This window comes from Paraliomyxa miuraensis (genome assembly GCF_026337845.1).
Classification (GTDB): domain Bacteria; phylum Myxococcota_A; class Polyangia; order Nannocystales; family Nannocystaceae; genus Paraliomyxa; species Paraliomyxa miuraensis.
This window is the reverse complement of the sequence record NZ_JAOVZF010000140.1, coordinates 57672-115342: the sequence shown is the minus strand read 5'-3', so window position 1 is coordinate 115342 and position 57671 is coordinate 57672. Positions and strand designations below refer to the sequence as shown.

Below are 57671 nucleotides of genomic sequence, written 5' to 3'. Positions count from 1 at the left end.
GCCGGTCCAGGTGGTCGGTGCTCCCGTCGATGGCGAGGCTGGTGACGATGTCGACGAGATCGCTGGGGTCGATCGGCATGGCGGCGAATCGGATCATACGGCCTCGGCCGGGCTTGCGCGCGCACGCCGAGGCGATCGTCGACGATTTCGGGGGTGGCTCACCATCCGAGGTGGGCTTGCAGCTCTTGCACCAAGCGTCCCGCCATGCCCTCGTGGGTGGCCACGGTGGGGTGCCCGTCGCAGCCCGAGCCGATCCACGTCACGTTGACGTCGGCGTAGGCCACGTTGGAGTCGCCACCCGCCTGGACCTGCGCCACCACGTCCATCAGGTAGCCCTGGACCATGTCGTTCTCGGCGCCGAACAGCGAGGGCTGCAGCACCAGGAGGAACGCGCCTGGATACACGTCGCGCAGGTGCCCGAGGAATTCCACGTAGGCGTCGGTGAACAGCGGCTGGGGAGGATCGCCGTCGGTGCTGAAGTCGTTGGTGCCCAGGTTCACGGCGACGACGTCGGGCTGCCAGTCGAAGCTCCAGGGATCGCCGCTCGAGGCGATGGTGCGGTCGTAGAGCTCGGGCAGCGGCTGGTTCACGTCATCGCCGAAGTTGTAGACCATGCCCTTGCCCGACCAGGCCACGGTGTGCAGCTCGGCCCCCACCGCGCGTGCGGCGATGGCTCCGTAGGTCATGTAGTGATTCTCGGTCTGGGCGCTGAAGCTGCATGGCGACACGCCCTCGTTGCCATAGCCGCAGGAGATGGAGTCACCGATGATCTCCATGCGTCGGGCCACGGGGGGCGGAGCGAGCAGCTCGCCGTCGATCGTCACCTGCTCGATCACGGTGGGACCGAACGAGCCCTCGGTGCGCCGGTAGAGCTCGATCACGTGCTCGCCCGCCGGCAGGCCCGAGGCGAGCACGTAGTCCTGCATGCCCGTCGACGTGGCCAAGGTGGGCTGGAGCATCCCGTCGACGAGCACCGTGAAGTAGCGCCCCGCGTCGTCCATGCGCACGGTGGCCCCGGTGCCGTCGAAGCGAGCGACCAGCCCCACCCCCGACCAGCCCATGCGCACCCCGGCGGGATCGGTGTCGTCGAAGCGACCGACCCAGTGGATCCCCGGCTCGGCCGGCGGCGCGCCGGTGGACTCGTCGGTGGTGCCGTCGGGATCGACGGTGGTGGTGCCATCGGGATCGACGGTGGTGCTCGTCGTCGAGGCCACGGTGCTCGAGCCATCGGCGGGGGCGTCGGTGGTGGTGCCGGTGCTGCCCTCGGCGTCGGTCTCGGTGGTGGGGTCGGAGCCGGCGAGGCCCGAGTAGCACGCGGTGACGAGCAGCGACGCGACCCAGAGGGAGACGATGACGGTGCGCATGAGTCGAGACGACGTTGGTCGGATGAACCCTAACGTCGGGGCCCGCGTGCCCGCCAGGCAGCCCTCCCTGGCGCCCGCGCGCGGGCTCGCACGCGCGACGGCGCAGTGCAGGCCCGAGGGCAGGCCAGGCGCTCCCGGCAGAAGCGAGCGCAACCTCGGCACGTGCGCGCACAGGCGTTGGCACAGCGAATACGGCAATCGGGGCCGCGGCAGCCCTCCTCGCACGGTTCGAGGCACTCGGGCACGCATTCCTCGCAGTGCGCCTCGCAGTCGCTCACACACGCGGGTGCTGCCAGCAGCATCCGCAGCCACAGGGTCGTCAGCCAGGGGCCCATGCTGCTCTCATCGGCCACCGGCCGGATTCGTTGCAGCCGATGTGGGCTTGGCTCCATCGGGCCGACCCGGCCGAACACCCGTCGGCGGCAAGAGCCGGCGTTCGAGGCCGATCATTGGGCGACGGCGGTCCTCCTATGGCAGCCTTCCCCCCATGAAGCGGAGAACCTTCCTTGGCGGCCGTCGCTCGCTCTGCCTGGTGGCCGGACTCTCGGCCATGACCGCGACCTGCATGACGCCGGGTCAGTACAAGATCTATCGCGTGGCGCAGGCCGAGGCCGACCAGAGCTCGGGCTGCTACCCCAGCGATCCGGGCGTGGACGTGACCGGCGACAGCACCACCTTCCGCACCGGGCTCACCTTCGCGATCTTTGCCGCCGACAGCGACACGTTCTTCATGGACATCGCGGGGGTCTCGCTCGAGGGCACCCAGAACGGCTCGGAGTACTCGTTCAAGGGCAATTCGGTCGACGTGATGACGATCGCCGCCGACACCACGCTGACCGTCACCACCGACACCGTCGTGGACGTGGAGATCAAGGGAGCGAAGATCAGCGGCAGCGCCGAGACCACCATCACTCAGGAGTGCTCGGGTCCCGGCTGCCCCATGCCCGCGAATTCGCAGTGCATCACCACGCAGGACTTCTTGGGGGCCGAGGTCAAGGGCGCCGAGCTCGAGTACCCGCTCTAGCGGGCAATCGCCACCCGAAGCCGTCGCTCGCCCAGCGGAGTTCCGTTGCGATTTCGCGCCGCGAGCACGGCCTCGCGATTGTCGAAGGTGACGTAGCCGAATCCTCGGCAGCCGCCGCCTTCATCCGTGACCACACGCACGGCTCGAAGCCCCGAGAGATCTCCAAACAGCCGGTGCAGGGTTTCCGCGCTCGCATCAGGGGGCAGGCCACCGATGAAGAGGGTGTGCATTGGTACAACCTCCGCGTACACCAACATAAGCGATTCCCTTGCGGGTTGGCCACGGTCCCAAGGGGGAAATTCGACCTCGCTGCGGCATCCCACGAGCCAATGGGGCCGTTTGGGCCACGGAAGCGCCGGCCCGTACCGGCCCATAGGTCCGGCCTGATGGCCGCCGAACGCGCGTCAGGCGCTGGGTGGAGGTCCCAATGGGGGCTTCGCCGCCCGCTTGCGAGCCTTCGCCTCGGCGATCAGCCCCCGCACGTTGCTGGCGTGCCGCACCCAGATCACCAGCGCGATCCCGAGCGACAGGAGCTGCTGGGGCGGGGGAGCGTCGGCGATGATCAGGGTGATGGTCATCGCCGAGACCGCCGTGAGCGAGCCTACCGCCGAGGTTCGCGTGAGCACCACGGTCTGCACGTAGAGCAGCAACGCCCCCAGGGCCACCGCGGGGTCGAGCACCACGAACACGCCCAGGGCACACGCCACGCCCTTGCCCCCGCGAAATCCCAGGTAGACGGGAAAGATGTGGCCGAGCACCGCGGCCATGGCCACCGCCGCCAGGCCCACCTGATCGGCGGCGCCCAGCGCAAAGGGCTGGCGCGCCAGCAGCACGGGGAGCGCGGCCTTGCCCACGTCGAGCACCAGCACCACCATGCCCAGCCGCGGTCCCAGGGCCCGCGTGGCGTTGGTGGCTCCGATGTTGCCCGAGCCCACCGAGCGGATGTCGACGCCGCGCAGCCGACCGAGCATCACGCCCACCGGGATTGCGGCGATCGAGTAGGCCGCGATCACCCACGTGACCCAGTGGTGGGCGAGGGCGTCCATTGCGAGCGCAGGATAGCTGGCCGCCGCGCAGCGGGGGAAGCGATCGAGAGGAGCGTCGCCTAGCGCCGCCGCTCAGCCTTCTCGTCGATCCCGCTGCGCCCGAAGCGATCGGCGAGCACGTGCAGCACGTCGCGCAAGTGGAGCCCGCGGTGGGCCAGCCCCACCATCGCGTGGAACACGAGGTCGGCGGCCTCGGAGGCCACCCGCTCGTCGCTCTCGGCCTCGATCGCCTGGGCCAGCTCGGCGGCTTCCTCCGCGATCTTGGCGTTGATCTTGGGCGCGCCCCGGTCGAGCAGGCGGCGGACGTAGCTGCCCCCCTCGGGGTTGGTCATGCCCCGGCCGGCCTGGCGCTCGAGGATCACCTCGAACACCCGCTCGAGCGTGGGATCGGGGCCGGGAGCCGGGCCATCGTCGGTCGGTCCGTCGGCGTCGCGGCCCTCCACCCGCCGAAAGAAGCAGCTGGTCGCGCCCGTGTGGCACGTGGGACCGGCCGGGAGCGCCCGCACCAGCAGTGCATCGCCGTCGCAGTCGACCCGCACCGCGCACAGGTGCAGCGTGTTGCCGCTCTGGGCCCCCTTTTCCCACAGCTCGCGGCGGCTACGGCTCCAGAACGTCACGCGCCCGCGCGCGAGGGTGGCCGCCAGGGCCTGTTCGCTCATGTGGCCCACCATCAGCACCTGGCCGGTCTGGTCGTGCTGCACTACGGCGGTGACCAGACCCTGCGCATCGGGCCGCAATCGAGCCCACAGGGCCGCAGGGTCGGGGGTCGAGGGCGCATCCGAAGGCATGGCGGGCGCAGTCTAGCCCGACCGAGGACCGCGAACGCCAGGCCCTGGCCCACCGCAGAGCCTGGTAAGCTCGGGCATGGCTCACGGGCGCAGGAACGGGGGCGCAGGCGCGTGGCTCGTGCTGACCAGCATGCTGGGACTGGGGCTGGGGCTGGGCTGCTCGGGCTCTTCGGCCGACATCATGAACAGCACCACCGGCGACCCGGTCGAGGTGCCGCCGTGGGCCTGCGTTCCGGGCGAGTCCCAGCCGTGTCCCTGTGCCGATGGGCTCGAAGGGCTGCTGACGTGCAACCCCGAGGGCTCGGGCTTTGGGGAGTGCGATTGCTCGCCGGGAGCGGTCTCGCAGGGGCCTCCGCCGACGTCCTCGGGGACCGAGGGCTCGGGAAGCGGAACCGAAGGAGACACGGGCTCGGGAAGCGGGGGATCGGCGGGGTCGACCACGGTGGATCCCACGACCGTGGGAAGCACGGGGACGCCCGATCCCACCACCAGCGGCGGGAGCAGCTCGGGAGAGCCCGACCCCACCACCAGCGGCGGAAGCAGCTCGGGTACGACCTGAGAGGCCGTTCTTGGCGGCCCCTTCGGGAGCGTCGCCTGGCGGCGCCGCAGGGCCTTCCGGCCGGCTCCGCCGGCCTAGATGATCCGCCCGGTCTCCGGTGGTCGCACCGGGATGTTGTGCTCGATCAAGAACTTCTTGGCCTGCGCGATGGTGTAGAGCCCAAAGTGGAAGATCGACGCGGCCAGCGCTGCGTCGGCCTCGCCCTCGCCGGTGGCCAGGCCTGCGCGTAGGTGCTCGAGGTTCCCGACGCCGCCGCTGGCGATCACGGGCACGGGCACCCGACGGGAGATCTCCCGGGTGATCCACAGGTCGTAGCCGTCCTTGGTGCCGTCGCGGTCCATGCTCGTCAGCAGGATCTCCCCCACTCCGAACTCGGCCAGCTGCTCGCACCACGAGACCGCGTCGAGGCCCGTCGAGCGGGTCCCGCCGTGGATCACGACCTCGTACAGCGGCTCGGGGTCGCCCTCCTTGGGAGGGATCCGCTTGACGTCGACCGCTCCCACGATCGCCTGACGACCGTAGCGCTCGCTGACCTTCTTGATGAGCAAGGGGTTGGCCACGGCGGCGCTGTTGATCGCGACCTTGTCGGCCCCCGCATTGAGCAGGCGGCGTACGTCCTCGGCCCGGCGCACGCCCCCGCCCACGGTCAGCGGCACGAACAGTTGCGGTGCCACGCGACGCACCACCTCGAGGAAGGTCTCGCGTCCCTCGGTGGTGGCGGTGATGTCGAGCAGGCAGATCTCGTCGGCCCCCTGGGCATCGTAGGCCCGTGCGGCTTCGACCGGATCTCCCGCGTCGCGTAGGCCGCCAAAGTGCACGCCCTTGACCACACGGCCGTTCTTGATGTCCAGGCAAGGGATGATGCGTCGCTTCAACATCGGGCCAAGGCCTCCTCGATCGTGAACGCCCCTTCGTACAGCGCGCGGCCCAAGACCACGCCTTGGATCCCCGCGGCTGCACAGTCGTCGAGGTCGGCGAGCCGACCCACGCCACCGCTGGCGAGCACGGGGATCTCCAGACCATCCTGCAGCGCCGCGGTGGCCCGCACGGCGGGACCACCCTGCATGCCGTCGCGGCTGACATCGGTGTAGAGCACCGCCGCCGCCCCCCACGACTGGGCCTTCTCGGCGAGCTCGCGCGCGGTCATGGCGGTGCTCACGGTCCATCCCTGTACCGCCACCACCCCATCGCGAGCGTCGGCGGCCACGATGATCTGGCCCGGGTACCGCTCGCAGAGCTGCTGCACCAGCGCGGGCTCGCGTACGGCCAGGGTGCCCACCACGACGAAGCCGACGCCCACCGAGAGCAGCGATTCCACCGATTGCGCGTCGCGGATGCCCCCGCCGGCCTGGACCGTCGCGCCGTGGGCCAGCGCGGCGTCGGACAGCCGTGCCACGAGCTCGAGCTGCTGGGGCCGCCCGGCAAAGGCTCCATCGAGATCGACCACGTGGATCCGCTGCGCCCCCGCCCGCGCAAAGGAGGTGGCCAGACGCGTCGGCCGGTCCTCGTACACCGTCGCCCGCGATGCCTCTCCCTGCTCGAGCCGCACCGCCTTGCCGCCCTGCAGGTCGATGGCCGGAATGACGATCATCCCCAACCCCCGAGCAAGAAAGCCCGCAGGAAGCGAAGGCCCGCGCGCTGGCTCTTCTCGGGGTGGAATTGGCAGCCCATCACGTTGCCCCGCCGCACGGCGGCGGGAAAGCGGATGCCGCCATACCGCGTCATCCACATCACGTCCTCGGTGCGCGCCGGCTCCACGTAGTAGCTGTGCACGAAGTAGTAGTGGTCACCGGTGGGCTCGACCTCGTTCCACCCCGTGTGCGGCACCTTGATGCGCCGCATCAGACGCGGTCGGTCGATGTCCGACTCGGGCGCGGACTCGGGCTGGGGCTCGGCCGCCGGCAGGGTCGCGCTGGGATCGGGGAGATCGTCGACGGTGATGGTCGTCCCGTAGCCCGCCTCGTTGACGGTGCTGCCCGACCACTCGGGTGGGCTCGGTACCGCCGCGTCCGGCGAAGAAACCGGCTCGTCGGCCGGAGATGTCAGGACCGAGGCGCCGCCGGCCTCCGCGCCCGCCTCTGAGAGCGGCTCCTCCGCCACCGACTGCGGCGGCGCGACGTCGTCGGGCTTGGCGGCCGCCGGGTCCATGGGGCGCTCGATCGCGCCGGGCTCGGCGTCCTCCTCGAGGCCCAGAGGGAACCGGCGACAGCGGCCAGGCAGCACGTGCAGGCCCTCCTGGCCGCCGTTCTCGTCGCTCCCGTCGAACAGCAGCTGCATGCCCAGACAGATCCCCAGGAACGGATCTCCACGCTCGATCACCATGCGGAGGGCAGCGCCCATTGCGCCGTCCACGATCGCCTGGGTGGCTGCGCCAAACGCGCTCTGGCCGGGAAACACCACCATGCGGGAGGTGGCGACCTTGTCCGGGTCATCGGTCACGCGAACCCCTGCCCCGACCTGAATCAGGGCGCGTTCTACGCTGGCCAGATTGCCGATCCCGGCATCGACGAGGGTCACTTCGCGCGCCATCCGCCCCGTTTCTATCACAAGTCGGTGCAACACCGCCCGAAAGCGACCGACCCCCTGCGCCATCGACGCACCGGTGCGGCGGTCGCCAGCTCGTCGCACCGACGCCCCACGACCACGGAGCGCTCAGGGTCGGAACTGCGTGGCATCGATGCCGTGCCGGCGAAGGAGATCATGGAAGTCGGTGCGGTTGCGTCCCGCCAGCTTCGCGGCTGCGCTCACGTTCCCGCCCGAGCGGCGCAGCGCCTCCTGTAGATACAGCCGGTCGAACGCATCCCGGGCCTGTCGCATCCGTGGAAAGTTTCCGTTCGATCCCAGGATGCTGAGTGCTTCCTGTGGGGGCCGCTCCACCCCCCGAGGACGAAACTCGACCAGCGAGTCCTCGGCGCGCTGCGGCAGCACCGTGCGTACGTGCTCGGGACGCAGCACGGCATCGGTCGTCAGCAACGCCGCCCCCTCCACCACGTTGGCGAGCTCGCGAACGTTGCCCGGCCACGAGTGCGTCATGAGGATCTGGAGCGCCTCCGAGCTGATGTGGGCAGCGCCCAGCCCGTGCTTGGCGGTGGCTCGCGTGAGGAACAGCTCCGCGAGCAGCGGGATGTCCTCGGTGCGCTCTCGCAGTGGCGGCATGGAGATCGGCACCACGTGCAGCCGATAGAAGAGATCCTCGCGGAAGCTCCCGGCGAGCACCTCGGCCTGCAGGTCGCGGTTGGTCGCGGCGATGATGCGGACATCCACCATCGCCGGCTCGGTGGCTCCGACCGGGAGATAGCTGCGCTCCTGGAGCACGCGCAGGAGCTTGACCTGGACCGACGGCGGGGCGTCTCCGATCTCGTCGAGGAAGAGCGTGCCTCCGTCGGCCGCGTGGAACAGCCCGTCCTTGTCGCGCAGAGCCCCGGTGAACGAGCCGCGCTTGTGGCCGAACAGCTCGCTCTCGAGCAGCTCGGGGGGCAACGCGCCGCAGTTGATCGCCACGAACGGGTGGCTGGCACGGCTCGACTGGGCATGGATGCAGCGCGCGGCGACCTCCTTGCCCGTGCCGGACTCTCCCAGCAAGAGCACCGTCGCATCGCTGGGACCGACCCGCGCGATGAGCTCGCGGATGTCGGCGATCGCATCGCTCGTGCCGAGCAGGCGATGATCATGGTGGGCGGAACCCACCAGCCGTCGCAGGCCCGCGACCTCGCGCCGCAGGCGAACCCGCTCGACCGCGTGGTCGAGCTTCTGCAGCAGGTCGAGATCGTCGAATGGCTTGGTCACGAAGCCGTAGGCGCCGCGGCGCATGGCCTCGATCGCCGTCTCCACCCCGCCGTTGGCGGTCAGGATCACGACCGGCAGATCCACCGAGCGGTTCTGGACCTGGACCAGGAGGTCGAGACCGTTCTCGTGCTCGAGCCGGACGTCGACGATCATCGCGTCGACGACCTCTCGCTCGAGCACCTCGAGCCCTCCCCGAGCGGTCTGCTCGGTGCTCACCCGAAATCCGTGGTGCTCGAGCCGCAGCGTCAGCAAGCGGCAGAGGTCCTCCTCGTCGTCGACCACCAATACGTGCGGGCGGGGGGCAGCGGGCTCGGGTCGGTCGGTCGCGTACTGGGGAAGGGCCATGGGTTCTCTCCGGTCGTCGATCAGTCGTGCGGCTCGTCGGCAGCGAGCGGCAGCCAGAGTTGGAAGGTCGCGCCTCGCTCCCTCGTGGTGTCGAGCAGCAGCTCGCCTCCATGAGCGCGTGCGACCTCCCGGGACAGGGCCAAGCCAAGCCCGAAGCCGAAGCCCTTGCCCGAGTTGGGCACGGGGTGGGTGACGAAGGTCTCGAACACCGACTCGCGAATCTCCGGGGGCACGCCTGGTCCTTCGTCGTGCACCGAGATCCGGATCCACCGCTCGGCGCCGACGCGCTCGCCGACGACGAGCTCGCGGCGGACCTCGACCGTCTGCCCCGCCGAGGACACCGCCGCCGCGTTGCGCACCAGGTTCGCGATCGCCCGCTCGACGAGGATGGGATCCATGTGGCAGCCCGGTGCTTCGCCCTTGGCCGACACCTCGATCGCCACCCGACGCAGCTCGGCTTCCGGACGCTCATCGGCCACCGCGTGCTGTATGACGTCGTCGATCGAGGAGCCATCGCGTGGCCGCACCGGGCTGCCGGCTCGCAAGCGCGACAGGTCCAGCAGCGTCGTCACCAGGCGGATCTCCCGCTCGCATGCGGAGCGTCCGATCTTCACGACGTCGAGCTGCCGCTCGTCGAGCGTGCCGACCACCCCGTCCTGGAGCAGCGCCAGCGCCTCGCGAACCTTGGCCAGCGGGGTCCGCAGCTCGTGCGAGATCGAGGCCAAGAAGCCCTGCTTGAGCTGCTCGAGCTGCCCGAGCTGCAGGCGCATCTGCTCGAGCACACCGGCCAGCTCGACGAATTCTGGTGGGCCATCCACGTGCACGGGAGTGCCGAAGTCGCCGCGTCCGACCCCTCGAGCGCTGTCGGCCAGGGCGCGAAGCGGGCGGTTGACGACGCGCGTGAGCCAGGTGGCGATCGACACCGCGAGCAACGACGCCAGCAGTGCGACCATCGCTCCCCCCACGAGCGCGGCGCCGCCGGCCTTGCGGGCGTCGGCGCGCTTCTCGGTCACCTGCTCGTGGAGCTCGTCGAGCCGGGCGATCCACAGGTCGGTGAGGTGCTCGTCGAGCTCCTCTCGCTGGTTGTCGATGCGCTCGGTGAGCAGGCCCTGGCAGACGTCCTGCGCGAGGAGCTCCCGGGCCACGCTCAGGTAGTCCTCGATGACCTCCTTCATCGGAGTCGACACGTTCTGGATCCGGACCAGCGCGGCATCGACCTCGTCGGCATTGACCTGGATGCGGTCCCGGATCACCGGCGCGGCTCGACCCTCGCGGCAGTCGTCCTCGCCGTGGCGCATGCTGACGTCGAGCGTCCACGCGGCGCGGTGGAGCTCTCCTTCCCTCCTCAGGGCACCAAGCTCGCCGCGCTCGAGGTCGTCGAGCGCCGCGGTGATGCGCAGCAGCGACACGAGCGTGAGGCCGAGGGCGCAGACGACGATCACCAGCGGCAACAGGTGAGAGAGCAAGAGTCGAGTCAGGAGGCGCATGGACGACCGCGCAGGGGTGCACGAACGGACGACGCAGACTCTAGCAAAAACCGCCCTGGCGACCGCACCACGGCGCGCCGATTCGGAGGATCCGCTGGTGTCGGATCCTACCGACGGTGTCGGGTGTTGCCGACGACGTCGGTGCGTCACGACGCTGGCTCGACGGTGACCGACAGTGTCGGCGAGCACCGACGCTCGGCGGGCACTCCGATGGGCTCTCCGCCTGCGACCACACGCATGCGACCGCTGGCACGGATCGTGGAAGGCGGCCGGCATCGGATGAGGAGCATGCCACCTTCGAAGACGCCGCCCGCGCTCGCGTACTGGCACGACGCGTCATTGCTCACCGTGCGATCGTTGCGTGAAGCCTTCTCCACGCGCTTGATGCCCAACGTCGCCAGCGGCGTCACCGTCGCCCTGGTCGCGCTGCCCCTCAACATGGCGCTGGCCATCGCCTGTGGCCTGCCCGCGTCCGTCGGGCTCGTCACGGGGGCGATCGCTGGGTTGATCGGGGCGGTGGTGGGTGGCTCGCGGATGCAGATCACGGGGCCCGAGGTGGCGCTGGCCCCGATCACGCTCGAGATCATCCTCCAGCACGGATTCCAGGGTCTGCTGTTCGTGACGATGCTGGCGGGCCTGTTCCAGATCGCGCTCGGGCTCATGCGCATCGGCCGGCTGGTCCACGCGATTCCGGTGCCCGTGATCGGTGGATTCCTCGCGGCGGTCGGCATCATGGTCTTCGACTCGCAGCTCCCGGTGCTGCTGGGAGTCTCGGGCCAGGCTCGGCTCGTCACCGAGCTCGACCTGGAGATCATGGGTGGGCTGAGCTGGCCGGCCGTCGCCGTCGGCGTGGCCGTCATCGCGATCATGGTCGGGCTGCCCCGGCTGTCACGACGTGCCCCGACGCCCCTCATCGCGCTGGCGGTGGCGATGGCCCTGGTCGCGGGGCTGGGCGTGTCCGTGCCCATGGTGAGCCCGATCGAGGGCGGGTGGCCGACGCCGGCCGTCCCTTCCCTGGGCACGCTGCCGCTCGCCGAGCTGGTGCCCGAGGCCATCGCGCTGGCCCTCATCGCATCGATCGACTCACTGCTGTGTGCGGTGTCCGTGGACGCACGAACCTCGGGACCTCGTACCCGAACCGATCAGGAGCTCGTGGCCCAGGGCCTGGCCAACATCGGGAGCGCGTGCTTCGGCGGCATGCCCGTGGCGGCCGCCGTCGTCCGCTCCGCGGCCGCCGTCGAGGCGGGCGCCACCACGCGACTGGCTGCGATCGTGCAATCGGTGATCCTGGCGCTGGTGGTCGTGGCGTTCTCCGCGTTCGTGGGGCACATACCCCTGGCCGCGCTCGCGAGCATCTTGCTCGTGATCGGCTGGCGTCTCATCGACTGGGCTCAGCTGCGCCACCTGTGGAAGACGGCGCGCTTCGAGGTGGCGGTGTTCGGAACCACCGCGGCCGGCATCCTGCTCACCGACTTCGTGATGGGGGTGGCGGTCGGCGTGGTGGTCGCCCTCGCCGACTTCGCGCACCGCCAGCGCGAGCTGGTCAGCACGCGACAGCTCGTGTGGAGCCATGGCGATGACGACGCACGAGCGATCGCCTCGATGCCCAGCGGGGTGCGGGTCGTTCGCCTCGAGGGCCCCCTGTTCTTCGGCTCCCAGGCCAAGCTCGACGCGCTGCTCGACGAGGTCGAGTGCTCCCATGGCCACGGCCCCGTCGTGATCGATCTGGCCGCCGTGCCCACGCTCGATTGCTCGGGGGCCTCGGCCCTCGCGCGTGCCTCCGAGCGCCTCGTTCGCTCGGACATCGACGTGTGGCTGTGCTCGCTCACCCCCGAGGCGCAGCGCTTGCTCGAGCCTGCCATCGCGAGCACGGACCGCCTTCGCCTCAGCGACAGCCCGTCCGCCGCGCTGCGGGCCATCGCACGTCGCACCGATGCCCGAGCGTCGGCGGTGACGACCGCGAGCGACCACAGTGATGGCCGCTGGCGGAGCTTCATCGCCGCCGTCGAGGCCAAGGAAGCCGGCTAGTCGCCCTTTTCGATCCACCCCGCCAAGAAGAGAGGAACCAGTCATGAACGGAGCGCTCGCCAACGACCGCGAGATGAGCATGGCGTCAGGCGCCCTGCAGATGCGAAGGGAGGAGGCCGAGGCCGACTTCAGTCGTGCGTCGTCCTCCTTTGCGCTGGCTCACTCGTTCGCGCTGCTGGCCGCCATCACGGCCGCCGTGCTGCTGCTTCACCCGTCGTCGATCGAGCGAAGCGGAACGCTGGCCGCCATTTGCCTCGGGCTCTCGGCGGGACTGGTGGTGATGGCCCGACGAGGCTTGCGCCGGGTGCTCACCAACGAGGCCCGGCGCAAGGGCCTGAGCCCGTCGGAGACCCAGGAATTCGTCCGTCGCCAGCTGGCCCGGTACGGCAGGCGGCGTCGGCCGAGGCAGTGAGCCGGGTTCCATCGTGCCGACCCAGCGGCGCGGAGGGTCCGTGGCTCCGTCCTCGTGGAAGCGGCTAGACTGCCGGCCGTGAGCGCTCCCCGTGCCCCTTCCGATCCTGCCCACGTGGTCATCGTGGGCGGCGGGTTCGCCGGCATCAACGCGGCACGCCGCTTGATCCGCTCGGGCCCGACCTCGCTGCGCGTCACCGTGGTCGATCGCCGCAACCACCACCTGTTCCAGCCGCTGCTCTACCAGGTGGCCATGGCCGGGTTGTCCCCGGCCGACATCTCCACGCCGATCCGCTCGATCCTCGAGGACGACGAGCGCGTGCAGGTGCGCATGGCCAGCGTGGAGTCGGTCGATCTGGCTAGCCGTCGCATCACGACCAGCGCCGGTCCGCTCGACTACGACTACCTGATGCTCGCCTGCGGGGCCACGCACGCCTACTTCGGCCACGACGAGTGGGAAGAGCATGCGCCGGGGCTCAAGACCATCGAGCAGGCCACCGAGATCCGCCGCCGGGTGCTCACCGCCTACGAGCGAGCCGAGATCGAGCCCGAGCCCGAGCGTCGGCGGCGGCTCTTGACGTTCGTGGTGGTGGGCGGAGGCGCCACGGGGGTCGAGCTCGCGGGGGCGCTGGGGGAGCTGTCGCGGCACACGCTGGGGCGCGACTTTCGGCGCATCGATCCCAGCGCCACGCGGGTGCTGCTCATCGAGGGAGGCGATCGCATCCTGGCCGCGTTCGACCCCGAGCTCTCGCGTCGGGCCGCCCGTGCGCTCGAGCGGCTCGGGGTCACGATCTGGGTGAACACGCGCGTCACGGAGATCGCGGCCGACCACGTCAAGGCCGGCGACGAGGTCGTGTATGCGCAGACGGTGCTGTGGGCGGCCGGCGTGCGGGCCTCGCCGCTGTCGCAGGCCCTCGGGGTGCCGCTCGAGCGCGACGGCCGGGTGATCGTGGAGAGCGATCTCAGCGTGCCCGGCCACCCCGAGGTGTTCGTGCTGGGCGATCAGGCCAGCGTGCGCCAGGCCGACGGCACGACCGTTCCCGGGCTCGCGCCCGCCGCGATCCAGCAGGGGCGGCACGCCGCCGACAACGTGCTGCACGACCTGCGCGGCGAGCAGCGCGAGGCGTTCGAGTACTTCGACAAGGGCATCATGGCCACGATCGGTCGCGCCTCGGCGGTGGCTCAGAGCGGCCGCTTCCGCATGTCGGGGTTCATCGCCTGGCTGGCGTGGTGCTTCATCCACATCCTCTACCTCATCGGCTTTCGCAATCGCGTGCTGGTGATGATCCAGTGGATGTGGAGCTACGTGCGCTACAAGCGTGGGGCACGGCTCATCACGGAGCACGAGTGGAGGCTGCGGCCGACCGGGAGCGAGGGCGAGGTGGCGATGAAGAAGGCCAGCGCGGGACGAGCGAGCGCAGCCGATGATGTCTCGACCTCGGCGTGAGCGGCTTGCGATCAGTCCTGGGCAAGGATCTTGGTGCTCGACCACATGTGCAGGATTTTCGGTTCCCCGGAAGAATTCGTGAGCCGAGGGACGGTGATCCGCGCCCGGGCCGTGCAGCTCGCGACAGTGAGAGGGACGCGCTGGCTCGCGGGCACTGACTCGAGCGCGACGAGCTGGGCCCTACCCAGGTCGAGGCCGAACATGGACCGGGGCCGGTGGGCGGCAGAGCAACGGACCACGGGCAAAGCGCATCTCGGAGGAGCGAGGATGGAGTTGCAACACAACCAACCGACTCCCAAAGCCCGAGATGCAACTCAAGACTCTGCTCAACCACGTCCAGAAACACAAGGGCTTCGTCTACGACCACGCCGAGCTCCACGAGGGCCCACGTGCGCGCCTGGTCGTCCGGATCCGCCCCGACGCCCGGTGCCGGCTGCTGTGCTCCAAGTGCGAGAGACCCGCGCCGTACTACGACACCCCGGAGGGCATCCGGCACTTCCAGTTCGTCCCGCTGTGGGGTCTGCTGGTCTTCTTCGCGTACACGATGCGTCGGGTCAAGTGCCCGCGGTGCGGGGTCAAGGTCGAGTCGGTCCCCTGGGCCAAGGGCAAGAGCCCCACGACGACGACCTACGCGTGGTTCTTGGCGCACTGGTCCAAGAGGATGAGCTGGGAGGAGGTCGCCCGTACCTTCCACACCACCTGGGACACCGTCTTTCGAGCCGTGAGCCTGGCCGTGCAATGGGGGCTGGAGCACCGCGATCTGACGGGAATTCGGGCGATCGGCGTCGACGAGGTGCTGTGGCACCGCGGCCACAAGTACCTCACGGTGGTCTACCAGATCGACGCGCACTGCCGTCGGCTGCTGTGGATAGGGCAGGACCGAACCAAGGAGTGCATCGACGGTTTCTTCGACTGGTTCGGGCTCCGAGCTCGGTGGCTCCGGTTCATCTGCAGCGACCAGCACAAGCCGTACCTCGCCGTCATCGCGCGCCGGGCCAGCAAGGCGGTGCACGTGCTCGACCGCTTCCACATCGTGCAGCGGCTCAACAAGGCCGTCGACCAGGTCCGGGCCGGGGAGGTCAAGCAGCTCAAGCGCGACGGCTACGAGCCCGTGCTCAAGCGGGGTCGCTGGCCGCTGCTCAAGCGCCCCGAGAACCTGACCAAGAAGCAGGACAGCAAGCTCCGCGACCTGCTCAAGTACAACCTGCGAACCGTGCGCGCCTACCTGCTCAAGGAGGAGCTGCAGCTCCTGTGGGACTACTCGTCGGTCACCTGGGCCGCCAAGTTCCTCGACGGCTGGTGCTCCAAGGTCATGCGCTCCCGCATCGAGCCGATGAAGAAGCTGGCCAGGTCCTTCCGCGTTCACCGCGAGCTGCTGCTCAACTGGTTCCGCGCTCAAGGCGAGGTGTCGGCGGGCACAGCCGAGGGTCTCAACAACAAGCTCAAAGTGATCACCAGAAGGGCCTACGGCCTGCGGACCTTCAAAGCGACCGAGATCGCCCTCTACCATGCCCTCGGGGCGCTACCCGAGCCCCCGGTCGCTCACAGATTCTTCTGACGAACCGGATTTTCACAACCTTCACTTTCATCCTCGTAGTGACGAGCGCGTGCGAGGCGGAGCCGGGCGAGAAGACTTCGCCCGAGCGAGAGGCTTGCACCCAAATGTGCGCATTACTGGCGTGTGAGGGTGACGTCTCACCGGACCAGATCGAGGAGTGCGCAGATCTGTGCATGGCCAAGCGAACCGACGCGGAGCACGAGGGATCCATGTGTGTGGATGCTCTTTCTCGCAGCGTAGACTGTTTCTCGGACTTGGAGTGCACTGATTACCTTGCTTGGGTCGAGGGTGATGAGGCTATTTGCCAAGTCGCGTTGCAGGCATTCGATGCAAGCTGTGGCGACCTCATGTTCGAGTTTCGCCCGTGATCGTCCCCGGGGACCCCCTGACCGTTCTCAGCCATTCTTCGCCGAAGACGGTCCAGAACTCGCTCGTGCTCATCACCTCGTGCCAGCGCTCGTACTCGGGGTGATCAGTGAGCTTCCCGATGAGCGCCCCATCGGATTCCGACATCGGCATGGCACGCACCTCCTCGTACTCGAGGTGCAGCACGAGGTACGGCGAGTGGGAGGTGGCGATGATCTGGATGCCCTGCTCGGTGAGCGTACGGAGGTAGGCGACGAGTTGCTGCTGGGCCTTGAGGTGGAGCGCGCGGTCGATGTCGTCGAGCAGAAGCACCGAGACGCTGGCGGTGTGAATCACCGTGAGCAGGCCGAGCAAGAGCAGAGTGCCCTCACTTGCGTGCTTGGCCGGTACGCCCCTGGCTTGGCGGAAGTCGAGGAGGATCTCGTGGCCTACGACCTTGCCTTCGTCATCGAGGGCCACCGGAACTTCCTGGGTCTCGACGACGGACAACGAGGCTGGACGGATCCGGATGCGCTCGAGCTCGGGCACGAATTCGCGGAGGCGGTCCTGGATTTCTTCGAACTGCTCGTGCTGCTCACCGCTCACTGCCGAGAGCACGGTAGCCAGCCCGCTGCCGTCGTCACCCACTCGCGGGGTGACCTCGCGGAAGTAGGACGGCCGAGCGAGGGCTCGGGCATCGAGATCGAGCCGACGAATGGAGCCGAGAATGGACCTCGCGAGCTTCTGGTGAGTGCCCTCGATCGTGTCGAGCTCGGGGCGCTGTCCTGAGCGTCGTGGATCTACATCGACCGAAATGTTCGGAGGAGCTCCTTCGATGAAAGCGGCCGAGGCCTTCAGCCCAAGAGAATCCTCTGCTGCGGGAGGTTTCAAGAACGCTTCTCGAAGACGGTCCTCTTCTCGTTGGAAGAGTGAGATCCACAGATCGGCCGCAATCTCCGAGCTCGGCGTGACCCCCTTCCACCGCAGCTCCTCGAAGGGGTGGATCTTGCCCGCCTCCACGCGATCGACCACGAAGTCCCGCACCATCGCGATCGCCTCGAGCACGCTCGTCTTCCCGCACCCGTTGGGCCCCACGATCACCGTGAGCGGCTCGAGCGTGGTCTCGATGTCCCGGAGCGCCTTGTAGCCCCGGACGTGCAGCCGCGTGAGCATCGAGCTCACGCTAGCACAGTCGCCGCGTCCTCTGCGCGGTCCCTACCGGCTCACCACCCGAGCACCCGAGGGTAGCGCCGATCAGCTCGCCACGCGCAGGCGCGGGCTCGACTGCTCGGGGCGCAGCACCACCGGCCGATCGCACAGCTCCGCATAGAGATCGAACAAGCGATCGAAGTGCTCGTCCATGGTCCCGATCCTCCGAGCCGCCACGGCACACGCGCTGCGCAGCTGACCGCGATCCCTCGCCAGCAGCCGCAGGATCGCGTGGCTGCACGCCTCGGCGTCGCCCGCCGCGTAGGTCTCGGCGTAGCCGGGCCCAGCCAGTGCCGCCGCGCCGCCGCGATCGGGCACCACCACGGGCACGCCCGAGCACACCGCCTCGGCCACCACCAACCCGTAGGTCTCGGCGGCCGAGCCGTGCACGAAGCCGTCGGCGCTGGCCATGGCGGTCGCCATCTGCTCGCGCGAGCCCACGTAGCCGGCCAGGCACACGCCCGGGGTGCGCTCGATCCTTCGCTTGATGCTGCGCTCCATCGAGCCGCGACCGAACAACACCAGCCCCATCGGTCGCCGACGCGACGCTCGCTCGAAGCCCTCGAGCATGGTGGGCACGCGCTTCTCCGGATCGAGGCGGCTGACCCCGATGAGCAGATCGGCGTCGGGCGGCAGGCCGCAATCGGCCAGCATGCGCGCCCGCATCTCCTCGCTGCGATGCACCGGCGAGAACCCGCGCTTGTCGATGCCAAAGGGCACCACGCGCGCACCGGTCACCCCGTGCTCCTCGATGCGATGCGAGAGCCACGAGCCGCTGACCACCGTCGCGTCGTAGCCCGCCGCCATCTTGCGCAGGCCCGACCAGATCGGACGCGCCCAGCGATCCACGCGAGCGAAGCCGAAGCGCGGGGCCAGGAACGTCTGCGGCCACACGGCAACCAGATCGGTGTGGAACACGAACGCCTTCTTGGCGCGGCCCTGCCACCTGGACACGGCCCACCCGCCATAGAGCGGCGAGCTGCCCTCGACCACGTCGGCGTCCTCGCGGTCGAGCACCTCGTGGATCGCCTTGGCGCTGGTGAACACCCCGTAGCGATCGTCGAAGGGCGAGCGCGGAGCCTTGACCCACACGATGCGACCACCCTCGACCACGTCCACGCGATCCTCGTGGCCGGGCGCGACGATCACCATCTCGTGCCCCGCCCTCGCGGCGGCGGCCAGCTTGTGGTGGACGTACGTGCGCACGCCGCCACCATGCTCGGAGTAGGATTCGGAGACGTCGACGATCTTCACGGCTCTGGTCGGATGCGCAGGGGCAAGCAAGGGGAAGCAAGGGACGCGTCGCGCGCGGACCACGCAGCTCGGGCTGGTCCAGGCTCGAGGTCGGTAGTCCGCGGTGGCAGCGATTTGGATCCATCCAGGGGGCGGTTGCCGCTCCGGGGGTTGGCTCACGACCCGACGCCGCCCACAAGCATCGGGAATCACTGTGATCTCGGATCGGAAGAGGTGCGCTAGGATGCGCGCAGACCCGATGGGCTCATGAGTCGCTCCCCCTCGGCCCTCACGGAGGACATCGATCGCACGACGGCCGCACCGACGCTGGCCGGCGATGCGTCCGTGGACGAGCACCCGGACGAGGCCCGTCGAACGCGCGCCCTGACCCGGGGCTCGATGGTGGGGCGCTATATCGTGCTCGAGCTGCTCGGGCGTGGGGGCATGGGCGTGGTGCATGCGGCCTACGATCCGGAGCTCGATCGCAAGGTCGCCCTCAAGCTCATGCTGCCGGGACGTGATCGCGGGGGGGCGGCGCGCCTGCGACTGCAGCGGGAGGCCCAGGCGATCGCCCGGCTGTCGCACCCCAACGTGGTCGGGGTGTACGACGTGGGCACGGTCGACCAGCAGGTGTTCATCGCGATGGAATTCATCGACGGCATGGACATGTCGCGCTGGCTGTCGACGGGCGAGCACGGCCAGGCCGAGATCCTCGATCGGTTCCTCCAGGCCGGCGCAGGGCTGGCCGCGGCGCATGCCGCCGATCTGGTGCACCGCGACTTCAAGCCCGAGAACGTGCTCGTGGGCAACGATGGGCGCGCGCGCGTCGTCGACTTCGGACTGGTGCGCAAGGACGACGCGCTCTGTTCGTCGAGCACCAACGTGGAGGACGAGCTGGCGCTGGAGGTGAGCCAGCGCCGCGCCGCGCATGGTCAGGAGCTCCAGCTCACCGCCGTGGGCTCGCTGCTGGGCACGCCCGCCTACATGTCCCCGGAGCAGTTCCACGGCGGCGCGGGCGATGCCCGCTCGGATCAGTTCTCGTTCTGCGTGGCGCTCTACCTGGCGCTCTACGGCGAGCGCCCGTTCGCGGGCAGCAACCCGGCGGAGCTGAGCTACTCGGTGACGCAGGGCGAGGTGCGACCGCCGCCCGCCGAGCATCGGGTCTCGTCGCGGCTGCGCCGCGTGCTGCTGCGCGGCTTGGCCAGCGAGCCCGACCAGCGCTACCCCCACATGGAGGCGCTGCTCGCTGCGCTGCGCCGGGCGGCCGCACCGCGGCGCTGGCCGTGGGCCGTGCTCGGCGTGGCGCTGGTGAGCGGTGGTCTTGGCGCCTGGATGCTGGACGCCAACGAAGAACGGCCTTGCGCCGGGCTGGTCGATCGAGCGGCGGTGATATGGAGGCCCGAGCGACGGCAGCAGCTTCGCGAGCACTTCGACCGAACCGAGCTCTCGTTTGCCGCCGACACCTGGGCGCGGGTCGAGCGGCGGCTCGACGACGACCTACGCGACTGGACCCGGCTGCAGCTCGAGATCTGCGAGGACGGCCAAGCGCTCGATCCCCGAGCGGCCGCCGACGACCCGCGCCAGCGGTGTCTCGACGAGCGACTGGCTGCGATCGACAACCTGCTCACGATGCTCGACGGAGCCGATCAGCGCATGGTCACCAACGCGGTCCGGCTCACCCACGGGCTGGCCGAGATGGGCGCCTGTGCCCAGCCCGATGTCTACCTGCTCGCGCCCCAGCCCAACGATCCGGAGCAGCGGACCCGGGTGCAGGAGCTTCGGGCCGAGCTCGAGCGATGGAGCCAGCGGACGTCGGTGGAGCTCGACGACGAAGGGATCGCCCAGCTGCAGTCGCTCGTGGAGCGGGCCGAGGCGCTCGGCTACGGGCCGCTCCTGGTCGAGCTGATGCGGGCCCAGTCCGACCTCGCCTCCGCCCGCGGTGAGCTCGAGCGCTCGCTGGAGCTCGAGAATCGAGCGTTCGAGCTGGGACTGGCCAGTCGCCACGACCTGGCCGCGCTGCGTGCGGCCAGCGGCTTGGTGTACATCCACGGCGTCACTCGACGCGAGCTCGAACCAGCCGAGGCGTGGGCACGCCGGGCCGACGCGCTACACCGGCGGATCGGCGGCGTGGGCCATGTGAGGGTACCGACCCTCAACGCGCTGGCCTCGAGCTACGCGCTCGCGGGCCGCGACGAGCAGGCTCGAGCCCTCTACGAGCAAGCCCTGGCGATCGTCGACCAAAGCGATGATCCGATCTTGCGCGCGACCCTCCTGAACAACATGGGTGCGTTCAATGCCGAGCGACGACGGCTGGGCCCCGCGCGCGAGTACCTCGAGCAAGCAGCGGTGCTCAACGACGAGCTGTATGGGCCCAGCCACCCCAGCTCCCTGCGCACGCGTGCCAACCTGGGGATCGTCACCGTGATGGATGGCCAGTATGCCGAGGGGCAGCAGATGCTCGAGTCGATCTTGCCGCGACAGCAGGAGCTGATCGGCCCCGACCACCCCGACATTGCCAACACGCTGGAGAGCCTCGCCTCCGCGTGTGCACGCACGGGGGACCCCGTTCGAACCGAGCAGCTGCGGCGACGGGTGCTCGAGATTCGGAGCCGCGTGTTCGGGCCACGCAGCACGCCCGTCGTCATGGCCAAGACCAACCTCGCAAACGCGCTCATCTTCAACGACGAGCACGCCGAGGCACGTGCGCTGCTGCTGGAGCTCGTCGACGTCGAGATCGGTGCGCGGCAGCGTCTGCTGATGCTACAGAGTCTGGCGCTGGCCACGGCAGAGGTGGGCCCCCTCGACGAGGCGCTGACCATTGCCGAGCAGGCCCAGCAGCTGTGCGACCAGGGCGACCATTGCGACGAGCAGACCCGGAGCGAGATCCTGACCACGCTGGGCTCGATTCGACTGGGCCTCGGGGACTCCACGAAGGCCCAGGCGGCCTTCGAAGCGGCGCTGAAGGTACCCGACTCGAGCTTCAACCCGTGGACGTTGCCCATGGCTCGCTTCGGCCTGGCAAAGGCACTCGTCGACGACGATCGGGAGCGGGCCCTGGGCCTGGCGAAGCGCGCGTGGGAGGACACCGAGGGCCGTCCGGACTCGGGCTCCAAGAGGCTCCACACGAGCATCGACGCCTGGTTGAAGGCGCCGGGCGCCGAGCAACCCCAAGGGCTGCAGTGACATGGCCGGTGACGACGACATCGACTTCGATGCCTACATGCGCGACCGTGGCGTGAAGCGGGGGGCCCAGGAGGCCGCCGCGGACGCGAGCGGATCCGAGGGCGCGAGCGCGGAGGAGGTCGCGGGACTACGGCGTGCACTCAAGGGCGCGAGGATCCTGCGCGAGCAGGCGCGCGAGGCCCTCGCCGCCGAGCAGGCCGAGCACGCCAAGACCCGTGCTGCGCTGCAGGCCACGATGATCGAGCGCGACGAGACAGGCGAGGCCCTCGGCAGCACCCGGGCCGAGCGCGACCAGGCGCGCGAGGCCCTGGCCAGCATGCAGGCCGAGCGCGACGCCCTGGCCAAGGAGCATCGCGCCTTGCAGCGGTCCGCAGCGCGGGGAGGTGACGCCGCAGAACGGGCCGCCAAGCCCCGGGCCGCGGTCGGGCCGAGCTTGCGGGAGGGCCTGGCCGAGCGAGGGATCGACGACGAGACCGAGGCAGCCGAGCTGCTGCTCGCGCTGCTCGAGCGCGATCCCACGTCGCTGCTCGATGGCCTGAGGGTCGTGCCGGGGCTGGCCGCGCGCGGCCTGGAGCGGCTGGCGCTGGTCTGCGAGCGCCCCGAGTGCCAGCCCGAGGCCGAGAAGGCCGTGGTGGTGCGAGTGGCGGCCGAGCGCTGCGAGGTGTGCGGTGGCTCGGACATCAAGGTCGCGTTCGACCTGCTGCTGCGTGCCAGTCGGCTCGCCGGGGTCACGCGCCTGGTGATCGTGGGGGGATCACCGGCCTATCACACGCAGCTGCGCGAGCTCTCGCGGGGGACCGACCTCAAGCTCGACCTGGTCTCGGGGCGCAGCAAGCCGGGCAAGAGGCGAGCCCGCAACGACGTGGAGCGCGTGGTGATCTGGGGGTCGACGATCCTCGACCATGGAACCAGCGCGGCCTACGAGCACCTCGGCGACCGGCTGATCCGGGTGCCGCACCGCGGGATCTCGCGAATGCTGCGCGAGGTGGCGCAGGCGCTCGCGTAGGCCACTCGCCCGGATCACCCCGGCAGCCAGGCCACGGGCACGTCGGTGAAGATGAAGTTCACCACGATCTGGGCCGGCCCCGGCTGATCGCGGTGCAGCGACACGTCGACCAGCTGCACCGTGGCCGTCGCGCCGCCCATGCCGTCGGGGGTCACGTCTACGATCACCGTGCCGGCGGTGGGCGACCAGGTCTCCTTGATGTCGTCGGGGACGATCACGTCGTTGCACTCGTTGACGGTCACGTCGAAGCCGGCACGCCCCTGGATGCTCACGGTGGGATCGGTGGCGGGCAGCTCGATGTGCGTGGGCATGTCCTGGGCGATCGCATCGGCGGCCAGGCCCTGGTCGACCGAGACCACCAGGCCGCGCTCGTCGGCGGCATCGTGGGCGTAGACCACCACGTCGGCGCAGCCCGAGACCTCGGTGAGATCGCCCTCGAAGCCCGGCACCAGTGCACCCTCGCAAAAGCCGAGCTTGGGCGGCGGGGTGCCCACGCACATGCCGTCGGCCGTGCACGAGCCCACGTCGAGCGGGAACTCGCACTCGGGGTCGTCGTCGGGGCACAGCGCGCAGGCCTCACCACACATCGCGCCCTCGCAGCTCTCCACACAGCCAGCGAAGTAGCAATCCCACCCGCCGAAGGTGCACTCGCACTCCATGCATGGGCCAGGATCGATCGGAGGGCAATCCACGCCGGTGTCGACCACGGTGTCGTTGGTGGTGGGCGCGGTGCTCGAGCCCTCGGTCTCGCCCGTGGTCGGGGCCTGAGTGGTCATCCCGTTGGTGGTCTCGGTCGCGTCCGTGTCGCCCGTGCCGCTGTCCTCACCGTCGGTCTCCTGGCCGATCGACTTGGGATCGACGCAAGCGGGAAGCACGAGCGCGGTGGTGAGCAGCAGGGCCAGCGAAGGGGCGAGACGGTGAGGAAGGCAAGTCATGCCCGTGGGTGTCCGAACGGCGGGGCATCCGTCACGGGGTCGGGCTCTTTTTCTCGCAGGCCTCGTCGACCCGGGCGGCCAGCGGCGAGCGCGGGTGGGCACGATGGAAGGCGGACGCGCGCTGCGGCCCCTCGGCGGGGGATCGGCGGCAGCGCGCGATGGTCTCGATGGCGGCGCGCTCGGGGACGAGCAGACCCGAGGGAAAGCGGCGGGCGTGCTCGGCCGCGGCCTCGAGCGCCTGCGCATGCTCGCCGAGGGCGAGGGCACGCCAGGCGGAGGCGACCAGCTCGCGCTCGGCCGCGAAGTCGGAGGAAGGCGAGGGGGGCGGCTGGCCCTCGGGGGGCGGCGAGGGGGGAGCGACCGGGGTCGAGCTCGAGGGACGGGATCGCGTCGGCGGGTCGGCCGACGGCGTGGAATCGGGGGTCGGAGCCTCGTCGGGACCGGCCGCGTCGTCGGCCGGCTGCTCGGGAGGCGCCGACTCGTGCCGCCTGGACGGGGCCGTCCGCGGCGGGGGAGCGACGGCGCGGCCCTGCGACGGCGAGCCCCCGTCCTGCATCACGGCCGCTCCCGGCGAGCGCTCGGCTTCGCGACGCTCGGCCAGCGTGCCGCCCATGCGCCAGGCCACGAGCAGCACCGCCGCGGCGGCCAGGGCAGCGCCGGCGTATCCCAGCGTCCGACGGCCCACTCGTGGTGCCTCGTGGTCGTGATCGTCGAGCGGATCGAACGCGGGCTCGGGCGCATCGTCGGCGCCCACGACCGACCAGATCCGTTCCTTCACCTCCGCGGGAATCTCGTGTGCGTCGCGATGGGCCATGAGCATCGCGCGGGCATGACCGGGGAGCGGAGCAGGGGTACGGACACGCGGCTCGGTCATGACGGCTCCTGCACGGGGCTATGCTCGGCCACGAAGCGCCGGAATTTCTGGCGGGCGAGGCGAAGACGGGAGTAGGCGACGTTGAGGTTGAGCTCGAGGGCGTGCGCGACCTCGGGCCCGCTTTGGCCCTCGATGTCGACGAGCACGAACACCTCGCGCTGATCGGGATCGAGGTCGGCGAGGAAGCGCTCGACCAGGGCCACCGCGTCGGCGCGGCCGACCTCGTCCTCGGGCGAGGGCACGGCGGCCGGGCGCGGCCCGGAGACCACGCGAAGCCGTCGCTCGGCCCGCGCCTGGCCGCGGCGGTAGTTGGCCGTGACGCCGCGGGCGATCGCGTAGAGCCACGAGGTCGGGGCCCCGCGCCCCTCGTAGTCGGGCAGGCGGCGGCGCGCCACGAGGAAGACCTCCTGGACCACGTCCTCGGCGGCGGCGTCGGGGATGCCCATGCGACGGACGGCACGCCACACGAAGCCGGCATGCGCACGGTAGAGCGCCGCGAGCGTGGGGCGAGAGGACGACGCGGACGGCGACGCGGCGGCGGAGGCCGGCATGCTGCGTAGGTGTCCACGCGAGCGCGGGTCCGTCACGGCAAGCGCAGCTCCATGCCCACGAGGAGGGCGCCTCCCACGGGAGCCCCGCGAAACACCGTCCCGGAGGGCTCGGAGACCAGAGCCGGACGCGCGAGGGCAACGTGGCCGCGAGCGCGCGCGCAAAGACCGAGGCGCGGTCGAAACCACCAGGTCAGGCCCGGCTCGAGGGCGAGGGCGACCCAGCGAGTGACGACGGAGGCCGGGACGAGCTCGCCGGTGCCGTGGGCGTGGACGGCTCCGGCAAGCACGCCTGCACACGAGGGAAACGTGAGGGCGGCGCGGGCCGGCTCGATGCAGGCGTTGGCACCGAGGGTCCACAGCTGAGCATGGACACCGACGGCAGGGTTGTGCGGGGAAGCAGTGGTGCGCGGGGTCCAATGGGTGGCGGTCAGCTCGGTACGCCACTGCGGCCCGCCAAGACCCAAGGCAATGGAGAGCGCGGCAGTGGGGCCGGGGAGGGGGCCACCGCCGAGGCCGGCGTTTACGCGAGCGAGGACGTGGAGCCGGGCGAAGCGAGGGGATCGATCGTCGGTCGGCTCGGGGGAGGCGTCGTCGTCTCGACCCGAGTCGAACGACCCCACGGGCTCGGCCTCGATGCCTGGCTCGGCCTCGATGCCTGGCTCGCCCTCGATGCCTGGCTCGCCCTGCGGAGGAGGGACGCCAGGGGTCGGTGGAGGTGGCGCAGCCGGTTGCTCCTGCATGCGCTCGAGCAGGCGCGGATCGATGGTGATCGCGATGACCAGCGCGGCGGCCTCGGTCAACTCCTCGCACGAAGGACCCGCGAGCTCGCGGGTGCTGGTGTGGCCGTCGTCGTCGAGGTCGAGCCGCAGGATGAAGCCTTCGGGTGTGGTGGGCTCGACACGACCCACCACGGTGATCGGGCGCAGCGCTTGATCGCCGACCTCACCGAGCGTGGCTGCGATCGTGGCGAGGAGAGCGGCGCGATCGGGGCACGAGGATGGCGTGGTCCAGCGGAGCTCGAGCGCGGTGGGCTCGACGGTGGGAGCTGGCTCGCGTAGCGCCAGCAGGAGGGCGAGCGGAAGGAGGCTCATGCAAGCACCGCGCGGGCGGCAGCATGGCATCGGGGGCGGCGGAGTCGAATCGACGCTCGGGCGATTACGCCCATGGCTCCGGGGCGGCAGTGTTCGTTCCGCCGATCGCGATCGCTTCGTAGCCCTCCCTACACCCAGGACCCGTAAAAGCCGCGCGATCGTCGTTCATCGCTCATTTGGTCCGCCACCGCACCGAAACACCATTTGCCTACACCATGGCCTTTATCCCACACTGTCTTCGTGGGGTGCGGGTTCAAGATTCGTGCGGCAGCCAGCTGGTTGGCCGTCCTATCCGTCGGCATGTCCGGCTGCTACTCGGGGCTGAACGGCTTCGATCGCGGCTCGGGTCAAGACGGTGGCGAGACGGATGCAAGCGGTGACGCGGGTGAGAGCGAGGGTGAGACCGAAGGGGTGGGCGACGAGCTCGACCCCGGCCGAGTGACGATGCACCGGCTCACCAACGCCGAGTATGACAACACCATCTCCGACGTGTTCTTCGGCTTGCCGCTGGAGCCCTCGTCGGTGTTCCCGGCCGACGAGGTGAGCCTGGGCTTCGACAACATCTCGGATGTGTTGTCGGTGACCCCGGTGCTGTTCGAGCTGTACGAGCGCTCGGCCGAGCAGGCGATCGAGCTCGCGCTCACCTCCACCGGAGGCGGCGGCGAGGTCGAGCGCCACGAGGCCGAGGACGTGGGCGGCACCTCGGGCCAGCCCTGCTGCGGCGGCGGATTTTGGGCCCTGTCCTCCAACGGCGAGATCGCCACGACCATGTCGCTGGCCACCGGAGGCGAGCACGAGATCGTGGTGCGAGCCTACGGGCAGCAGGCCGGCGCCGACCTGCCGCACATGACGATCTCGGTCGACGGCGTGGCGATCTCCGAGATCGACGTCACCGCCACCTCCGACGCGCCGGCCGAGCACACGGTCGTCACCGAGATCCCCGCGGGCAACCACACGGTGACGGTCGCGTTCACCAACGACTTCTACGACGCCGCGGCCGGGCTCGATCGCAACCTCTACGTCGACTACATCGAGCTGCGGAGCCTGGTCGCTCCCACCGACTCGATCCGCGACAGGATCCTCACCTGCGAGCCCGCCCCGGGCCAGGAGGCGGCCTGCGCCGACGAGATCCTGCGTGCGATGGGCAAGCGGGCGTGGCGACGGCCGCTGACCGACGAAGAGGTCGAGGGCCTGGTCGCCATCGTGCAGACCGCACTGATCGACGGTCAGAGCTTCGAGCAAGGCATCGCGCTGGGGCTGCAGGCGCTGCTCATCTCGCCCTACTTCCTGTTCCGGGTGGAGATCGACCCCGACCCTACCTCGCTCGTGCCGCACCCGCTGAACGACTACGAGCTCGCCTCGCGCCTGTCGTACTTCGTGTGGAGCACGATGCCCGACGACGAGCTGATGGCCCTGGCCGACGAGGGCATGCTGAGCAACCCCGTGGTGATCGAGGGCCAGGTCCAGCGCATGCTGCAGAACGAGCGCGCCGATGCCCTGGTGAAGAACTTCGCCGGCCAGTGGCTCTACCTGCGCAACATCGAGGCCGTGGTCAAGGACTACGAGGCGTATCCCGACTTCGACAGCGAGCTGCAGGCCTCGATGAGGACCGAGGCCGAGCTGTTCTTCCAGACCTTCGTCACCGAGGGCCGCAGCCTGACGGAGCTGCTGACCGCCGAGGAGACGTTCGTGGACGCGCGGCTCGCCGAGCACTATGGCCTGCCCGCCCCCGCCGGTGAGGGCTTCGAGCGCGTGTCGCTGGCCGGCATGCCGCGGCGAGGTCTGCTGACGCAGCCGGGCATCATGAGCGTGCTCTCGCACCCCGTGACCACCTCGCCGGTCAAGCGTGGCAAGTGGGTGCTCGAGCAGCTGATGTGCATCCACCCGCCTCCGCCCCCGCCCGGGGTGGAGATTCCCCCGCTCGATCCGGAGATCGGCGGCACCATGCGCGAGCAGCTCGCGCAGCACCGCAACGACCCCTCGTGCGCGGCCTGTCACAGCATGATGGATCCCATCGGGCTGGGCCTCGAACACTACGATGCCGTGGGTCGCTACCGCGACGTCGACGCTGGCATGGAGATCGACGCCAGCGGCAACCTGCCCACCGGGGAGGCCTTCACCAACGGGCTCGAGATGGTGGCGCTGCTCGCCGACAGCGACGACTTCGCCTACTGCACCACCCGCAAGACTCTGACCTACGCGCTGGGGCGCGACCCGGGGGTGAGCGACATCCCCTACGTGGACGAGATCATCGCCGAGATGCAGGCCCGCGACATGACGCTCGAGGGGCTGCTCGTCGCGATCGCCACCAACGACGTGTTCCGCATGCGCCGAGGGGAGCAATAGCCATGAGCCGCTTCAAGACGTTGTCCCGCCGTACCTTCCTCGGTGGCGCAGGCGTGATGGTCGGCCTGCCCATGCTGGAGGCCATGATTCCCACCCGCAAGGCCGAGGCCGGCGGGGTCACCCCCGTGCAGCGCTTGCTTTGCTGGTACGTGCCCAACGGGATCCACATGCAGGCATGGACCCCGGCCGAGACCGGGGCCGGCTACGCGCTCACCCCGATCTTGCAGCCGCTGGCCGCGCTCAAGTCCGAGGTGCTGGTGATCAGCGGCCTCGACAACAACCCGGCCGAGTCCGAGGGCCCTGGCGACCATGCCTCGGGCACCAGCGGGTTCCTCACCTGCACGCACGTGACCAAGTCCGAGTCGGTCATCACCAACGGCACCTCGGTCGACCAGATCTACGCGCAGCACCTGGCCGGGCAGACGGTGATTCCCTCGCTCCAGCTGGGGATCGACGGCGGCGGCAACTCGGGCGGCTGCGACAGCGGCTACAGCTGCGCCTACTCGCGCAACATCTCGTGGGTGGGCAACACCCCGCTGTCCAAGCTCACCTCGCCGGTCACCACGTTCGACCTGCTGTTCGCGGGCTTCGATCCCGGGGCCACCGCGCAGGAGCTCGAGCAGCGCAAGACCAACCGGCTCAGCGTGCTCGACTACACCCTGGCCGACGCCGAGAAGCTGCGCCTTCGGCTCGGCACCAGCGACAAGATCAAGCTCGACGAGTACCTCGACTCGGTGCGCGACCTCGAGCTGAAGGTGCAGACCGACGACACGGCGCCCGCCTGCGAGCTGGGCGAGGCACCGGGCGAGCCGGGCGACGTCACCAACCACATCCACCTGATGTGCGACGTGATGGTCAAGGCGTTCGAGTGCGACCGTACGCGGGTGATCACCTTCATGGCCGCCAACGCCGGCAACAACCGCAGCTACGGGTTCCTGGGCCATCCCAACGGGCACCACCAGTACAGCCACCACAACAGCGACCCCGTGAACTTCGCGGCGCTGCAGGCGATCGACACGTGGGAGGTGGAGCAGTTCGCCTATCTCCTGCAGCGGATGTCGAGCATCAGCGAGCCCGATGGCACCACGCTGCTCGACAGCGCGATGGTGTACTTCTCGAGCGAGATCGAGGACGGCAACGCCCACCGGCACGGCAACCTGCCCGTGCTCTTGGCCGGGCGTGGTGGCGGCGTGGTCTCGCCGGGGCGGCACGTGATCCACACCGACGTGCCGATGGCCAACCTGTTCCTGGCGATGTTGCAGGGGCTGGGGGTCGACACCAACAGCTTCGGCGACGACAGCAGCGGGGTGCTTCCGCTGGTGTAGCGGGGGTCGATGGCGCTTCTTCGTCGATCCATCGCGGGGGCGGGCGCGTGGCTGGGGCTGGGCCTGCTGGCAGGAGCGGCCCTGGCGTCGTGCACGACCGAGCCAGCCGACGGGGCGGCCGAGTGTGCGTGCTTCTCGGGGCCGAGCGACGAGCTCGAGGTCACGTGCGAGGTCGACAACTGCGGCACCGTGAGTGACCCGAGCGACTGCACCATGACGCCCGACGGGATGGTGCCCGAGGGCTGCTACGAGGACGCCGAGGCCAGCAACACCCAGGTGGTGTCGTGCGTGCTCGACCTGCTCGCCTCGGGCCAGCCGGGCCGCTTTCGCTACCGCAGCGCGACATTCCTGGGTACGATCACCAAGACCCGCAACTACCTCGCCAACGGTGAGGGCACGATCGTCAAGTGGGACGAGAACTTCAACGACGCGGTCGTGTCGTTCTCGGCGGTGGAGGCAAGAGAGGTGCCCGACGCGGGTGCGCTCGAGCCGTGCATGGAGATCGCGGATCCGTTCGAGCAGTGGGAGTGCATCGAAGGGGCGATCACGGGGGCGCCGGTGGTGATGGAGTGCGCTCCGGCGGCAGAGGGGATGCCGGGGCAGTAGCGCCAGCCTATATCATCGGTACGGCTGTCCAATTGGGCTGTCCGACGACCCTCCTCGTCGTAACGCCCTCTGACTCGGTCGCCCGATGGGCCGCAAAGCCGATCGACCTGGGTCGCGGGCGAACCATCATCGAGCCGTTGGTGATCGGGCCCAGGCAGATCCCCACCACGATCACCTTCGAGGAAGCACGAGCGCGTCCCGACTGGCTCGCGCTCATCGTGATGATGCACGGCAACGAGAGTGGGTCGGAAGATCTCAATCGGATGGCGATGCTCGTTGCTCGCGAGGTGGTTGCGCGACAGGACGAAATGAGTATCGTGTTGGCGGATCTGATCGTCGACTCCGTAAGAGAGGATGTGCGCGAGATGGTGCAGGCAGAGATGGATGCCGAGACTGGGTGGGGCAAGACCCTATGGTTCTCGGAGATCGGCAAGGCCGTCGCCGATGGCTGGGCCGATGGACGCCGCATTGGCATGAAGAAGGGCCTCGCCGCAGGGCGAACCGTAGGACGAGCCGAAGGCATCGCCAGGGCGCTCCTCACGGTCCTCGAGAGCCGGGGGATCGGCTTGAGCAAGCGACAACGCTCGAAAATCAAGCGCTGCCAGAGCCCAGAGACGCTCGAGGAATGGCTCCGACGCGCACTGACGGCCAACCGAGCGCAAGAGCTGTTCGCCTAGGCTGGGTTCGAGTTCGATCACCACGTCTGGCAGCGCTTGAGCTCCCGCGCCGTCTCCAGCAGCACCTCGCGCCCGCTCTTCTCCCGGTCGGTCAGCCCGCGCGCCCGCGCGTGCTTGGCGAAGTGCAGCACGAATTGCCGCACCGCCGAGCGCGTGTGCTTGTCGTAGCTCCCGTTGACGTTCAGCGAGTACCCGATCGCCGCCAGATCGTTCTGCAGCTCGGTGATCACGGGCGCACTGCTGGTCCCGTCGATCTTGCCGCCCGCGGCCGCGAACACCCCGCCATACGCAGTGGCAGCCACGAGATCGGGCCGCGACAGCCGTAGCCCCAGGTTGCTCCCCTCGAGCGCCGCCCAGTCGAAGTCGGGCCCGGGATCGCCCATCCGCCGCCCCACCAGCACGGGATCGGTCTTCGACGTCGCCACGTCCTCGAGACCCACCACGTGGTGGTCGGCAAACCCATGCCGACCGACCAACGCCTGCACGAGCGCCTTCAGGGCGTCGAGCTGCGCGGCCGGCAACGCCCCGCTGGCATGCACGAGCTCGATCCCGATCGACCGCTCGCGAACCCCCAGCGACCCCGCCCACCGTGCATGCCGGCTGTGCTCGGCCGCATCGGCATCGCGGACCATCTTCACCACGAACCCGCTGGGATCGATCACATAGTGCGCCGACGTCCCCGCGCCTCCACGGGCGAGGTAGGCCTCGAGCGTGGGCCCGAGGGTCGCGGCTCCACTGTGCTGGATCACCACCATGTCGATCGCCGCCCCGCCACGCGGGCGCGAGTGCGGGCTGGCCAGGAAGTCGGGCCACAGATCCACGTCGACGCTCGAAGCCGTGAAGCCCAGCACGCCTCCGTGCAGATCGCTCGGATCGGCCACCGCAGCCGCGGTCACCTGCCCGCCCGCCAGCGTGATCGTGAGGTCGAGGGCCCGATACGCCACCTCGACCCCGGCCGCGGGCTCGAGCCCGGGCCCGGCCGCCTCCGTGGCCAGCTCGGCGTCCCGCGGGGTCACTCGCAGGGTGTAGTCACCATCGCCCAGGTCGGTGATGTCGAGCGGCATCGCCTCGTCGTCGTCGCCGAGCACCACCTGCCGGCCCTGATCGACGATCTCCACCGTGGCCTCCTCGACCGGATGGTCGCGAAGCTGTCGCGCTCCACCCAGGATCAGCGCGCCGTCCACCTTGACCATGATGGTTCGTCGCTGCACCACCACCCGGGTGGCGGCCCCGGTGGGCACGGTGGTGGGCTCGAACGCCTGGGTCACATTGGGCAGGCGCAGCGTGCAATCGCCGGGTGGCAGCCCTTCGAGCCGCACTCGCCCGCGCTCGTCGAGCTGCCCCGTGCGCGTGACCCCATGCGGAAGATCGAGCTCGTAGGCCTCGCCACGGATGGCCTCGTCACCGAGGTCCACCACCGTCAGCTCCACGAAGGCCGCGCCGCCGACCGGGATCCGCCGCTTGGGAAAGCGTCGCTCGTCGCCGTAGAGGCTCGCCCCCGGCGGGCTCTCGCTCGACATGTCGGGCACCTCGCCCTGGTCGAAGAACAGCAGCTCCACCCGGCGGTTGACCGCCGAGCGCAGGCCGTCCTCGCTGCGCCCCTCCTTGGGCCACTGCTCGCCGCAGGCCAGGATCGGTGGACTGAGGAAGGTCAGCCCGCTGCGCAGCCCGGAGAGCTGGTCCTGGGGCACCCCGAGCAGCTGCGCGAGCGAGACGTCGTAGAGCTCGAAGAACGCCTCCCAGTCGGCCTCGCACTGCGGCCCGCGCTCGGCGAGCGATCCGCCGAAATCCAGGTTGTACCTGGCTCGAAAGCGCTCCCGTGCCTGCCGGCTCATCGGGCCGTACACGTTGTCGACGTCGCCGGGATCGCAATCCCAGCCGTGCGCCTGGTGGACCCACTTCAGGATCCGCTGCCAGTCCTCCACGTGGTGTCGGGCCTGACAGCCTCGGGCCCAGCCGCTGCGATCTCCGGTGAGCACCGCATGCACGTTCTTGGCTCGGTCCTCCGAGAGCGCTTGATTGTACGAGCGCGAGCCCGCGGTGTCGGTGTGACCGACCACCAGGAGCCGCTCGTCCGGGTGGGCCTCCCCAAAGCGCAGCGCCGCCGCGATCACGGCGATCCCCGTGATGTCGCCACCGTCGTCGGCGGTCACCGTGCGCCGCGGCTGGGCCTGCATCACCACGCTGTCGAAGTGGAAGTGGGCGTCCTCCATCTCGAGCAGGTGCGCACGCACGCGCTCGACCACCAGGCGATGCACCGCCCCATCGGGCCGCGTGACCCCATCCGCGAGTTCTTGCCAGGTGACGTTGGGCGCGGTCATCGGTGACTACTCCTCCAGCGTGACCAGGGCGGGCGCACGACCCGGCGACTGCGTGGCCAGGTAGGTGGCCTGCGACATCGGTCGCAGCTGCATGGGCACGGCCAGCACGGAGGGCCGCAGCGTCTTGTACCAGCGCGGTGCCGAGCCATCGCGCGACCACAGCACGCGCCGGTCGTCGGTTCGCAGCGCCCACACCAGCGGCTCGGACCCGTCCCCGGCGGGCTGCACCAGCTCGAGCGCGGCCTCCACCAGAGGGCTTGGCAGGGTCACCAGTGGCCGTGGCTTCTCGATCGCGGCGGTCAGCCGCCCGTCGACGTCGAATTCCATGCGCCCCAGGTAGACCTGCCAACCCTGGTGCTTGGCATCGGCCAGCACCCACACGCGCGTGCGACCCTCGGGGGTGACGCGCAGCACCAGCCCGAGCCCGGGCACGGGGTTGACCTGCGGCAGCGTCACCTCGGCGATCGGCGCGCCCGGGCCTCCCGCCTCCACCGCGAAGCAGGAGAGCACCAGATCGTCACCGCGGGACTCGACCGCCACCGCGCGGCGCAGGCTCCCGCCGCTCACCGGACCCAGCGCCAGCCGAGCCGTGGCGATCGACCCCCGCGGCTCGCTGCGCCACACCACCGCGCCGGTCGGCGGAGCGGGAGGCCCGTGACTGCCAAAGCGCACGAGCTCGAGCTGCTGTCCGCCTCCCGGGCTCGGGGCTCGCACGAGCACGTCGAGCTGCTCGCGAGCGTCCTGCCACACCGGAGTCACGACGCTCGACCCGGGCGACAGCGGCAGGGCCATCGGCACCCCCAGCGGGGAATCGTCGACGACGAGCGACCCGCCCTGCATCCACGTGCGCCAGGCGGCCAGCGCCGCCATGCGATCATCGTGGTGCCACGGCACGTGCACCGCCTCGACCCCCGCCGCCACGTCGCGCCGATGGACGAGATCGTGGCGCTGCAGCTCGCCGAGATCGGGACGATCCTCGAGCACGAGCGCATCGTAGATCGCGGGCGGCTCGCGACCCGCATGCACGAACGAGACCCACAGGCCGGCGGGAGGCCCCTGCTGCGCGTCCACGCCCACCGACGCGCTGCTGGCATCGAGGGCATCGAGCGTGAGCGACAGCGGAGCGGAGCGCACCGCCAGCGCCGTGCCCCCCGCACGCTCGGCCGACAGCTCGAGCTCGGCCACCAGCGAGTACGCTCCCGGCGCATCGATCGTGATCCACTGCGACAACGGGATCTCGCCCTCGTGGGTGCCTCCCGGCGGCAGCTCGATCATCGCGAGCGGCACGTCGTCGGGCACGGGCCGCGCGTCGCGAGACGTGGACGAGCGCGCGGTGAAGCGCCTGCCGGTCGGGAACGCAGGGCCCGTGAGCACGTAGGCGGGCTGCCACGCATCGTTGACGAACGGGTCGGGCACCCGCACCGGCGTGGGTCCGTCGTTGCAAAGGCGCACGTGCAGCTCGATGGACTCGTCCACCACCACACGCGATCGCGGCAAGGACAGCTCGATCTTCATGGCCGCGTGTTCTCATCGGGCTGGGGCAGCAACCAGTCGGCGCTCCAGCCTCGCATTCGCAGGATGCACAGGCCACAGAACTTGCGCTCGGCGCTGTAGTCGTAGCTCATCGTGCAGTTGTCGTAGGTGGCGTCGTGGCGATTGGCCTGCGCCCCGGCGGGCACGCTGGCGGTGGGGAACGGCGCGTGCGGCAGGAACATGTGGTGGCCGATCTCGTGGGTGAGCGTCTGCTGGGCGTTGTTGAAGCCACCGCCATAGTTGCCAGGCCCGGGGCACAGCACGAACGCACACTTGGTGCGACCGGTCGCGGCAAAGCTGGGCGCAAAGCCGTTGAGCTTCCGACCCCCCGGCTGAGTCTCGAGGTTGTAGAGCCCCGAGAAGTGCAGGATGTTCACACCCGGGTTGGCGTTGACGTAGCCGTTGCACGCGGCCACCGTGATGGTCGACGCCCACGACTTGCAAAGGCCGTGGTACTTGCTGGCGGTGTTGACCGCAGCGCCGCCGCCGGCCAGCCACGTGGTGAGCTGGGCCGCGCTCCAGCCCTGGGCGGCCCGCACCGCGGTCTTGAAGTCGTTGTAGCTGCGAAAGTGGAGCGCGTAGTTCCCCGCCGTGTACTGGTTGACGGCGCCGTCGATCGCCGCCTGCACGAACCATTGCTGCGCGGCCACGGCGGTGGCGACCTTGGCGTTGTAGTCGGCCTCGACCATGAGCTGCGAGCCGCCGGTGTCGTCCTTCATCTCGACCTTGGCGGCGCGGTAGTAGGCCTGGAAGGTGCCGATGTTCACGTCGGCGATCGCGGCGTTCTTCTTGAGATAGGTGACCACGTGGACCTGGCGCCACGTCTCGAGGGTCCCCATGCTGGCCTGGACCGCGCCCGCCTTGGGGCCGTTCTCCTCCATGTCTCGCAAGAGCGACACCCGCAGCGACCACGCGTCGCCGGCCATCCGCGAGGGCTCGAACAACACCCCCGTCTTGCCGCCCACGACGCCGTCGGTCCACGCCTTGGTGATCGCCATGTCGGCGCGCTCGAGGTAGCGCGCCACCTCGAACGGGAACGTGCCGGCCGTCAGCGAGCCCGACGGAGCCTGGCCCGCCTGCTCGGGGAACACGGGATCGGCCCCCGGGCCCCGCTTGCCCCCGCGATCGACGTGGCAATTGTCGCCCGCGGGCTCGGTGAGGTCCTTGTCGAAGTCGAGCGCCGCGTCGAGGTAGGCCTTGGCCTTGGCGTGGTGCGACGAGGTGTCCTCGGCCACGTCGATCCACTCCCAGGCGATCTTCACCCCGGCCAGCGCGCGCGGGGCCAGCGTGGCGTTGCCCTGCGAGTCCTTGGCCTTGATGGCCGCGAACACCGGGATCTGGGGCCCCCGACCCCACAGGCTCTGGTACTCGGTGAACAGCGCGTTGGAATTCATCTCGGCGCTGCTGGTCTTGAACACGTTGCTGACCAGCTCGACCTTGGTGGTCGCCCCGGCGGCGGGCAGGCTGCCGCCCAGGGTGCCGTGGAGGGTGCGATCGCGATTGGCCGAGAGCGTGATCTCGTCGCCGAGCTCGAGCTCGATCGCGGCCACGTCCACGCCAAACCACGTCGAGGCCTCCGGGGGGTTGGCCTCGCCATGGCCCCGCAGCCGCAGCCGCAGGGTATAGGGCGAGCGCAGCACGGTCGGGAAGCCCTCGGGCAAGGTCGGCGTGACGTCGACCTGGCCGTTCCAGTCGAACTCGTGATCACCCGCGGCGAATTCCTCGGCCGTCAGCGGGCGGCTCCACAGGATCACCTCGTCGCCGTCGTCGTCGAGCACGAAGAGCTCGAGCGTGGCGTGCTCGGTGCGCCCCTCGGGATCCTCGATGGTGTAGGTGATCTTGATCGTCTCGGCCCCCGACGCGAGGAAGAAGCCCACCTCGTCGTCGGCGGCCGGGGGATCGTCGTTGGTGGTCCAGCCGTGCGAGCGGGCCCCACCCGTGCCGAGCAGCTGCAGGCGCGTGACCCCGTAGTCGGCCAGCCCCTCCCCGGGGGGCCCATCCTCGCCCAGCACCACCAGCTCGGCCGCGGGGAAGCGGATCGTGTAGTCACCAGCAGGAATGTCCTGCAGGTGCACGATGCCCAGCTCGTTGAGGCGCCCGGTGGTGTCGCGACCATCGGCGTGGTGCAGCTCGTACTCCAGCCCGGCGAACGGCTCGTCGTTCTGGTCGTGCAGGCGAAACTCGATCCAGGTGGTCTCCTGCTGGTCGGTCAGATCGCTCAGATCGACGATGTCGTCGTCGTCGACCACGTCGAGCTGGCCCAGGCTGTCGTCGCGCGGGCGCTCGTAGAGCGCGAGGCGGCCGGTGGGTCGCTCGAGATCGTCGAGCACGCGCTCGACCAGCTCGCTCGGCTCGGGCTCGGCCAGTGGCTCGGTCGTCAGCCAGCCCATGCTCATCCCCAGCCGACGCAGGGCCGTGGGATCCTCGCGGGCGATCGCCTCGACCACCGCGGCGGCCCGCTCCACCGACACGGGCACGACATCGGGTGCGATCGCCTCCCAGCGGTCGGCGAACAGGTACTGCGGGCCCCAGCCCCAGCACAGGTGGTGATGCTCCGACATGGGCGGCCGGTCGCGGTCGACCGTAGCAGATCCCGCCGGGCGCGGGAGCGCCGATCCACGGCCCCCGTCACGTGGCCGGGTACGACCGTGGGCCAAGGCCGGCCTGCGGGCACACGGTCGAATTCGCTATGCTCGCTTGGTGACCCGCCTGACGCTCGGAATCCTCGCCTCGTCGTGCATCCTCGCCACGGCCTGCACCACCACCAACGTGGCCGAGCCCTCCGACGCCACCACCCCCGGGGCCGACCCGTCCTCGCTCCAGGCCGACATGGTGGTGGACGGCCCCGGGGCTCCGGCCGTGGCCACTTCCGCGAGCGGAGTGGGCACCTCCGCCCCCGCCTCCAAGCCCGCGCCGCTGCCCTACAACTGCCAGGCGCCGCTGATGGTGATCGAGGAGGTCACGCGCCTGCTCACCGTGGCGGGCACGCACGCCACGACCTCCTCGGCCTGCGTGGACGGGCCCGGTCACCGGGTGACAATCGACGAGATCCTCGTGTGCCCGGCCGCACCCAGCGGACCGAGCCGGCCGTTCGACGTGACCTACCGCGTGAGCACATGGAACGAAGGCGGGCGGCAAGTCTGCGGCGGCAAGTGCCCGCCCGTGGAGCCGGAGATCACGTTCCAGCGCGCCAAGCTCGTGTTTCGCAGCGACAAGGGCGGGCATGCGATCGAGCCGCCGAGCTCGCTGCCCGGGCTGCCGCTCGACGCCACGCCGGTCACCAAGGCCCACGACGGCGACTGCTACGGCAAGAGCGACGCCTTCGTCCCCCGAGCGCTCGCGCTGCCATAGCGGGTCAATTCAGCTTGACCACCTCGCCCCGCAGGGCGACCTCGTCGGTGGCATCGACCTCCACCGCGCCCGCGGTCGCCTCGAGCTGCACCTGCCGCCCGCGAATTCGCACCCGGCCCGGGACGGCGAGCTCGAGGTCCTCGTGCAGCACGGTCACCACCGGCCCCGATTCCCCCTCGTGGATCTCCAGCAGCGGCTCGCCCGTGGCTCCCACGATCCGCACCGCCTCGTCGCGCCGCAGCTCCACCTGGGCGGCCCCGCTCCGCTCGAGCTCGGGTCGCCGGGCGAAACCGTCGAGCACCCCGGTGACCACGGGCTCCTCGCTGCCCTCGGGGCACAGCATCAGCACCCGATCCTCCGTTCGCACGGGCAGCCCCTGGAGGGTGAGCAGCCAGCGCTCCTGCGTGGATCCGTTCGCCGCTCGCCAGCGCACCCGCACTCGCCCCCCCAGCGTGGGATGGCGATCGTCGATGACCCGCCCCATCAGGCACATCGGCCCCGGGCCCGGTGTCTCGCGACGGGCCTGGTGCTCATCGAGCAGCGCCTCGAGGGGATTGACCTCGGCCAACGGCTCGAGGACGGTTTCGTTGCGCTCGTCCTCGGTCTTCATCGCGCCCGACCTTCGCACTAGTTCATACCCGTCGCACCGCCCTCGGACAAGCCGTCCTCGGCCAGCGGCAGGCGCCGCGCGAGAACGAACGCCGACGCCGCGCTCCCGAGACATCGGGTATAGTTCGGTCCGCATGCGCTTCGAGAATCGGGCCCCCTGGAGCGCGGGACTGCTTCGAACCTCCATTGGCAACGGCACGATGGCGGGCTCCGTGCTCATGCGGGTCCTCTATGCCATCGAGGGCCAGACCCTGCGACCGCTCGACGAGCCGCTGCCCTGCCCCGCCGAAGGGGAGGAGACGATCTTCGGGATCTTCGAGCCCGACACGCCCTACGACAAGCGCGGGGTCGACTTGATCGTCGTCGGCCACGTCTACCCGCCCAGCCCGCCTGCGATCGCGACCACCGCCACGGTCCGGGTGCAGGCCCCCCGTGGTCAGCCGTGGACGCGCAGCGTCGCGGTGTTCGGCGACCGCCGCTGGCGTCGGCAAGGACGACAGTGGACCGTCACCGGGCCCGAGCCCTTCGCACGCATGGAGATCAGCCTCGCCCGTGCCTTTGGGGGCAGCGCCGAGCGGGAGGACATGCGGATCGAGTATCCCCTCAACCCCAACGGCGTCGGCTTCTACATCAGCGAGGAGCAGGCCGAGGGCCAGCCGCTGCCCAACTTCGAAGAGCTCGATCAGCGCATCGCCACCTGGAACGACGCGCCCGATCCGGCCGGGCTGGGCTTTTGCCCCTACGAGCTGGGGATGCGCGCCCGCGACTCGGTCACGGCACGCGAGGGAGAGCCGCCGTCGTTCGACCTGGTCAAGCTCCTCAGCAGCGCCTTTCCCAGGATGGTGGCGCCCCCCATCGGGTTCGGGCAGTGGATCCAGCTCGAGCACTTCACGCCCAACGGCGCCCTGGCGTTCCCCGTCCCCGACCCCGGCATGGTCGTGCGCATGAAGATCGGCAGCAAGACGGCCGAGCGCCCGCTGAAGGTCGAGCAGATCGGCATCGCCCCCGACCTCGGCCGGGCCTTCGTCACCTATCGCTATCCCTTTCGCTACCAGCTGCGCTCGGGCGAAGAGCGCAGCTGCTTGCTCGTACCAGCCGCGGAATCCCTCCCCGCGAGCGCTTGAGGAGTCCCATGGGTCACAACGTCCTCAAGCCCTGCTTCCCCATGGTCGGCTTCGATCTGCACGGGGAGATCTCGGTCACGCCGCCGTGGAACCCCGCGCCGTCGTTCCCGCACGTCTGCTTCAGCATCCTCAACGGGATCGTCATGAAGGTGGACAAGACGAGCAAGACCACCCAGGACGGCGGTTGGATGATCGTTCGGCGCACCTCGGACATCGGCAACCTGATCCCCCACGTGCCCATCCCGCCGATGCCCAACCTGGTGCTGTTGCCGCTGGTCATCGGGTTCTCCGGATCCAAGAGCTACTTCGGCCCGGCCTCGGTGCTGACCGAGGGCAAGGTCATCGGCTGCGCGCTCATCTTCGTCGTCGACATCAACGGCAACTGCTGGGACATCCTCTCGGCCGGCATCGGCCTGGTCGCGCCGACCGGGGTGGTGATCACCTGGAACACGGTCGAGACCTCGCTGACCTGGGGCGACATCATCGGTGGCTTCATCACCATGGCCATCGACGCGGCGGTCACCGCCCTGCTGAGCTTTGCGGCGGGCAAGCTGGCCGGGCGGATCTCGGGCCCGATCATCAGGCGCATCATGGGGTCTCGCGTGGGGACCTACCTGATGAGCAAGGCCGCCCTGTTCGCCACGCCCCTGGTCAAGAGCGTGGTGGAGAGCACCCTGGGCGGCGTCGCGCTGTTCCTGGTCGGCTCGCCGCTGGGGCACAGCCTTCCCGGTTTGCTCGGGAGCGATGTGGATGGGGGCTCGGCGGGCAATGCGTTCGGCTACGGCCTCGGCAACGCGATCACCGGCGACAGCCCGAGCGACCGCTCGTCCCCGGCGAGCACGACGCCGAGCACGCCCCAACCAACCGCGACCCCGGCCCCGACCGGGGCCCCGCAGACCGGCGATGGCTCCGCCCAGGACACGGTGGGCACGACCAACGGCAACGTTCCGTCGCAACAGCAGCAGCAGGCCCAGCGCGATGCCCTGCAGCAGCCGGCGCCCGAGCGCACCCCTGAGCCCGGCCAGCCGGGCGGCGACCTGGCCAACCAGCCCGTGGAGGAATGGTGACGATGCGAGCCGAGCGCTGCAGCGAGACCGTGTTCCAGGTCGGCGGCAACGATCCGTCCCACCGCCCGCAGATCGCGGTGCTGGTCAAGCGAACCTACCGAGTCACGCACGGCCGCATCATGGTCTCGGACGAGCAGCTGCCGCTGCGGCCGCTCGAGTGGGACGACTCCGTCCCGGGATGCCACGTGCTCCACGACGCCGACATCTATCCCGACAAGGCGCTCACCGACGTGGTCGTCCTCGGGCATGCCTACGCTCCGCCGGGGTCCCGGCGCGGGTATGCGTCGATCCGCGTGGGGCCGGTCCAAAAGCGCCTCGAGGTGTTCGGCGATCGCAAGGTCGCCCTGGGTCGGGATGGGCGCATCGTGTTCTCCGAGCCCGAGCCCTTCGACCGCATACCGGTCACCAAGGATCGCGCCTACGGGGGGCGTGACATGGTCACCGAGAGCACGTGGGGCAACCCGTACGAGATCCTCGAGAAGGAGGCCGGCTGGGACGCCGCCGCGCACAGCCCCTTTGCCTACCCGCGCAATCGGGCCGGTCGGGGCTACCTGGTCACCCCCACCGCACAGGCCTGCGAGGCGCTCGAGCTGCCCAACCTCGAGGACCCCCAGGCCTTGCTGAGCCCGGACAAGCTCGCGGTGGGGCACCCGGGTCGCTGGCCCACGATGCCGCTGCCGTGGTTCCTGGGCTGGACCCACCTGGCCGAGTTCCCGCGGATCGCCTTCGCCGGCAGCATGCACCCGTGCCACCCGGATCTGGGCCCGCTGCCCGAAGTCAGGCGCGGGTTCGTGCCGCCCGACTTCCCGCGGCTGGGCAAGGTCGAGCACGTCTACACCCCGCGGTTCTGGAACGGGGCCTCGCTGGGGCTCGCGCTGGGGCCGTTCACCAACGAGGTCCACACCATCGAGTTCGAACTCGAGAACCTGCACGCCCGCGAGCCACGGCTGCGATTTCGGCTGCCTCCGGGCCGGCCGCGGATCTGGACGGGCTCGTGGAACGGAACCCTCGAGGAGACCGAGCCCAAGCTCCACCACGTGGTGATCGAGCCCGACGAGGATCGGGTGACCGTGGTGTGGGGAGGCAAGAACGTGGCGCCGCGGCCCTACCTCGTCGAGGAGCTGATGGCGATGCCGCTGCGCGTCGAGTGGGACTGAGCGCTACCCCTCGCGGGACGGCCCACGCACCAGCAGCCACGCGATCAGCAGGATCATCAGCGGGCCGAGCCCGAGCGTGAGACCTGCGTGCGCCGTTGCGGCCTCGCCCACCTGGGCGAACGTGGTGGTACCCGAGACCGTGATGATCGGCACGGTGGTGCCCGGCTCCAGGCCGCGACAGTCCCCCTGAGGCACCGTGAGCTCCAGCTCGCCCTGGGCGCTCTGCAGCGTCAGCTCGCACTTGGGGTAGCGACTCTCGACGACCTCTTCCTTCTGCGTCACCGTGCCCTGCTCGGCGCTGCCGAGCAGCCGCCTGGCGTGGTAGCCGACGCACAGCAGCTGCATCACCACGCACACGACGACCGACCAGCGCGCGAGCTGGAGATACGCGCCCCGTTGATCTCCCCCGCGACGCGCCCCTGCGATCGCGAAGGCGAGGGCGAGGATGAGCGGCAGGGCGAGATTCACCCCGAACACGACGACCATCGACCACAAGGGGTCGTGGTGGAGATGGGTCTGCATCGACATCTTCGCGTCGTCGGCAGAATGGCACGTCGGTCGAGCGACCGTCGACCGTTCATCGCGGCCTCACGCGTCCTCGGCCAGCAGCAGCGCCTGGCCCACCATCTTGGCCAGCGTCTGCTCCACCACGTGGGCGAGCGGGGCCCGGATGCTCGCGCGCTCGCGCAGCGGCCGTCCGTCCAGGGTCAGCTCCAGCTCGCCCTGGATCACCAGCTCGGTGAGCACGGCGCACAGGCGCTCCTGGTCGTGCTCGCCGTCGAGCCGCAGGATCAGCTGCCGCGGCGCACGGTCGAGGCGAACGAGCTGGTGGTGCAGGCTCGCCACGAAGTCACCTCGACGCGCTTGGGCCCGTGCAACCCGGCTCGCCCGCGGACGGGCAGGCACCACCGCCGCCACCGGCGGCACCCAGCGACGCACCCCGACCGCGCCGCCGAAGCTGCACCAGAGCAGATCGGAGGCCAGCGTCTCCTCCTGCCCGGACTCCGCCGGCAGGCCCGCCTCGCGCACCAGCGACGACGCCCGCTGAAACAGCACGTCGACCGACAGCGCCCGGGGCCACGCCCGCTGCAGCAGGAGCAGCGCCGCCTTGGTCAGCGGCGTCGAGGTCGTCATCTCGACCTCCCCCGGCCCCACGAACACCTGCGGCAGCCCTGGGGTCAGATCGACCGCGCCGTCCTTGGGACGGCCCAGCAGCTCGAACGAGAGCGACTGCGCGGCGCTCGGCCCCAGCTCGCGTCGCAGCGTCACGCCCTCGTGGCAGATCACCGTGGCGCGGAACTGCCGGTTGCGCACGAAGTCCATGTACTGCTCACGCGTCAGCAGATCGGGGGCGATCCGATCGAGCGTGGCCTCCACCTCCGGAGCCAGCCCCCGAGCGATCATCGTCTGCAGGTCCGTCTCGCCCACGTACTGCAGGCGATGCGCCGCGAGCCGCTCGGCGAACTGGTAGAAGTAGATCGGCTCGTTGTCGTCCTCGAGGTGCTCGTGATAGAGGTAGTCGTCGGGCAGCGCCCGCAAGAGCCTCAGCTCCCGCAGCAGCGAGGCCCCGTAGGGCCCCTGCCCGTCGGACACGTTCTCGCTCAGGAACCCCAGCAGGGCCTTGGCCTGCTCCACGCGCACGGCGGGCTCGGTCAGCTCGCGCACGTGATAGCGCATCATGTGCCGCACCATCTCTCGCAGGTGCCAGCCCGGATAGACGTTGTAGCTGACGTAGCCGATGCCGTCGGGTCGTCGCAGATGATCGCGCAGGATCTCGAGGATCTTGTCCTGCACCCGGGCGGGCACCCACGAATACACGCCGTGGCAGAGGATGAAGTCGAACGTCCCCCACGATGCATCCACGTCCATCAGATCGGCCCGGCGCAGCTCCACGTTGGTCAGCCCGGCCTCCGCCGCCAGCTCCCGCCCCAGCTCGATCTGCCGGCGCGACCGGTCCACCCCCACCAGCTCGCTGCCCGGCAGCAGCTCGGCCATCGGCAGCAGGTTCCCGCCCGAGCCACACCCCAGCTCCAGCACCCGACACCCCGACGCGAGCGCCGGCCGTGCGCCGAAGAGCGACGCCACCACGTGCAGCCGATCGGGATGCGACTGAGGATACGGGTAGCTCGTATAGGGAACCTGATCGTAGCCGTCGAGAGGTTCCGGTGCGTCGGTCATTGTGCGGGCTAGTTCAGCTTGACCATGCCACCGGCGAACGAGCCCGTGGCTCCGCCGCCGTCGATGTTCACCGAGGCGCCCTTGATCACGATGGCGCCGTTGCTCACGCCCACCCCGCTGCCGTCGGCGACCACCTGCCCGCTCTTGCCGTTGAGCGTGACCGTGCCGCCGTTGACCGTGGCATCCGCCGTGAGCACGATGTTGGCTCCCGTACTGGCGCCCAAGTCCACGTTGCCGGTCAGGTTGATGAACGAGCCATCGTTGGACATCAGCTGCGCGTTGCCCTTGAGATCCAGCGTGCTGCCGCTGTTCGAGGTGGCGTTGATGTCGCCGGTCATCGTGATCGTGCTCTTGGCGCTGGAGGCGGCCACGATCTTCGAGTCGAGCACGATCGACGAGCCTCCGCCCGCGCAGATCTTGATGGAGGTGGGATCCACCGTGATCGTGCTGCCGCCCACCGTCAGCTTGAAGAGGTTGGGGGCATCGAGGAGGATCTGGTTGTCGGCGTGCAGCTTGTAGGTGTCGTTGACCGAGATGTTGTTGCCCTTGACCTCGCACGTGGACTTCGAGCGACCGCACGGGCTGCCGTTGATGATGATCGTCTGGTTGCCCTCGATCGTGACCAGCTCGTTGCCCTTGACCGTGCGCGTGCGATCGACGTCGACGTTGTGGGTCTGGTTGTGTCCCACCGTGGTCGAGTGGTGGTTGAGCACGACCTCGTTCATGTCCTTCTGGGCGTGGATGAAGACCTCCTCGCTGCCCTTGGCGTCCTCGAAGCGCAGCTCGTTGAAGCCGCCGCCTCCCACCGAGGAATTGGACTTGATCGTGCTCTTGGTCTTCTCGGCCGGCAGCGGATAGGGCGGCGTGTTGGCGCTGTTGTAGACGCAGCCGGTCACCAGCGGCCGATCGGGACTGCCGTCGAGGAACTCGACCACCACCTCCATGCCCACGCGCGGGATGAACACGGTGCCCCAGCCCGGGCCCGCCCACATCTGCGCCACGCGAACCCAGCACGACGAGCCCCCGTCGAGCGCCGAGTGCTCGTCCCAGTGGAAGCGCACCTTGATGCGGCCGTGCTTGTCGGTGTGGATCTCCTCGCCCGAGCCCCCGGTGACGGTGGCCGTCTGGGGCCCATGCACGCGCGGCGAAGGGGTCGTGCGGGACGGTCGATACGGCTTGCCGACCGGGATGCACTCGAAGGTGTTCTCGTAGCGCGGCCCGTCGTCGCTGCCCGACGCCTCCACCCCCGGGGCCTCTCCGCGGTGGGTGATGCGGGTGAGCAGGAAGTCGAGCTGGTCGAGCAGGGGGAACGAGCGATCGTCGAGGGTGAAGCGCGCACCCGAGAAGAAGCCCACCACGTTGGACTGGCCGCGGCCCAGCTGGCTCTCGCTGTCGTAGAGCTCGTAGCGCCGCTTCGCCTCGAGCAGGGGCTCGTCGATCGCCGTGCCGTCGAACCCCGACGAGGGGTCGGCCCCCGCCTGCTCGTCGACCGCCTTGCGCCCCGCCGAGAACACGTACTGCCGCCGCAGCGGCGAGGGATCCTCGGCCGGCGAGCTGGTCTCCAGCTGCGCCTTGGGGTTGGGGTCGAACGCCTTCCAGTTGAAGCTGCGCACCATCACCTGGTTGGGTCGCAGCGGCTGGCACCAGTCGAAGTAGCGCAGCGAGTCGCGGTCGGCCGTGTCGGGGCGATCGGTGATGATGGGGATCACGCCCGACCCATCGGGATCGATGTACTCGGCCTCGGGGAACGCGGTGTTGGGGTCGCCGCTGCTCTGGTCGACCAGGACCATCACCTCCTTGTTGTCGGTGACGCGGAAGTAGTAGGTGATCCCGTCCTCCTCCATCAGCCGGCTGACGAAGTCGAGGGCCGACTCGCGCAGGCGGACGCAGTAGTCGCGCTTGGGGTACTGCTCGGTCGAGGTCGACAGCCCCGACGCATCCATCTCGCGCCCGAACGCCGACAGCGCCGGCTCGAGCACCGCCTTCAAGATCTCCGGCACCGTCTGGTCCTGGTAGATGCGGCTGCCGAGATCCTGCGACAGCAGCTTGAGGGCCGGCACCACGTGGATCCGCAGCGCCAGCTTGCGATCCACGTTGACCCCCACGTAGTCCACCCGGTGGATCACCCCCGCGACCTGCCGCATGACCTCGCGGCGATCGATGTCGAGCCGAGCGCTGGCTCCGAGCAGCTCCTCGGGGTTCACCCCCACCTCCTCGGTGAGGACGTCGACGATGAGCGCGTAGGGCTGGCTCAGTCCCTCGGTGAGGTGGAAGCGCCGGACCAGCCACTCGGGGTTGGGCCCGCCTTGCACGTCGAACGTGTAGTCGACCGTCGAGATGGGCTCGCCCGTCATCGCGATCGGACTATGGCACGGAGCCGCGGGCGGTTGGGCGCTCATCGACCGCGCTCATTGCGCGATCCGCCTACATGTCGCACCTATCTTCGAATCCCCCTGCACTTTCCGTGATCGGTTGGGGGCTGATTTCCACTAATCACGCGCAAGGTCGCTGCGCCGGCCCCCAAACGGGGCAACGACCAAAGCCGTGCCGCGAGCCCCCAACGCGGCTTCGTCTCCCACCACCGCGAGCCCCCAACGCGGTGGCCTCATCCAAGACCCTGCAGTGCCCCCAACGCTGCAGGGTCTTTCCCTTTGGTTCCCCGAACGCCACCGCATCGGTCGATCGATCCACGAGCGCCGCGTCGGTTCACGAGTCGATCCGCATTTTTTCGTGATCGGTTCGTTCGCGGATCACACTAAAGCCCTGTCACTGCCGAGCGGCGCCGAGGCTCCCTCCCCCATCCTTTGCCTCGGCGTTCCTCTCGGTCCCCAACCAAAATCGCTCGACAGTGACGAGGCCGCGCTCCCATGCGCGGCCGTTCCTTTCCTGGCGACCTCCCCCCCCATCACCCCAAACGAAGGGTCGCCCTCTCGAGCCCCGTCGCTTCCCCCAAAGGCGACGGGGCTCGCTTCTTTCGAAGCCTCCGAAGCCTCGGTGGTCAGTTCGCGCTGCGCTCGCGCTCGATCTGCTCGACCATCGCGCGCGCGAGCGCCTCGGTGAAGGGCTGACCGGTGAACCGTTCGAGATCGAACAGCCCGCCCGCGCTGTGCACGTTGGCCTCGCACAGCACGTCGCCGATGAAGTCCAGGCCCACCAGGAACAGGCCGTCCTCGACCAGGCGTGGTCCCACCGCCTCCACCACGCGCTCCATGGCGGGCGTGAGCACGCCCGGCACGGGTCGCCCACCCGCATGGATGTTGCTGCGGAAGTCGTCCTCGGCCGGCACGCGGCGGATGGTGGCCGCCGCCCCTCCCACCCGGAGGATCGAGCCCCCGACCACCAGCACCCTCGTGTCGCCCTCGTCGGCCCGCGGCACGAACTCCTGGGCGATCACCATGCCCCCGCGCTCGAGCAGCAGGTCGAGGATCTGATTGAGGTTGCGCTCGCCGGGGTCCGCCCGAAACACCCCCACGCCACGCGTGCCCCGAGCGGGCTTGAGCACGGCCGGGCCGTCGAGCTCGAGCACGAACCGGTGCAGATCCCGACGATTGGCGCTGGTGATGGTGCGCGGGCGCGTGAACGCCGGAAACAGCCCCAAATAGGCCTTGGAGGCACCACGCACCAGCCCTTGCGGACGGTTCAGCACCACCACCCCGCGGTCGTGGGCCAGCTGCAGCAGCTGCAGCGCCTCCGAGTGCATCTCCTGTCGCGCATCGCGGGCGGGATTGACTCGACCGATCACGCCGCCCAGCTCCTCCAGCCGCAGCCACGTGGGCGTGGCCGTCGCCAGGGCCTCGACCGCCGCATCCGCGCTGGTCACCTGCGGACCCAGGCCACGCGCAAGGGCCACCACTGCGCCGTGCTCGTCCATCCCCAGGTCGGCCACCCCAAACACCCGGACGTCGTGCCCCTGGCCATGGAGCGCGGAGATGAGCATGGCGGTCGACTGCCGCGGGCCGATGCCCTGCAGCTCGTTGACCAGCACGCCCAGCCTCATGGCAGCGGCTCCTCCAGGAGCGCCTCGAGGGTGCCAAAGCGATGATCCTCGACGACGTGCCCCAGGTGCAGGATGCGGGCCCCGGTGGCGCTGACCGGCTCCACGCTCTTGCCGATCACGATGCCGCGATGCGGCGCGGTGTACTCGCGCACCAGGTCCCCGAACACGTCGACCTGCCGCGCGATCACCTGCCCCTCCTCCACCATGTCGCGCAGCTCCGGCAAGACCTGCAACAGGCCTCCCGTGTCGGCATACAACCAGCGCGAGCGATCGCAGAGCACGGGGGCGGGAACGGGGGCCAGCGGCCGCCGCGGAAGCATCTTCATCTGCGCCAGCATGGCGCGCAAGCCCTGGAGCGTGCGCTTGACCTGCCGCGGCTGGAACACGTGGGGATTGCCGATCTCCACCGTGATGGCCGGCGAGCCCCGCGACGACATCCATCCGCGCAGGGTGTGATCCATGGGCGGGTTGTGCAGGATGATGCTGGGGCGCTGGAGCAACGCCATCTTCGCCGTGGTCGGGTCGTCGAGATCCGCGCGCACGTAGAGCGTGTTGATGCGCCCGAAGCTGGCCGTGTGGAGGTCGGCCAGGTAGTCGAACGGCTGGATCACCCGCGACACCAGGCGCGCCGCATACACGTGCGACTCCGTGCCGCCCTCCCGACCGGGGAACACGTGGTTCAGGTCGATGCCGTCGTCGAACTCGCGCGTGTGCTGAAGCAGCCCCGGCACGTTGAGCACGGGGACCACCACGAGCGCTCCGCGCAGCGTGTCGGGCTCGGTCGTGGCCACCAGGCGGTGCACCACGGGGATCCCGTTGAGCTCGTTGCCGTGGAGCGCGGCGGTGACGCCGAAGATCGGACCCTCGCGGCGACCCTTGACCACGATCACGGGCAGCTGGGTCGCCCGCCCCATGCCATCATGGACCAGGTCGACGAGCAAGCGGGTGACCCGACCCGCGGGGAGGTCTGCCACGCGCAGCGCATCCACACAGCAGATGCGCCGATCCAAGAACAGGGCGGACAGGGTGGGATGGCTCGCTTCGATCGGGTCGTTCACGGCTGGTGGCTCGAGTGGGGGCAGGCACGGAAACGGCACCCGGCTTCGGGGGAGCCGTCGGGCATCACGAGCATCGTCGCGCACATCCGGTGTCATTCCCATGCCGACCCCCCGCGAATTCCCGGTGGGTGTCGCCGGCCGCCCCCAAGGCGTAGAGCGGCGCCGCAGAGCCTTGCCGTCGGGCTTCGCCTGGTTTTTTGCCTTGGCGAGGGCGGCGCGGTGCTGGCATGTTCGAACCCCACGAAGGCCGAGGGGGAGACACGAGATGCGAAGCGCGATGCGATGGCTTGGGACTTGGGGGGCAGCGTGCGCGCTGGTGGCGTGCACGCCAGGCGATGGGCGAGAGGACGACACCTCGGCGGGACCGGGCATCGACAGCCTGTCGCAGGGCGACGCCTCGGCCTCGGGCACCAGTGACGTGACCACCACCGATCCACCGGCCACCTCGAACGTGGCCTCCGACGACGGGATGACCACGGTGTCGGTCGACGACGACGACACCAGCAGCACCCCCAAGTTCGACATGATGCCGTGGATGGACGTGACGATCCCGGAGGAGGGCTGCCGCAAGGTCGACTTCCTGTTCGTGATCGACAACTCGGGCAGCATGGCCGACGAGCAGGACAACCTGACGGCCAGCTTCCCCGGGTTCATCTCCGGGATCCAGAGCGCGCTCGAGCAAGTCGACGAGTACCACGTGGGCGTGGTGACCACCGACGCCTATTCTCCCAACAACGCCGTGCCCGGCTGCAACGTGCTGGGTGGCCTGGTCACCAAGACCGGCGGCAGCAACTCCAGCAACGCCACCTGTGGGCCCTACGCTGCCGGCACCAACTACATGACCGAGATCGACAACCTCGACGTCGCGTTCGCCTGTGCGGCCGACACGGGGACCTCGGGCAACGGCTACGAGCTGACCATGGACGCCATGAAGAACGTGGTCAACGGCGTTCATGCCGGGCCCGGGCAGTGCAACGAGGGCTTCCTGCGCGACGACGCGTTGCTCGTGCTGGTGCTCATCACCGACGAGTACGACGGCCAGGGCGACCCCGAGGGCCAGGCTTCCTCCGGCACGCCCGCCGACTGGTACAATGCGGTCGTCACCGCCAAGCTGGGCATCCCCGAGAACGCCGTGGCGCTGGGCCTGCTGAACTACGCCGGTGGCCCGTGCCCGCCCGCCAGCACCGTCTACGACGGCGTCAACATGGTGAACTTCGTCAACATGTTCGGCGCCAACGGCTTCCTGGGCGGCATCTGCGAGCCCGACTACGGGCCCGTGTTCGCGCAGGCGGTGGGGATCATCGAAGAGGCCTGCAACAACTTCGTGCCGCCGGGCTAGCAAGCTCGATCGTGCGAAGCCCGACCGGGCGGGAGGAGGGACCACCAAGCGGTCCCTCCATGTCCTGTCGCGCCACGCGAACCGTGTTCCTGGGCATCGGGGCTCGCGTGGCCCGCGAGCCTGCCCATTTTTCCCGGAACCGTTGCCCCGAGCAGGTGTCCCACCTGCGACCACGAGGTGTTCATGCGTGCTTGGCCATCGAATTCGCTCGCGCTGCTCATCGGCTGCGTCCTTTGGCTCATTGGCTGCTCGGGGCCGGTCGTCGAGACCGACGCGACGGAGGACGAGCGCGAGAAGACCGTGGTGGCACAAGCCATTCACCACGCGCGGCAGGAGGTTCGCCCGGTGCTCACGTGGCGCGAGAATCCCTCCCCCACGGTGCCGATGTCGCTGACCGCGAGCGATGGCACGGGGCTCGATCTGGTCGCGGTGAAGGCCCGGGTCGTCATCGAGGATCCGCTGGCCTTCACCGAGCTGCACCTCACGTTCGTCAACCCCGAGGACCGCCGCCGCGAGGGTCGCTTCGAGATCGAACTGCCGCCCGGAGCCGCGCTATCTCGGCTGTCCATGAAGATCCGTGACCAGTTCCAGGAGGGCGAGGTGGTCGAGCGCCAGGAGGCACGGCGAACCTTCGAGGAATTCATGCACGAGCGCCCCGACGTGGATCCGGCGCTGCTCGAGAAGGACGCGGGCAACAAGGTGCGCGCCCGCGTGTTCCCCATCCTCCCGCACGAGCGCAAGGAGATCATCGTCTCGTTCTCCCAGGAGCTGGGCTCGAGCCCCTATCGGCTCCCCCTGCAGGGGCTGTCGACGGTGGAGGACTTCGACGCGCGCGTGGTCGTCAAGACCCACGACTCGGCTTCGGCCGGCGATCGCAGCTCGCTGTCCGGCGCACAGTCGGCCCAGCGCGTGGTGGAGCTGCAGCGCACCCACTTCACGCCCGACAAGGACCTGGTGATCGAGCTCGACGGCAGCAATGCCGCCGCCGGCCTGCACTCGGGCGACCTGGCGGTGGTGCGCGTGCGACCCGATGCCGATCGACCGGCCACGCCGCCCGAGTCGCTGCTGGTGCTGTTCGACACCAGCGCATCCTCGTCCGCCGGGTTCAACGACCGCGTCGAGCGACTGGGGCGCGTGCTGTCGACCTTGGCCCAGCACCAGGACTTCCGCGTGCGCGTGGTGGGCTTCGACCAGACCCAGCAGTCGGTGTTCGAGGGCATGGCCTCGAGCATGGGCGTGGACGTGCTGGCCGATCTGGTCGAGGGCCGGGCGCTCGGTGCCTCGAACCTCGAGGCCGTGCTGGCCATGGCCGCGAGGGCAGAGGGACGCTGGGAGCGGGTGCTGCTCGTCTCCGATGGCGTGGCCACGGCCGGGCAGACCGAGCGCAGCGCCCTGCGGGCCGCCGTGCGGCAGCTCGAGACGATCGGCGTACGCCGGCTCGACGCGCTGGCTCCCGATGCGCGCCAGGATCGCGAGTCCCTCGGCGACCTGACCTCGGCGCTGCCGGAGGCCGGAGTGATCGTCGACGACGAGCGCTCCCCCGAGGTCATCGCCCACGCGCTGTCCCAGGCGCCCTTCGGCGAGGTGGCGCTCACCGTCAGGGGGGCTTCGTGGAGCTGGCCCGAGTCCCTCGCGGGCGTCCAGCCCGGCCAGGACGTGCTGGTGTTCGCCCGCTACGAAGGCGCTCGTCCGCCGGTGGTGACCGTGGAGCTCTCCGATCCGTCGCTGCCCACCCAGGAAATCGAGACCCTCGAGGTGGAGCGGCCGCTGGTCGAGCGTGCCTGGGCCCGCGCCCGCATCGCTCGCATCCTGCACCAGCAGGCTCGGCTCCAGCCGGGCCCGAGCTCCGCGCGCGAGGCGATGAACGCCCGCGTGATCGAGCTGTCGACCCACTACCGCGTGCTGACCCACCTCACCGCGCTGCTGGTGCTCGAGACCGAGGCCGACTACCGACGCTTTGGGATCGATCGCAACGGCAAGGCCGACATCCTCACCGCCGACGGAGGGTCGGTCCGGGTGATGCGACGCTCGGACGGGGAGCGCAAGCCCTTGCCGGTGGAGGACGACCTGGCGGCCACCGTGGTGGCCTCCGCCGATGGCCCCGTGGACGCGATCCCCCAGATGGCCCGGAACTTCGACCCGGACTCGCAGGCCGCCGACTCCGGCGTGCTCGGCATGATGGAGCAGGAGAGCGGGCACTTCCTGGCCTCGCCCTACGGGGGCTCCTTTGCGGTGGGCAACGACGACGAGGACGTGTGGGGCGGCCTGGTCGGCACCGAGGTCGGCGAGGCCTTTGGCGCCGGCGGCCTGGGCCTGTCGGGCACGGGCGCCGGCTACGGCGAGCACAAGGGCCTCTACGCCATGAAGGGGCCCTCCCGCGAGAGTGTCGAGGTGGGGGGCGGGGACCTGGGGCTCGTCGGCACCGGTCGGGGTGGCGGTGGCACGGGTGAAGGCACCATCGGCCTGGGCAACACCGGCCTCATCGGCGCGGGCGGAGGCGGAGGCAGCGGCAGTGGGTACGGTCGAGGCGCGAGCCTGGGCTTCGGCGGTCGCGGCCAGAGAGTCCCCGTGGTGCGGCAGGCCAAGGCGGAGGTGATGGGCTCGCTCGACAAGGACATCATTCGACGCATCGTTCGGGCTCACCTCAACGAGGTGCGCCACTGCTACAACCAGGGGCTCACGACCGACCCCAACCTCAAGGGCCGCATCCTGATCGCGTTCACCGTTGGTCCCGCGGGCACGGTGACCAATGCAGCCGTGGATGGGTCCGGCACCTCGCTCCCCAACCCCCTGGTCACCGCGTGCGTGGCCAAGGCCGTCAAGCGCTGGAAGTTCCCCAAGCCACCGGGCGCGGAAGTCGTGCACATCAAGTATCCGTTCATCTTCGAGCCCGGCGGCGGTGCCTGGTCGAGCGAACCCACGCCTCACTGGGGCGGACATGCACCCGTCGTCCGACGCCCGCGCCCGATCAAGTCGGCCCACACGGGGCGCTTTGCCGAGACGCACGCCCTGCTCGCGTCCGGGCAGGTCGATCAGGCGTACGAGCTGGCCTGGAGCTGGGTGCAGACCCAGCCGAGCGACGTCCTCGCCCTGCTGGCCCTGGGCGACGTGCTCGAGAAGCGCGAGCGACCCGCCCTGGCCGCCCGCGTCTATGGCTCGCTCATCGATCTACACCCCTCGCGGGCCGACATTCGTCGGGCCGCCGGTGAGCGCCTCGAGCGACTGGGTGAGTCCGGGCTCGCACTGGCCATCGACAGCTACGCCAAGGCGGTGGAGTCCCGACCCGATCACCCCTCGGGCGCACGGCTGCATGCCTGGGCGCTGGTGGAGCAGGGTGATCACGAGCAGGCCTTCGAAGTGCTCGTGGCCGCTGCCGAGCGCAGCTATCCCGCGGGTCGCTTCGCGGGCGTCCACACCCTCCTGCGCCAAGACTTGGCCCTGGTGGCCGCCGCGTGGCTGGCCAAGCAACAGGACGAGGGCCTGGCTCGCGCGCGAGCCCGTGTCGAGGCCGCCGGCGTGCGACCGTCGACCGAGGCCTCCACCCGCTTCGTGGTGACCTGGGAGACCGACACCACCGACGTGGACGTGCTGCTCCATACCCCCGGCTCGCGCCGCAACCACGGGCATCGCATCGCCGACGTGCGCACCGGCTACGGCCCCGAGGCGCGGGTGCTCGAGGGTTCTCGCACGCCCCTCGAGGTGCAGGCCTCGGTGCGGTACTTCGATCGCAGCAGCCAGGGCCACGCCATGGGCACGGTGCAGGTGGTCTCCCACGACGGCCACGGCCACGTTCGCCTGGAGGCCCACCCCTTCGTGCTGATGCAGCAAAAGGGCGTGCTCGAGCTGGGCTCGGTGCAGACCCACGCCACGCAGTCGTCCCTCGGGATCTAGGACTCGCGGCGGATGCCGAGAGCCGAGCCCGCGGGACGGCCCGCGTCGCTCATCCCCCGGGGCACACGATCTCGATGCCCCCGTCCCCGGTCGCATCGCAGGAGAACTCGAAGCAGGGCTCCATCGTCAGGCAGTCGCACGCGAGCGGCTCGCACGGCTCGGCCGGCTGCACGCAGGCGAAGCCGTCTCCATAGCCGCCCACGTCGGACACCGACACCTGGCAGTACTCGAACCCGGGATCGCAGAAGCGGTAGCCACACTCGAAGTAGCCGTCGGGCGGAGTGCACGTGCCCTCGGCATCCACGTCGACCCCCGCGGCCTGGGCCTCGCACTCGTTGCCGTGCACTTGCCCGTCGCAGCCGCACACGGGCTGGTAGACGTCGTCGCAGGCCTCCGGCAGCGGCATGCAATTGCCGAACCCCCCGGGGGACTCGCCGCAGTCGTCGGCGGTCCAGTCGCAGTACTCGCCCTCGCCGCAGGTCATCTCCCCGCAGTCGGCTCCGGCCCCCGTGGAGTCGCTGGTGCCGGGCTCGGTGGTGCTCGAGGTGGACGTGACGCCTTCGGTCGCGGTCGGTCCCGTCGCCGAGGGGTCGGTGGACGAACCCTCCGTGGCGCTCGACGTCGTGGTGGGCTCGGGGCCGTCCTCGGCCGTGCCGTCGTCACCGGGACAGCCCAGAGCGAACAGTGCGAGGGTGGAGAGCAGAGAGCGAAGGGCAAGGCGATCCATGCCCCATGGTAGCCGAAGTGCTCGCGGACGGTCGTCCTGGCTCACGCCCGACTCGGCCGGCTGCCGCCCAGGAGCGGAAGCAGCAGCGTGAACACGGCCCCCTTTCCGGGGCCGTCGCTGTGAACCGTCAGCTTGCCTCCCATCTCGATCGCGTGGCACGAGCTCGAGTGCAGGCCGAAGCCATGGCCGTCCCTCTTGGTGCTGAAGCCGTAGTTGAAGATCTTGATCAGGTTCTCGCTGGCGATCCCCGAGCCGAAGTCCTCGACCTCGATGGCGACCCAGCGCTCGTCCCGCTTCAGGATGCGGACGATGATGCACCTGCGCTCGTCCTCGACGTCTCGCACGGCGTGCCGCGCGTTGCTCAGGAGGTTCGTGATCATCTGGAGCATCTTGTGGCGATTGGTCTCGACCACCGGCAGGTCATCGACCTCCCGCACGATCTCGACCGGCAGATGCTCGTTCGCCTCCGAGTCGAGCGCGATCGCTTCCTCCACCAGCTCGGGCAGGCTCAGGCTCTCGATGACCCCGGAGAAGCTCGCATGCTCCTGCTGCATGCTGACGATCGCCCTGATGTGCTCGATGTTCTTCTCCAGCGACTGGAGCTTCGTGATGTTGGCCGAGCGCTCGGCCCCGATGGCCTCGGCGAGCCGGCTCAGGTACTCCGGCAGCCGCTTGCCCCGCTCGTCGCGGGTGAAGAACGCTCCCAGATCCTGCTGCGCGGCGATCAGCGCCGCCGCCTTCGCGACGCCGCCCGACCTCGATTCCCGGATCGAGTCCATGACCACCCGGCAGGAGACGTTGACGCTGTTGAGCACGTTGCCGATGTTGTGGAGCACGGAGGTCGCGACCTCCGCCATCCCGGCCCGGTGCGACGCATTGCTGAGCTGCCGCTGGGCACGGTGCAGCTGGTCCAGGCTCTCCTGAAGGCTGCGGTTGGTCTTCGCGAGCGCTCGTGTTCGCTCTGCCACGCGAGCCTCGAGCTCCTCGTAGAGCCTCGCATTCTCGAGCGACACCGCCGCCTGCGCCGCGAGCAGCTTCAGCACCTCCACCCGCTCCGGCGTGAAGGCGTCCTCGACCAGCTCGTTCTCGAGATAGAGGACACCCGTGAGCTGCCCTTGCCGCAGCAGCGGAACCGCGACGATCGACTTGCACTCGCGCTCGCGCAGCCGCGGATCGGACTCGAACGGGCCGTGACGGGCGGCGTCGTGGAGCACGAGCGGCTCCCGCGTCTTGATCACGTAGCGCACGATGGCCGGCAGCGGCTCCGGTGCGCGCTCGAGGGGGGTCGACTCGAGCCGCACCGGCTCCTCGCTGTCGATCGACACGGATGCGATGATCGTGACGCCCTCCGGGCCATCGAGCGTGAGCCACCCGTGCCGCGCCCCCGCGTTCTCGATCGTGATGCGCATCAGCTGATCGACGAGCGCCTGCTTCTCGATCTCGCCCGAGATGACCTGCGCGGCCTTCATCATGCTGCCGAGATCCACGGTCGCGGCCAGCGTGGCCGCATTGCGCCCGCTCGAGTGCTCCTTGGGGGCCGTCACTCCGAGCACCCCCTCGGCGACCAGCAGGCTCTCGTGCCGCGCCTTCAGATCGGCGACCTTCCCGTCGGCCCCCCACCGCGTGTAGCAGTAGCACGCGTCGCTCATGTAGAGCCGTGCGATGCGCACCAGTCCCCGCGCGAGGTGGAATCTCGCCGCGGCCTCGGCCGCGACCGCCTCGTCGTGCATTGCTCCCTGGGTCCGCGCACCATCGATGCTCGAGTCATACAGACGCGCGGCCGCCTCCGCGTCGCCGCGACAGCGCGCGATCTCGGCGGCGACGAGATCGCGGCGGTGGGCGAAGTTCATCGGCGCCGTCTCGGCCCAGCCGCTCAGCTTGCCGAGGTTGCTCGCCAGCAGCTCCATCGAGCGCTCGCGCTCGGCCTCGTCCTGCTCGTCGTAGATCGCCGCGAGCGCGAGTGACTGGTAGAAGTAGTGGTTGGTGGTCACCACCATGCCGATGTCGAACGGGATCACCTCCTCCGTCAGGCGCGCCGACTCGAGCGCGGCACGATACTCGTTGAAGACGACGTGCACGCCCGTGCGAAACACTC

The 57671-nt window shown here is 69.9% G+C and carries 45 protein-coding genes (2 of these 45 cut by a window edge); 18 read left to right on the top strand and 27 right to left on the bottom strand.

Annotation, left to right across the window (positions count from 1 at the left end; genetic code table 11):
- On the bottom strand, nt 1–79 hold the start of the coding sequence (locus tag OEB96_RS08560; protein ID WP_266215003.1) for an NAD(P)-binding protein. 3161 nt of this gene lie to the left of the window's left edge; 79 of the gene's 3240 nt are visible here — the first part of the coding sequence; the start codon lies at nt 77–79; its stop codon lies beyond the left edge, outside the window.
- A 79-nt stretch (nt 80–158) separates the two neighbouring features.
- The gene (locus OEB96_RS08555) at nt 159–1364 is read right to left on the bottom strand and encodes an SGNH/GDSL hydrolase family protein (RefSeq protein WP_266215002.1); all 1206 of its coding nucleotides are present in this window, start codon (nt 1362–1364) and stop codon (nt 159–161) included.
- Nucleotides 1365–1851: 487 nt separating this feature from the next.
- Here OEB96_RS08555 and OEB96_RS08550 point away from each other — a divergent pair, with 487 nt between their 5' ends.
- A complete protein-coding gene (locus OEB96_RS08550) occupies nt 1852–2388 on the top strand; it encodes a hypothetical protein (protein WP_266215001.1) in 537 nt (178 codons plus the stop codon).
- On the opposite strand, the gene OEB96_RS08545 is transcribed toward OEB96_RS08550, so the two are convergent.
- The 3 genes from OEB96_RS08545 to hisIE form a co-directional block, all read right to left on the bottom strand.
- Nucleotides 2385–2618, bottom strand: coding sequence for an RNA recognition motif domain-containing protein (locus OEB96_RS08545; RefSeq protein WP_266215000.1), 234 nt, complete (start codon nt 2616–2618; stop codon nt 2385–2387). The genes OEB96_RS08550 and OEB96_RS08545 overlap by 4 nt on opposite strands.
- A 174-nt stretch (nt 2619–2792) precedes the next feature.
- Nucleotides 2793–3434: a glycerol-3-phosphate acyltransferase gene (locus OEB96_RS08540; protein WP_266214998.1), complete on the bottom strand. Its 642-nt coding sequence runs from the start codon at nt 3432–3434 to the stop codon at nt 2793–2795.
- Between the two features lie 59 nt (nt 3435–3493).
- Nucleotides 3494–4222, bottom strand: a complete 729-nt coding sequence (gene hisIE, locus OEB96_RS08535; RefSeq protein WP_266214997.1) for a bifunctional phosphoribosyl-AMP cyclohydrolase/phosphoribosyl-ATP diphosphatase HisIE — start codon at nt 4220–4222, stop codon at nt 3494–3496.
- A gap of 76 nt (nt 4223–4298) precedes the next feature.
- Here hisIE and OEB96_RS08530 point away from each other — a divergent pair, with 76 nt between their 5' ends.
- Nucleotides 4299–4781 carry a hypothetical protein gene (locus OEB96_RS08530; RefSeq protein WP_266214996.1) on the top strand — a complete coding sequence of 161 codons (483 nt, stop codon included), beginning with the start codon at nt 4299–4301 and terminating at the stop codon, nt 4779–4781.
- 74 nt (nt 4782–4855) lie between these two features.
- On the opposite strand, the gene hisF is transcribed toward OEB96_RS08530, so the two are convergent.
- The 5 genes from hisF to OEB96_RS08505 form a co-directional block, all read right to left on the bottom strand.
- Complete coding sequence (hisF, locus tag OEB96_RS08525; protein WP_266214995.1) at nt 4856–5659, bottom strand: imidazole glycerol phosphate synthase subunit HisF; 804 nt, start codon at nt 5657–5659, stop codon at nt 4856–4858.
- The gene (gene hisA / locus OEB96_RS08520) at nt 5653–6372 is read right to left on the bottom strand and encodes a 1-(5-phosphoribosyl)-5-[(5-phosphoribosylamino)methylideneamino]imidazole-4-carboxamide isomerase (protein WP_266214994.1); all 720 of its coding nucleotides are present in this window, start codon (nt 6370–6372) and stop codon (nt 5653–5655) included. Before hisA ends, hisF begins: the two co-directional genes overlap by 7 nt.
- A complete protein-coding gene (locus tag OEB96_RS08515) occupies nt 6369–7310 on the bottom strand; it encodes a glutamine amidotransferase-related protein (RefSeq protein ID WP_266214993.1) in 942 nt (313 codons plus the stop codon). Before OEB96_RS08515 ends, hisA begins: the two co-directional genes overlap by 4 nt.
- Nucleotides 7311–7433: 123 nt before the next feature.
- A complete protein-coding gene (locus OEB96_RS08510) occupies nt 7434–8912 on the bottom strand; it encodes a sigma-54-dependent transcriptional regulator (protein ID WP_266214992.1) in 1479 nt (492 codons plus the stop codon).
- 20 nt (nt 8913–8932) lie between these two features.
- A complete protein-coding gene (locus OEB96_RS08505; protein ID WP_266214991.1) occupies nt 8933–10399 on the bottom strand; it encodes a HAMP domain-containing sensor histidine kinase in 1467 nt (488 codons plus the stop codon).
- 288 nt (nt 10400–10687) lie between these two features.
- Here OEB96_RS08505 and OEB96_RS08500 point away from each other — a divergent pair, with 288 nt between their 5' ends.
- The 4 genes from OEB96_RS08500 to OEB96_RS08485 all read left to right on the top strand — a co-directional run bounded on the left by OEB96_RS08500 (nt 10688) and on the right by OEB96_RS08485 (nt 15843).
- Nucleotides 10688–12427, top strand: a complete 1740-nt coding sequence (locus tag OEB96_RS08500; protein WP_266214989.1) for a SulP family inorganic anion transporter — start codon at nt 10688–10690, stop codon at nt 12425–12427.
- Nucleotides 12428–12470: 43 nt separating this feature from the next.
- Nucleotides 12471–12839, top strand: a complete 369-nt coding sequence (locus OEB96_RS08495; RefSeq protein ID WP_266214988.1) for a hypothetical protein — start codon at nt 12471–12473, stop codon at nt 12837–12839.
- Nucleotides 12840–12917: 78 nt separating this feature from the next.
- The gene (locus OEB96_RS08490; protein WP_266214987.1) at nt 12918–14285 is read left to right on the top strand and encodes an NAD(P)/FAD-dependent oxidoreductase; all 1368 of its coding nucleotides are present in this window, start codon (nt 12918–12920) and stop codon (nt 14283–14285) included.
- A 307-nt stretch (nt 14286–14592) separates the two neighbouring features.
- The gene (locus OEB96_RS08485) at nt 14593–15843 is read left to right on the top strand and encodes an ISL3 family transposase (RefSeq protein ID WP_266214985.1); all 1251 of its coding nucleotides are present in this window, start codon (nt 14593–14595) and stop codon (nt 15841–15843) included.
- Nucleotides 15844–16188: 345 nt separating this feature from the next.
- Here the strand turns inward: OEB96_RS08485 and OEB96_RS08480 are convergent, their stop codons facing one another.
- Both OEB96_RS08480 and OEB96_RS08475 read right to left on the bottom strand, forming a co-directional pair.
- Entirely contained in the window at nt 16189–17361 is a 1173-nt protein-coding gene (locus OEB96_RS08480; RefSeq protein ID WP_266214984.1) for an AAA family ATPase, read from the bottom strand.
- A gap of 81 nt (nt 17362–17442) precedes the next feature.
- Nucleotides 17443–18651, bottom strand: coding sequence for a glycosyltransferase (locus OEB96_RS08475; protein ID WP_323137352.1), 1209 nt, complete (start codon nt 18649–18651; stop codon nt 17443–17445).
- A 246-nt stretch (nt 18652–18897) separates the two neighbouring features.
- Here OEB96_RS08475 and OEB96_RS08470 point away from each other — a divergent pair, with 246 nt between their 5' ends.
- Complete coding sequence (locus OEB96_RS08470; RefSeq protein ID WP_266214982.1) at nt 18898–21813, top strand: tetratricopeptide repeat protein; 2916 nt, start codon at nt 18898–18900, stop codon at nt 21811–21813.
- 1 nt (nt 21814) lies between these two features.
- Complete coding sequence (locus OEB96_RS08465; protein WP_266214980.1) at nt 21815–22819, top strand: hypothetical protein; 1005 nt, start codon at nt 21815–21817, stop codon at nt 22817–22819.
- A 14-nt stretch (nt 22820–22833) separates the two neighbouring features.
- Here OEB96_RS08465 and OEB96_RS08460 read toward each other — a convergent pair whose 3' ends face one another.
- The 4 genes from OEB96_RS08460 to OEB96_RS08445 are packed head-to-tail and all read right to left on the bottom strand — an operon-like array spanning nt 22834 to nt 26270.
- Entirely contained in the window at nt 22834–23754 is a 921-nt protein-coding gene (locus OEB96_RS08460) for a hypothetical protein (protein ID WP_266214979.1), read from the bottom strand.
- A 31-nt stretch (nt 23755–23785) separates the two neighbouring features.
- Nucleotides 23786–24628: a hypothetical protein gene (locus OEB96_RS08455; RefSeq protein WP_266214978.1), complete on the bottom strand. Its 843-nt coding sequence runs from the start codon at nt 24626–24628 to the stop codon at nt 23786–23788.
- Nucleotides 24625–25179: an RNA polymerase sigma factor gene (locus OEB96_RS08450; protein WP_266214977.1), complete on the bottom strand. Its 555-nt coding sequence runs from the start codon at nt 25177–25179 to the stop codon at nt 24625–24627. The genes OEB96_RS08455 and OEB96_RS08450 overlap by 4 nt, the downstream gene beginning before the upstream one ends.
- A 32-nt stretch (nt 25180–25211) precedes the next feature.
- Nucleotides 25212–26270, bottom strand: coding sequence for a hypothetical protein (locus OEB96_RS08445; RefSeq protein ID WP_266214976.1), 1059 nt, complete (start codon nt 26268–26270; stop codon nt 25212–25214).
- Between the two features lie 300 nt (nt 26271–26570).
- Here OEB96_RS08445 and OEB96_RS08440 point away from each other — a divergent pair, with 300 nt between their 5' ends.
- The 4 genes from OEB96_RS08440 to OEB96_RS08425 are packed head-to-tail and all read left to right on the top strand — an operon-like array spanning nt 26571 to nt 31224.
- On the top strand, nt 26571–28616 hold the full coding sequence (locus OEB96_RS08440; RefSeq protein ID WP_266214975.1) for a DUF1592 domain-containing protein: 2046 nt from the start codon (nt 26571–26573) through the stop codon (nt 28614–28616).
- A 2-nt stretch (nt 28617–28618) separates the two neighbouring features.
- Nucleotides 28619–29941, top strand: a complete 1323-nt coding sequence (locus OEB96_RS08435; RefSeq protein WP_266214974.1) for a DUF1552 domain-containing protein — start codon at nt 28619–28621, stop codon at nt 29939–29941.
- A 9-nt stretch (nt 29942–29950) separates the two neighbouring features.
- Entirely contained in the window at nt 29951–30547 is a 597-nt protein-coding gene (locus OEB96_RS08430) for a hypothetical protein (protein WP_266214973.1), read from the top strand.
- A gap of 32 nt (nt 30548–30579) precedes the next feature.
- The gene (locus OEB96_RS08425; RefSeq protein WP_266214972.1) at nt 30580–31224 is read left to right on the top strand and encodes a hypothetical protein; all 645 of its coding nucleotides are present in this window, start codon (nt 30580–30582) and stop codon (nt 31222–31224) included.
- A gap of 17 nt (nt 31225–31241) precedes the next feature.
- Here the strand turns inward: OEB96_RS08425 and OEB96_RS08420 are convergent, their stop codons facing one another.
- From OEB96_RS08420 to OEB96_RS08410, 3 genes are read right to left on the bottom strand one after another with little or no spacing between them, the layout of a single operon-like run.
- Nucleotides 31242–33545: an N-acetylmuramoyl-L-alanine amidase gene (locus tag OEB96_RS08420; protein WP_266214970.1), complete on the bottom strand. Its 2304-nt coding sequence runs from the start codon at nt 33543–33545 to the stop codon at nt 31242–31244.
- Nucleotides 33546–33551: 6 nt separating this feature from the next.
- Nucleotides 33552–35060: a hypothetical protein gene (locus tag OEB96_RS08415; RefSeq protein WP_266214969.1), complete on the bottom strand. Its 1509-nt coding sequence runs from the start codon at nt 35058–35060 to the stop codon at nt 33552–33554.
- Nucleotides 35057–37639 carry a hypothetical protein gene (locus OEB96_RS08410; RefSeq protein WP_266214968.1) on the bottom strand — a complete coding sequence of 861 codons (2583 nt, stop codon included), beginning with the start codon at nt 37637–37639 and terminating at the stop codon, nt 35057–35059. Before OEB96_RS08410 ends, OEB96_RS08415 begins: the two co-directional genes overlap by 4 nt.
- 139 nt (nt 37640–37778) lie before the next feature.
- Here OEB96_RS08410 and OEB96_RS08405 point away from each other — a divergent pair, with 139 nt between their 5' ends.
- Nucleotides 37779–38429, top strand: coding sequence for a hypothetical protein (locus tag OEB96_RS08405; RefSeq protein WP_266214967.1), 651 nt, complete (start codon nt 37779–37781; stop codon nt 38427–38429).
- Between the two features lie 4 nt (nt 38430–38433).
- Here OEB96_RS08405 and OEB96_RS08400 read toward each other — a convergent pair whose 3' ends face one another.
- Nucleotides 38434–39039, bottom strand: coding sequence for a hypothetical protein (locus OEB96_RS08400; RefSeq protein WP_266214966.1), 606 nt, complete (start codon nt 39037–39039; stop codon nt 38434–38436).
- A 133-nt stretch (nt 39040–39172) separates the two neighbouring features.
- Between OEB96_RS08400 and OEB96_RS08395 the strand changes: the two genes are divergently transcribed.
- Genes OEB96_RS08395 through OEB96_RS08385 form a run of 3 tightly spaced genes read left to right on the top strand, consistent with a single transcriptional unit; the run spans nt 39173 to nt 42386 of the window.
- Entirely contained in the window at nt 39173–40162 is a 990-nt protein-coding gene (locus tag OEB96_RS08395) for a DUF2169 domain-containing protein (RefSeq protein WP_266214965.1), read from the top strand.
- Nucleotides 40163–40170: 8 nt separating this feature from the next.
- Nucleotides 40171–41229, top strand: coding sequence for a hypothetical protein (locus tag OEB96_RS08390; RefSeq protein ID WP_266214964.1), 1059 nt, complete (start codon nt 40171–40173; stop codon nt 41227–41229).
- 2 nt (nt 41230–41231) lie between these two features.
- A complete protein-coding gene (locus OEB96_RS08385; RefSeq protein WP_266214963.1) occupies nt 41232–42386 on the top strand; it encodes a DUF2169 family type VI secretion system accessory protein in 1155 nt (384 codons plus the stop codon).
- Nucleotides 42387–42389: 3 nt separating this feature from the next.
- On the opposite strand, the gene OEB96_RS08380 is transcribed toward OEB96_RS08385, so the two are convergent.
- The 5 genes from OEB96_RS08380 to OEB96_RS08360 form a co-directional block, all read right to left on the bottom strand.
- Nucleotides 42390–42908 carry a hypothetical protein gene (locus tag OEB96_RS08380; protein ID WP_266214961.1) on the bottom strand — a complete coding sequence of 173 codons (519 nt, stop codon included), beginning with the start codon at nt 42906–42908 and terminating at the stop codon, nt 42390–42392.
- 66 nt (nt 42909–42974) lie between these two features.
- Nucleotides 42975–44564, bottom strand: coding sequence for a methyltransferase regulatory domain-containing protein (locus tag OEB96_RS08375; RefSeq protein ID WP_266214960.1), 1590 nt, complete (start codon nt 44562–44564; stop codon nt 42975–42977).
- A gap of 8 nt (nt 44565–44572) precedes the next feature.
- A complete protein-coding gene (locus OEB96_RS08370) occupies nt 44573–46918 on the bottom strand; it encodes a type VI secretion system Vgr family protein (RefSeq protein ID WP_266214959.1) in 2346 nt (781 codons plus the stop codon).
- 644 nt (nt 46919–47562) lie between these two features.
- Entirely contained in the window at nt 47563–48561 is a 999-nt protein-coding gene (locus OEB96_RS08365) for an ATP-grasp domain-containing protein (protein ID WP_266214958.1), read from the bottom strand.
- Nucleotides 48558–49619, bottom strand: coding sequence for a succinylglutamate desuccinylase/aspartoacylase family protein (locus tag OEB96_RS08360; RefSeq protein ID WP_266214957.1), 1062 nt, complete (start codon nt 49617–49619; stop codon nt 48558–48560). Before OEB96_RS08360 ends, OEB96_RS08365 begins: the two co-directional genes overlap by 4 nt.
- Nucleotides 49620–49935: 316 nt before the next feature.
- Here OEB96_RS08360 and OEB96_RS08355 point away from each other — a divergent pair, with 316 nt between their 5' ends.
- Nucleotides 49936–50958, top strand: a complete 1023-nt coding sequence (locus OEB96_RS08355; protein ID WP_266214956.1) for a hypothetical protein — start codon at nt 49936–49938, stop codon at nt 50956–50958.
- A 183-nt stretch (nt 50959–51141) separates the two neighbouring features.
- Entirely contained in the window at nt 51142–54849 is a 3708-nt protein-coding gene (locus OEB96_RS08350) for an AgmX/PglI C-terminal domain-containing protein (protein ID WP_266214955.1), read from the top strand.
- A gap of 49 nt (nt 54850–54898) precedes the next feature.
- Here the strand turns inward: OEB96_RS08350 and OEB96_RS08345 are convergent, their stop codons facing one another.
- Both OEB96_RS08345 and OEB96_RS08340 read right to left on the bottom strand, forming a co-directional pair.
- Nucleotides 54899–55576: a Kazal-type serine protease inhibitor family protein gene (locus OEB96_RS08345; protein ID WP_266214954.1), complete on the bottom strand. Its 678-nt coding sequence runs from the start codon at nt 55574–55576 to the stop codon at nt 54899–54901.
- Between the two features lie 41 nt (nt 55577–55617).
- Nucleotides 55618–57671, bottom strand: partial view of a trifunctional serine/threonine-protein kinase/ATP-binding protein/sensor histidine kinase gene (locus OEB96_RS08340; RefSeq protein WP_266214953.1) — the final stretch only. The gene runs 3409 nt beyond the window's last position; the window shows 2054 of its 5463 coding nt (coding positions 3410–5463); its start codon lies off the right edge, out of view; it ends in the stop codon at nt 55618–55620.

Bases quoted from the DNA above. Each gene is read 5' to 3' on its own strand.
- OEB96_RS08555 (WP_266215002.1), bottom strand. From the start codon at position 1,364: ATGCGCACCGTCATCGTCTCCCTCTGGGTCGCGTCGCTGCTCGTCACC.
- OEB96_RS08550 (WP_266215001.1), top strand. From the start codon at position 1,852: ATGAAGCGGAGAACCTTCCTTGGCGGCCGTCGCTCGCTCTGCCTGGTG.
- OEB96_RS08545 (WP_266215000.1), bottom strand. From the start codon at position 2,618: ATGCACACCCTCTTCATCGGTGGCCTGCCCCCTGATGCGAGCGCGGAA.
- OEB96_RS08540 (WP_266214998.1), bottom strand. From the start codon at position 3,434: ATGGACGCCCTCGCCCACCACTGGGTCACGTGGGTGATCGCGGCCTAC.
- hisIE (WP_266214997.1), bottom strand. From the start codon at position 4,222: ATGCCTTCGGATGCGCCCTCGACCCCCGACCCTGCGGCCCTGTGGGCT.
- OEB96_RS08530 (WP_266214996.1), top strand. From the start codon at position 4,299: ATGGCTCACGGGCGCAGGAACGGGGGCGCAGGCGCGTGGCTCGTGCTG.
- hisF (WP_266214995.1), bottom strand. From the start codon at position 5,659: ATGTTGAAGCGACGCATCATCCCTTGCCTGGACATCAAGAACGGCCGT.
- hisA (WP_266214994.1), bottom strand. From the start codon at position 6,372: ATGATCGTCATTCCGGCCATCGACCTGCAGGGCGGCAAGGCGGTGCGG.
- OEB96_RS08515 (WP_266214993.1), bottom strand. From the start codon at position 7,310: ATGGCGCGCGAAGTGACCCTCGTCGATGCCGGGATCGGCAATCTGGCC.
- OEB96_RS08510 (WP_266214992.1), bottom strand. From the start codon at position 8,912: ATGGCCCTTCCCCAGTACGCGACCGACCGACCCGAGCCCGCTGCCCCC.
- OEB96_RS08505 (WP_266214991.1), bottom strand. From the start codon at position 10,399: ATGCGCCTCCTGACTCGACTCTTGCTCTCTCACCTGTTGCCGCTGGTG.
- OEB96_RS08500 (WP_266214989.1), top strand. From the start codon at position 10,688: ATGCCACCTTCGAAGACGCCGCCCGCGCTCGCGTACTGGCACGACGCG.
- OEB96_RS08495 (WP_266214988.1), top strand. From the start codon at position 12,471: ATGAACGGAGCGCTCGCCAACGACCGCGAGATGAGCATGGCGTCAGGC.
- OEB96_RS08485 (WP_266214985.1), top strand. From the start codon at position 14,593: ATGCAACTCAAGACTCTGCTCAACCACGTCCAGAAACACAAGGGCTTC.
- OEB96_RS08480 (WP_266214984.1), bottom strand. From the start codon at position 17,361: ATGCTCACGCGGCTGCACGTCCGGGGCTACAAGGCGCTCCGGGACATC.
- OEB96_RS08470 (WP_266214982.1), top strand. From the start codon at position 18,898: ATGAGTCGCTCCCCCTCGGCCCTCACGGAGGACATCGATCGCACGACG.
- OEB96_RS08465 (WP_266214980.1), top strand. From the start codon at position 21,815: ATGGCCGGTGACGACGACATCGACTTCGATGCCTACATGCGCGACCGT.
- OEB96_RS08460 (WP_266214979.1), bottom strand. From the start codon at position 23,754: ATGACTTGCCTTCCTCACCGTCTCGCCCCTTCGCTGGCCCTGCTGCTC.
- OEB96_RS08455 (WP_266214978.1), bottom strand. From the start codon at position 24,628: ATGACCGAGCCGCGTGTCCGTACCCCTGCTCCGCTCCCCGGTCATGCC.
- OEB96_RS08450 (WP_266214977.1), bottom strand. From the start codon at position 25,179: ATGCCGGCCTCCGCCGCCGCGTCGCCGTCCGCGTCGTCCTCTCGCCCC.
- OEB96_RS08445 (WP_266214976.1), bottom strand. From the start codon at position 26,270: ATGAGCCTCCTTCCGCTCGCCCTCCTGCTGGCGCTACGCGAGCCAGCT.
- OEB96_RS08440 (WP_266214975.1), top strand. From the start codon at position 26,571: ATGTCCGGCTGCTACTCGGGGCTGAACGGCTTCGATCGCGGCTCGGGT.
- OEB96_RS08435 (WP_266214974.1), top strand. From the start codon at position 28,619: ATGAGCCGCTTCAAGACGTTGTCCCGCCGTACCTTCCTCGGTGGCGCA.
- OEB96_RS08430 (WP_266214973.1), top strand. From the start codon at position 29,951: ATGGCGCTTCTTCGTCGATCCATCGCGGGGGCGGGCGCGTGGCTGGGG.
- OEB96_RS08420 (WP_266214970.1), bottom strand. From the start codon at position 33,545: ATGACCGCGCCCAACGTCACCTGGCAAGAACTCGCGGATGGGGTCACG.
- OEB96_RS08415 (WP_266214969.1), bottom strand. From the start codon at position 35,060: ATGAAGATCGAGCTGTCCTTGCCGCGATCGCGTGTGGTGGTGGACGAG.
- OEB96_RS08410 (WP_266214968.1), bottom strand. From the start codon at position 37,639: ATGTCGGAGCATCACCACCTGTGCTGGGGCTGGGGCCCGCAGTACCTG.
- OEB96_RS08400 (WP_266214966.1), bottom strand. From the start codon at position 39,039: ATGAAGACCGAGGACGAGCGCAACGAAACCGTCCTCGAGCCGTTGGCC.
- OEB96_RS08395 (WP_266214965.1), top strand. From the start codon at position 39,173: ATGCGCTTCGAGAATCGGGCCCCCTGGAGCGCGGGACTGCTTCGAACC.
- OEB96_RS08390 (WP_266214964.1), top strand. From the start codon at position 40,171: ATGGGTCACAACGTCCTCAAGCCCTGCTTCCCCATGGTCGGCTTCGAT.
- OEB96_RS08385 (WP_266214963.1), top strand. From the start codon at position 41,232: ATGCGAGCCGAGCGCTGCAGCGAGACCGTGTTCCAGGTCGGCGGCAAC.
- OEB96_RS08380 (WP_266214961.1), bottom strand. From the start codon at position 42,908: ATGCAGACCCATCTCCACCACGACCCCTTGTGGTCGATGGTCGTCGTG.
- OEB96_RS08375 (WP_266214960.1), bottom strand. From the start codon at position 44,564: ATGACCGACGCACCGGAACCTCTCGACGGCTACGATCAGGTTCCCTAT.
- OEB96_RS08370 (WP_266214959.1), bottom strand. From the start codon at position 46,918: ATGACGGGCGAGCCCATCTCGACGGTCGACTACACGTTCGACGTGCAA.
- OEB96_RS08365 (WP_266214958.1), bottom strand. From the start codon at position 48,561: ATGAGGCTGGGCGTGCTGGTCAACGAGCTGCAGGGCATCGGCCCGCGG.
- OEB96_RS08350 (WP_266214955.1), top strand. From the start codon at position 51,142: ATGCGTGCTTGGCCATCGAATTCGCTCGCGCTGCTCATCGGCTGCGTC.
- OEB96_RS08345 (WP_266214954.1), bottom strand. From the start codon at position 55,576: ATGGATCGCCTTGCCCTTCGCTCTCTGCTCTCCACCCTCGCACTGTTC.